Source organism: Pseudomonas sp. NPDC088414, assembly GCF_044753325.1.
In the GTDB taxonomy this organism is placed as follows: domain Bacteria; phylum Pseudomonadota; class Gammaproteobacteria; order Pseudomonadales; family Pseudomonadaceae; genus Aquipseudomonas.
In genome coordinates this window covers 1-56,439 of record NZ_JBIVMY010000032.1, presented here as the reverse complement: position 1 = coordinate 56,439, position 56,439 = coordinate 1, and the positions used below count along the sequence as shown (strand labels likewise).

The following is a 56,439-nucleotide window of genomic DNA, read 5'->3' as shown; positions in this document are numbered from 1 at the left end:
ATCCTGGCGAAAGCGTCCGGCGGCGACCTCGGCGTCGAGATCCTTGTGGGTGGCGCAAAGAATGCGCACATCGACCACCGCTTCCTGTTGGCCGCCGACGCTGCGCACGGCTTTCTCTTGAATTGCTCGCAGCAATTTCACCTGCATCGACAGCGGCAGGTCCGCCACCTCGTCGAGAAACAGGGTACCGCCGTGCGCGGCCTGGAACAGTCCGGGTTTATCCTCGACCGCGCCAGTGAAGCTGCCCTTGCGATGGCCGAAAAACTCGCTTTCCATCAGCTCCGACGGAATCGCCCCGCAATTGACCGGCACAAACGGCTTGCTGGCGCGCGGCCCCTGTTCGTGGATCAGCCGCGCGACCAGTTCTTTGCCGCTGCCCGATTCGCCGCTGATGTAGACCGGGGCCTGACTGCGCGCCAGTTTGTCGATCTGTTTGCGCAGCTCGCGCATGGGCTGCGAGTCGCCAAGCAGGCGCCGATCTATCGACGATACAGCGCCACCCGCCGCCGGCATGCGCAATGCGGTGCTGACCAGTTCGCGCAGGCGCGTGAGATCAACCGGTTTAGTGAGGAAGTCGAAGGCCCCGGCCTTCAGCGCATTGATCGCGGTTTCCAGGCTGCCATACGCGGTGATCATCGCTACCGGCAGTTGTGGATAACGTTGCTGGATGTGCTGCACCAGGTCCAGCCCCGTGCCGTCAGGCAGGCGCATGTCGGTCAGGCACAGATCAAACGCATTGCGCTGCAACAACGACTGGGCTTCGCCGAGATTGCGCGCGCTGAAGGTGTCGAGTTTCATCCGTCCCAGGGTGATTTCCAGGAGTTCGCGGATATCCGGCTCGTCGTCGACGATGAGGATTTTTTGCCGTGGGCTCGTGTTCAACTTTGTTTCCGTCCGTGAGCAAAGGTGATGCGAAAGCAGCCGCCGCCTTGGCGTGGTTTGAAGTCTAGGCGCGCCTGGTTGCTTTCGCACAGCTCACGGGACAGATAAAGCCCAAGGCCGGTGCCCTGGCTGCTGGTGGTGAAGAACGGTTCGAACAGATGCGCCTGCTGATCGGGCGGCACACCGGGGCCGTTGTCCTGTACTTCGAGCACCGCCAGCTGACTGTCGGCGTCGATGAACAGCGCCAGCCAGACTTCGGCCTGCTCATGCAGCAGGGCGCTGTGTCGCCAGCCATTGCGTAATAGATTGTCGAGAATCTGCGTGAGCTGGTCGGGGTCCATCAGCGTGATGAAGTCCCCGGAATTGATCCGCAAATGAATCGACTGGCGTTCGTTCGCCTGTTCGCGGCTCTCGGCAACAAAGTGTTCCAGCCAAGGCTTGAGATCCAGGCGTTGCGGAGCACTCTGCTGGCGACGCGACAGTTGCAGGACGTTTTCGATGACTCGGTTCATGCGCTGGGAGTGGTCTTGAATAATCTGCGTCAGACGCCGATCGGCGCCATCGAGTTCCTCGGACTCGCCCAATAGCTGCGCGGCGTGACTGATGGCCCCCAATGGGTTGCGGATTTCATGGGCGATGCCGGCGGTCAGGCGCCCGAGCGCGGCGAGCTTGAGTTGCTGGGCTTGCTGGGCGACTTGCGCAAGGTCTTCGAGAAATACCAGGGTTTGCTGGTTCGGACTCTGTGCGAGGGCGATGAAGTTCGGTTGCAGTTCCAGACCGTTGCCGGGAATCTTCAGGCTCTGCGGGCGCAGGGTCGGGTTGCTCAGCCACAGTTGCAGGCGCTCGACCAGTGCCGGCGAGTAGTCATCAATCAAATGCCCCTCAAGGTGCGACTGCGCCAGCAGATTTTTCGCGCTGTGATTGGCCAGTTGCACCCGACGCTGTTCGTCGAGCACCAGGATGCCGGTGCGCATGCGCTGCAGAATCAGGGCGTTGAGGGCCTCGAGGCCGACCACTTCGCTGGCGCGCTGTTCGGCGAGGGTCTCGCTGACTTCCAGGCGCCGAACCAAGCCCTGTACCAGCAGCGATGCGGCAAAACACAGGGCGCCGAGGGTCCCGGCTTGCAGGTAATTATTGGCACTCAGGGGCTGGTTGAACCCCAGCAGGAAACTGGAAGCGACAATGCCGAGGGCGCCGATGGCGGCAATCAGCAGGCCGATGCGTCGGCGCAGCAGGGTATTGGCGATCGCCACCGAGACAATCAGCAGGTTGCCGATGGCGCTGGCCACGCCGCCCGCCGCGTAGAACAGGCCGCACAGCAACAGCACATCGACCAGTGCCAGGCTGAACAGCTGCGCCGGTCGGCGAGTGTTCTCGAGGAACACCACCAGCAGAATGTTCAGCACCAGATACAACCAACTGCCGCTGCGCAGCAGGTCGTCGTCGGCCGAGGTCAGCAGGCGGTTGTCCATGTTGCTGGAGATCAACAGCACCAGGGTGATGCCGACGCTCAAACGGTAGAGATGATAGAGACGCAGCAGGCGCTGCGCCTGTTTACTGTCGGCGTGGGCGGCCTCAGCGATCACTGGTGCCCGGGCCTTGCTCAAGGTGAGCCTGGCTGCAATACCACTGTTGCTGAAGATTCAGCGCGCGATCGCGCGGCAGGTGCACGCCGCAATGGGCGCAGCGCACCATCGGCGCGGCGTCTTGCTCGCGGGGCGACTGGGCGGAAGCGGCGGGCGCCTTGAATTTTCGCCACAGCCATACCGCAGCAAAAATCAGGACAATCCAGAACAGTAAACGGAGCATGATGGGCGGCTTTTCGGCTAATGATTCGGCAGTTTAGCCAAGGAGCCGGCAAGCGCACAGACTATTAATGCGCGGCAATGAAAAAGGGAGATCCGCAGATCTCCCTTTTTTGTGACGCCCGGTGTGATCAGTCGAACACGCCGAAGGTCATGTAGCTGAACCACGAACGGTCATCGTTGTTGCCTGCGGCTTCGTGATGTTCTTCTTCAATCACGTCACCGTTTTCGTCTTTAGGCTTGAGCTCGTTCGGGATCGCGTCTTTCGCGTCCTGGAATTGCTTCTGCACGTCCTGGTTGGCGCGGGTTTCTCCCGGCGGCAGCGGTGGACGCGATTCGATCAGACCCAGCGTCGCCTTGCTCAGGAACGAACGGTTGTCGGCTTCGGCGACCGATGGCACGAACTGACCGTCTTTCAGGCTCGGGTGATTCGGGTAGTTGAGCTTCAGGGTTTCCAGGCTGGTGGCGGCCAGATCGTCCAGGTGCAGACGCTGGTAAGCCTCGGTCATCACCGCCAGGCCGTCGCCGACCGATGGGGTTTCCTGGAAGTTTTCCACTACATAACGGCCACGGTTGGCGGCGGCGACGTAGGCCTGACGGGTCAGGTAGTAGTCGGCTACGTGGATTTCGTAGGCGGCCAGCAGGTTGCGCAGGTAGATCATGCGCTGCTTGGCGTCCGGCGCGTAGCGGCTGTTCGGGTAGCGGCTGGTCAGCTGAGCGAACTCGTTGTACGAGTCGCGGGCAGCGCCCGGGTCACGCTTGGTCATGTCCAGCGGCAGGAAGCGCGCCAGCAGGCCGACGTCCTGGTCGAAAGAGGTCAGACCTTTCAAGTAGTACGCGTAATCCACGTTCGGATGCTGCGGATGCAAACGAATGAAACGCTCGGCGGCGGACTTTGCAGCTTCCGGCTCGGCGTTCTTGTAGTTGGCGTAGATCAGCTCCAGCTGCGCCTGATCGGCGTAGCGACCGAACGGATAACGCGACTCCAGGGCCTTCAGCTTGGCTGTGGCGCTGGTGTAGCTGTTGTTGTCCAGGTCGGTCTGAGCCTGCTGATACAGCTCGGCTTCGCTGAGGTTTTCGTCTACGACTTCCTTCGATGAGCAAGCAGCGGTCAATGCGAGGATGGCGATCAGCAGCAGGTGTTTCACTTGCATGGCGGCTTGCGTCCCTATGACGGCCGCTGTCTTGGGCGGGGCCGTCCTGTTATGATGAGCGCCCCGTTGAAAAGCCTCGGGGCAAAAGACGCCGTATTTAACCACAAGCGCGCAGCCGAAACCAAAGGCTGTGCCGACGCCCAGTCAGAGCATGTCCGATAAAATTGAACTTCGCGCAGAGGTGCCGTCCGATTTGGGCGGCCAACGCCTCGATCAAGTCGCCGCCCAACTCTTCGCTGAGCACTCACGCTCGCGCCTTTCCGCCTGGATCAAAGAAGGTCGCCTGACTGTGGACGGGGCGGTCATCCGCCCGCGCGACATCGTGCACGGCGGTGCCATCCTTGAGCTGACTGCCGAGCAGGAAGCCCAGGGCGAGTGGATCGCCCAGGACATCGAGCTCGATATCGTCTATGAAGACGACGACATCCTGGTGATCAACAAGCCTGCGGGCCTGGTGGTGCACCCGGCTGCCGGTCACGCCGATGGCACCTTGCTCAACGCCTTGCTGCACCACGTGCCGGACATCATCAATGTCCCGCGTGCCGGGATCGTGCATCGTCTGGACAAGGACACCACCGGTCTGATGGTGGTGGCCAAGACCATTCAGGCGCAGACCAAGCTCGTTGCCCAGCTGCAAAGCCGCAGTGTCAGCCGGATCTACGAGTGCATCGTGATCGGTGTCGTCACCGCCGGGGGCAAGATCAACGCCCCGATCGGCCGTCATGGTCAGCAGCGCCAGCGCATGGCAGTGATGGAGGGTGGCAAGCCCGCCGTCAGTCACTACCGCGTGCTGGAGCGTTTCCGTTCGCACACCCACGTGCGGGTGAAGCTGGAAACCGGCCGGACCCACCAGATCCGCGTGCACATGTCGCACATCAACTTCCCGTTGGTCGGTGACCCGGCGTACGGCGGTCGTTTCCGCATTCCGCCGGCCGCGAACCCGACCATGGTCGAATCCCTCAAGCACTTCCCGCGTCAGGCCCTGCACGCGCGTTTCCTCGAGCTGGATCATCCGACCACCGGTGAGCGCATGAGCTGGGAATCGCCGCTGCCGGAAGATTTCGTCTGGCTGCTGACCCTGCTCAAGCAGGATCGCGAGGCCTTCGTCGGATGAACTGGCTGACGCCGGACTGGCCTGCGCCGGCCAGCGTCAGGGCCTGTGTCACCACCCGCGAGGGGGGTGTCAGCGAGGCGCCGTTCGACAGCCTCAATCTGGGTGATCATGTCGATGATCGCCCGGAATCAGTCGCCGAGAATCGTCGGCGTCTGACCGAACACTTCTCGATAAAGCCTGCCTGGTTGCAGCAAGTGCACGGGATTGCCGTGGCCCATGCTGATCCGGGCGTGGTTGCCACCGCCGATGCCAGTTGGACGGCGACTCCCGGGATTGCCTGCACGGCGATGACCGCAGATTGCCTGCCGGCATTGTTCTGCAACCGTGCCGGTACTCGCGTCGCGGCGGCTCACGCTGGTTGGCGCGGTTTGGCGGCGGGAGTACTGGAAGCTACCCTCGATCATCTCGACACCGCTGCGGCGGACGTACTGGTCTGGCTCGGCCCGGCCATCGGCCCGAAAGCCTTCGAAGTCGGCCCGGAGGTACGCGAAGTCTTCGTCAATCAATTGCCGGAAGCAGCATCCGCCTTCGTCCCCAGCCACAATGCTGGCAAGTTCATGGCCGACATCTATCTGCTGGCGCGCTTGCGTCTGGCTGAACGCGGTGTCACTGCGGTTTATGGCGGCGGTTTCTGCACTGTGACCGATCCGCGCTTCTTTTCTTACCGCCGTGCGTCGCGCACTGGCCGTTTCGCCTCCCTTGTCTGGCTCACCCGCTAGACTTGCCTGACCTGAATCAACTCGCTGACGCTTGAATCTCCCAGAATCGACCGCATCTACAGTGGTATCTGGCAGGTTTCTTTATTCAGGATGGTTTTTAGGTCCGGCCTGCTCAAAAGGAAGGTGACCCCATGCGTATAGACCGTTTAACCAGCAAATTACAGTTGGCGTTATCCGACGCCCAATCCCTGGCCGTTGGCCACGATCATCCGGCCATCGAGCCGGCGCATTTGATGCAAGCCATGCTTGAACAGCAGGGTGGTTCGATCAAACCCCTGTTGATGCAAGTCGGCTTCGACGTTAACAGCTTGCGTAAAGAGCTGACCAAAGAGCTCGATCAATTACCGAAAATCCAGAACCCGACCGGCGACGTCAACATGTCGCAGGACCTGGCGCGTCTGCTCAATCAGGCCGATCGTCTGGCCCAGCAGAAGGGCGACCAGTTCATTTCCAGCGAGCTGGTGCTGCTCGCCGCGATGGACGAGAACAGCAAGCTCGGCAAGTTGCTGCTCGGCCAGGGCGTGAGCAAGAAAGCCCTGGAAAACGCGATCAACAACCTGCGCGGCGGTGAAGCGGTAAATGACGCCAACCACGAAGAGTCGCGTCAGGCGCTGGACAAGTACACCGTCGATCTGACCAAGCGTGCCGAAGACGGCAAGCTCGATCCGGTGATCGGCCGTGACGACGAAATCCGCCGCACCATTCAGGTTCTGCAGCGTCGCACCAAGAACAACCCGGTGCTGATCGGCGAACCTGGCGTGGGTAAAACCGCGATTGCCGAAGGTCTGGCCCAGCGCATCATCAACGGCGAAGTGCCGGACGGCCTCAAGGGCAAGCGTCTGTTGTCGCTGGACATGGGCGCACTGATTGCCGGTGCCAAGTATCGCGGTGAGTTCGAAGAACGCCTCAAAGCGCTGCTCAACGAGCTGTCGAAGCAGGAAGGGCAGATCATTCTGTTCATCGACGAACTGCACACCATGGTCGGCGCCGGTAAGGGCGAAGGTTCGATGGATGCCGGCAACATGCTCAAACCGGCGTTGGCCCGCGGTGAGCTGCACTGCGTCGGCGCAACCACGCTCAACGAGTACCGCCAATATATAGAGAAGGATGCGGCGCTTGAGCGGCGTTTCCAGAAAGTCTTGGTGGACGAGCCGAGCGAAGAAGACACCATCGCCATTCTGCGTGGCCTCAAGGAGCGTTATGAGGTTCACCATAAAGTGGCGATCACTGACGGTGCGATCATCGCGGCGGCCAAGCTCAGCCATCGCTACATCACTGACCGGCAGTTGCCGGACAAGGCCATCGACCTGATCGACGAGGCCGCCAGCCGTATCCGTATGGAGATCGACTCCAAGCCGGAAGTGCTGGATCGTCTGGAACGTCGCCTGATTCAGTTGAAGGTGGAATCCCAGGCGCTGAAGAAAGAAAGCGATGAAGCGGCGATGAAACGGCTGGAAAAACTCCAGGAAGAAATCGTCCGCCTCGAGCGTGAGTACTCGGATCTGGAAGAAATCTGGAACTCGGAAAAAGCCGAGGTACAGGGTTCGGCGCAGATTCAGCAAAAGATCGAGCAGTCGCGTCAGGAACTGGAAGCGGCGCGCCGTAAAGGCGATCTCAACCGCATGGCCGAATTGCAGTACGGGGTGATCCCGGATCTGGAACGCAGCCTGCAGATGGTCGACCAGCACGGCACGAGCGAAAACCAGTTGCTGCGCAGCAAGGTGACCGAAGAGGAAATCGCCGAAGTCGTTTCGAAGTGGACCGGTATTCCGGTATCGAAAATGCTCGAAGGCGAGCGCGACAAGCTGATGAAGATGGAAAGCCTGTTGCACCAGCGTGTGATTGGTCAGGACGAGGCGGTGGTTGCGGTCGCCAACGCGGTACGGCGCTCGCGTGCCGGGCTGGCGGACCCGAATCGTCCAAGCGGCTCGTTCATGTTCCTCGGCCCGACCGGTGTCGGTAAAACCGAGCTGTGCAAGGCGCTGGCCGAATTCCTCTTCGATACGGAAGAGGCGATGGTGCGGATCGACATGTCCGAGTTCATGGAGAAACACTCCGTGGCGCGGCTGATCGGTGCGCCACCAGGCTACGTGGGCTACGAGGAGGGCGGTTACCTGACCGAAGCGGTGCGCCGCAAGCCTTACTCGGTGATCCTGCTGGACGAGGTCGAGAAGGCGCATCCGGACGTGTTCAACATCTTGCTGCAGGTGCTGGAGGATGGCCGTCTGACCGACAGCCACGGGCGTACGGTGGATTTCCGCAATACCGTGATCGTCATGACCTCGAACCTCGGTTCGTCGCAGATCCAGGAACTGGTCGGTGACCGTGAGGCCCAGCGTGCAGCGGTGATGGACGCGCTGACGTCGCACTTCCGTCCGGAGTTCATCAACCGGGTCGACGAAGTGGTGATCTTCGAGCCATTGGCGCGGGATCAGATCGCGGGCATTACCGAGATCCAGTTGGGCCGTCTGCGCAGCCGTCTGGCCGAGCGCGAGCTGAAGCTGGAGCTGAGCCCGGAAGCGATGGACAAGCTGATTGCCGTCGGTTACGACCCGGTCTATGGCGCACGTCCACTCAAACGTGCGATCCAGCGCTGGATCGAAAACCCGTTGGCGCAGTTGATCCTGTCGGGGCATTTCCTGCCAGGCGACACGGCGACCGGCAAAGTGGTGAACGACGAAATCGTTTTCGACTGAGCCGAAACGCCAATGAAATAAGGAAGGCCTCGCTTTGCGAGGCCTTTTTTTCGTTAGGCTGTTGAACTCTAAGGAAAAGGCTTGTAAAGTGCGCCCCGCAGTCAGTCACCGGCAGCGTTTCAACCCACTGGGTTGAAAACTGAAATAAGTTGCAAATCATTAACTTGAAAGCAATTTAGGGGGTTGACAGAGGTGTTCTAGGTTGTAGAATAGCGCGCCTCAGACACACGAACGCAGCGATGCGAAAACGATGTCGAGAAGCTTCAAGTTTCACCGTTGCAAATTGAAATATGTAGTTCCGTGATAGCTCAGTCGGTAGAGCAAATGACTGTTAATCATTGGGTCCCAGGTTCGAGTCCTGGTCACGGAGCCAATTTCAAACCGGGGTATAGCGCAGTCCGGTAGCGCGCCTGCTTTGGGAGCAGGATGTCAGGAGTTCGAATCCCCTTACCCCGACCATATTGAAAATCCTCGTATCGAAAGATACGGGGATTTTTTTTGCCCATGAAAAACTCAGGCCCTACGCAAAACAATTGTAGGAGTGAGCCTGCTCGCGATAGCAGTGTGTCAGTCATGAATGAATTGACTGACCCACCGTTATCGCGAGCAGGCTCACTCCTAAAGGATTTACGCCATCAATGCAGCTTCAGGCGTGGCTCGGTGCCGCGGCCGATCTTGCTGCCCAGCATCAGCATCGCCGTGCGGAACGGCCCGTACAGCGCCATCTGGTGCATGCGATACAGCGACACGTAGAACATCCGCGCCAGCCAGCCCTCCAGCATCACGCTGCCGGTCAGGTTACCCATCAAGTTACCCACCGCCGAGAAGCGCGACAGCGAAATCAGCGAGCCGTAATCGGTGTATTTGTACTCCGGCAGGGTTTTGCCCTCGATGCGCAGCTTCAGTGACTTGGCCAGCAGCGATGCCTGTTGGTGCGCGGCTTGTGCACGGGGCGGCACGTTGCGATCCGAACCCGGTTGCGGGCAGGCGGCGCAGTCGCCAAACGCGAAGATGTTTTCGTCGCGGGTGGTCTGCAGGGTCGGCAGCACTTGCAGTTGATTGATGCGGTTGGTTTCCAGACCGTCGATGTCCTTGAGGAAACCCGGTGCGCGAATCCCCGCTGCCCAGACTTTCAGGCTGGCCTTGATCTCGTTGCCGTCGGCAGTGATCAGGCTGTCGGCGGTCACTTCGCTGACCGAAGCGTTGGTCATCACGTTGACCCCGAGTTTCTCCAGAGTCTTGTGCACCGGGCCGCTGATACGCTCCGGCAGGGCTGGCAGCACCCGTGGCCCGGCTTCGATCAGGGTGATGTGCATGTTTTCCGGTTTGATCCGGTCCAGACCATAGGCCGCCAGCTCATGCGCCGCGTTGTGCAGTTCGGCCGCCAGCTCGACGCCCGTGGCGCCGGCCCCGACGATGGCCACGCTGATCTGTTCTACCACATCGGTCTGCCCGGCGTGAGCGCGCAGATAGTGATTGAGCAGTTGCTGGTGGAAGCGTTCGGCTTGTTTGCGGGTGTCGAGGAACAGGCAGTGCTGCGCTGCGCCCTGGGTGCCGAAATCGTTGGTGGTGCTGCCGACGCTGATTACCAGCGTGTCGTACTGCACTTCACGGGCGGGAACCAGTTCCACGCCGTTTTCGTCGTAGGTGGCCGCCAGCTGGATTTTCTTCTGCGCGCGATCAAGCCCGCTCATGCGCCCCAACTGGAACTCGAAGTGGTTCCATTTCGCCTGGGCAACATAGTTGAGTTCGTCTTCGGAAGAGTTCAGCGATCCGGCAGCCACTTCGTGCAGCAGGGGTTTCCAGATGTGCGTGAGGTTCGCGTCGACCAGCATCACACTGGCCGTGCCGCGCTTGCCCAGAGTCTTACCCAGACGGGTAGCCAGCTCCAGACCGCCGGCGCCGCCGCCGACAATAACAATACGATGGGACATAGGGATAACTCGCAAGGTTTTTAAAGGAAATCGGTGCGGTTACCCGAGCGAGCGCGAGGCAGCTCATAGCGTCAGGTAACTGATTAATCGGCTCAGCAAGCCCAGACCAATGGTCACTGCCAGCACCAGCACCAGGAGCATCCACGGCCGGAAAGGCCGGCGCTCGACACGGTGTTGGGACAACTGCAGGTACTCTTCGACATGCTTCTGGTCTTCGGGGTTCAGGCGGCTGGTCATAAAGGCCTCGTCAGGTAGACGTTGCTGAAGGTGGGGAAGCTACAGCGGTTTTTAACCCGGGTTGAATGCAGCATAGCCACTGGCCGGAACCGGTTCGACCGAAACACCGTCGTCGAGGCGAATGATCCCGCTTTGTAACACCCGCGCGGTTATTCCGCCATGCCCGCGCACCGCTTGAAAGGTGCCGGGGCCAAGGTTGTTTTGCAGGCGCGCGCAGGGCTGACACCAGCCGGTGGTCTCGAATATTGCCTGACCGATGCGAAAGCGCCGACCTTTGAGACTAAACAGATTGATACCGCTGATGACCAGATTGCGCCGCAGGTCTTCAGGCCTCACGGGTTGATCGGCAGGTCGGCCCATCAGTGCGTTGATCACGGCCAGGTGTTCGAACTGAATCAACGTCACTTGCCGCGCGTTGCGCACGCCGGGGCGGGCGTGGTCACCGGTCAATCCGGCTTCGAGCCGTGCCTCGACGGCGTCAAGCTCGATCATCGGCCCGCGAGACTCCGGGCGCACGCCGATCCAGCGCACGCGGCCGCTTTGCGGCACGTCGGCGATCAACTGCTGCAGCGGCGTCACAGGCTGATCCCGACATCGAAGACGATGCTGCGACCGAGGTTGCTGCGCAGAAAGTCCGGCGCATCAGGATGGGCGAACAGCACCCGGGCGAACGTCGGGCCGACCAGCGACAGCGAGCGCCAGCCCTGACGCAAGTACTCGGTGGGCGGTGGAAAGTGGCTGTTGAGATCAAGCACCTCGCGCTTGAGGCTGGCGAAGGCAATGATGTCCAGTTCACCCAGATCCATACCGCGTTCCTTGTAGTTGTGCGCTTTTTTGCGCAAGGTCGGCGCCAGTCGCAACAGGAACTCATTGGCCGGGATCCGCCGTGGCTTGGCTTCACGGCGCACCAGTTGGCTGAGGGAAAACGCACTGCGCCGGCGCTGCAGTTCGTCGCGCCATTCGTCGTTGAGCCGGCGACCTTCATCGAGAACGAAGAACACTTCGAAATTGGCATCGCGAAACAGCACGTCCGGCGGCTCGCCGGCGGGGGCGAACTCATCGGCACGGTAAGGGATGTTCAAGCCTTGCAGCAGGCGCTGGCAGACCCAACGCTCACGCTCCCATTTGCGGGCATTGGACAGAAACGCGTTGGCTTGCTCGGCCGCAATGGTCAGCAGGCGTAAATAATCTGAGTCATCCATAGGCCCAAGCTTAGCGTTCAAATGCGACAAGCAGAAAGCTTTGCATCGGCGGATGCTGACAGCTCGCACGTTGAGCTCTTGTAGGAGCTGCCGAAGGCTGCGATCTTTTGACTGTCAAAGTGCAAGATCAAAAGATCGCAGCCTGCGGCAGTTCCTACAGGGGATGTGGGAGTTTTCCTGATAAAAGTGAGGGAGAGATGATCGGTGCAGAACTGCTGTCCTCGACAAGCCTGACACTCGGCTGGCTGATTTACCTGCCGGTGCTGCTGTGGGCGGTTGTCCGCGCGCCGTGGGTCGAATTGTTTAGTGACAGTCGTCGTCAGCATTTGCTGTTCGGCACGGTGTTCGCCTTGTTTCTGCTGTGGCTGGTGCGCAGGGATTTCGACACCGGGGTTTCCTATCACTTCATCGGCATGACCGCCGTGACGCTGCTGCTGGACTGGCCACTGGCGATTGTCGGCGGGCTGATTGCGCAGCTCGGTCTGGTGTTGCTCGGGCGTCAGGATCTGGCGGCGGTTGGGGTCAACGGGACGTTGCTGATCCTGTTGCCAGTGCTGATCACCGAGGGTGTGGCGATCATCGTCGAGCGCGCGCAGCCGCGTAATCCGTTCGTGTATATCTTCTGTTCCGGTTTTTTCGCCGCAGCGTTGTCGGCGTTGTTGTGTCTGACCCTGAGCCTGGGCCTGCTCTGGTACGACGGCCTGTTTGCCATGCCGGAATGGCTGGAAGATTTCATCGGCTATCTGTGGCTGCTGATCTTTCCCGAAGCGTTCATCAACGGCATGGTGATCAGCGCGCTGGTGGTGTTCAGCCCCGAGTGGCTGGAAACCTTCAACCGCACCCGCTACCTTTCGGCGCCTTGGAAGGACGACGATCCCAAGTCTTGATCCACATCAAATCCGCTTACCGCACGGCATTTCATGCTCGGCCAAATTCCTTCAGGAGCAGCGGCATGAGTGTTTACGAGTGGGCGAGGCAGGAAACGCGGCAGAGTCTGGACATGGCGCTGGAGGTGGGCTTCGATCCGGGCCTGAGTTTGCGCGCCTTGCTCAGCGCGGTGGTGCAGCAGAGCAAGACGGTGCGCAACGCCGAAGACCTGGCCGACGAGTTGCGCTTTCTCGCGGAAAACCTCGACGACGATCAGGACTACGGCTTCATGCGGCCCTGATCGCGTTCAGTGACGCGGGTCGAAATCGCCGGAGAACATTTCGTCTTCGGCATCCGGGGCGACCGGAATCTTGTGCTCTTCGGACGCCCAGGCGCCGAGGTCGATCAGCTTGCAGCGATCGGAGCAGAACGGACGAAACTTGTTCTCGGGGGTGAATTCCACGGGGGCGCCGCAGGTTGGGCAGTCAACGGTTGGGATTGGGCTCATGCTTGGCCTCCGGATAAAGTCAGGTAAAAGTGATGCAGGCGCTCGACTTCGCTGTGCAGCCAGGCGAGGTCGCGGTCGTTGACCACCACATCGTCGGCACGGCTCACGCGGTCTTCGCGGCTCGACTGGGCCTTGAGGATCGCCTTGACCTGCTGTTCGCTGGTCTGATCACGCTGCAAGGTGCGTTCGATCTGCAGTTGTTGCGGGGCGTCGATCACCAGGATGCGCTGGGTCATCGCGTATTGCCCGGATTCGATCAGCAGCGGCGACACCAGAATCGCATAAGGCGATTTTGCCAGCGCCAGATGGTGAGCGATTTCCTCGGCGATCAATGGATGCAGCAGGGCTTCGAGCCAGCGGCGTTCCTCCGGCACTTCAAAGATCAATTTGCGCAGGGCCGCACGGTCCAGCGTGCCATCGGCTTGCAGGACGCCGGGCCCGAAGTGTTCGGCAATCTTCGCCAGTGCCGGACGCCCCGGCTCGACCACCCAGCGCGCTGCGTGATCGGCGTCGACCACATGGATCCCGAGATCGATGAAGTGCTGGGCAGCGGCGCTTTTACCGCTGCCGATGCCGCCGGTCAGGCCGAGAATCCAGGGTTTTTCCACAGGGGTATTCATTTCAAACCGACAAACTGCCAATAGAAGTCGGTTATTTGACCACCCCAGAGCAAGGCAATCCAGCCGGCAATTGCCAGATACGGGCCGAAGGGGATCGGCGTCGAGGTTTTCTGCTCACGCAGACGCAGCAGAATCACCCCGACAATCGCCCCCACCAGCGACGACAGCAGGATCGTCAGCGGCAAAATCTGCCAGCCGCCCCAGGCCCCGAGCAGTGCCAGCAGCTTGAAATCACCATGGCCGATGCCGTCCTTGCCGGTCAGCAGCTTGAACAGCCAGAACACCGACCACAGCGCCATGTAGCCGGCCACCGCACCCCACAACGCCGCGTGCAGCGAGACGAACAGCCCGAAACTGTTGACGATCAGCCCCAGCCACAACAACGGCAACACCAGCACATCGGGCAGCAGTTGATGTTCGGTGTCGATCAGGCTCATCGCCAGCAGCCCCCAGGTAAGGACGATCAACAGGCCGGCCGGCCAGCCGAAACCCAGATGCCAGGCGACGAATGCCGAAAGCAGGCCGCAGGCCAGTTCGGTCAGGGGATAACGTTTGCTGATCGGTGCGGCACACGCGGAGCAGCACCCTCGCAGAAGCAGATAGCTGAGCAGCGGAATGTTTTCCCAAGCCCGAATCCGGTGACCGCAGTGCGGGCATTCGGAGTGCGGCAGCATCAGGTTGTAGGTCGGCAGTGGTGTTTCGCTCGGCAGACCGAGGACATCCTGCGCCTGCTGGCGCCAATCGCGCTCGAGCATTTTCGGCAGGCGCCAGACCAGTACGTTGAGGAAACTGCCGACCACCAGACCCAACAGCAGGGCGGTGCACACAAAGGCCAGCGGATACAGACTGAAGAGTTCGTCGATAGGCATGTCAGATCGCTGAGCCAAGCTGGAAAATCGGCAGATACATGGCCACAACCAGCCCGCCGACGATGACCCCGAGTACCACCATGACGAACGGCTCCATCAGGCTGGTGAGGTTGTCGACCATGTTATCCACTTCCTCTTCATAAAAACCGGCGACCTTGTCGAGCATGTCGTCCAGCGCACCCGACTCCTCACCGATGGCGGTCATCTGCACCGCCATGTTGGGGAAGACGCCGGTGCTGCGCATCGAGAAATTCAGCTGCATGCCGGTGGCGACGTCCTGGCGGATACGCAGCACCGCGCGTTTGAACACTACGTTGCCCGTGGCGCCTGCCACCGAATCCAGTGCCTCCACCAATGGCACGCCTGCGGCGAAGGTGGTCGACAGGGTGCGGGCGAATCGTGCCACCGCCGATTTGTACATCAGCGTGCCCACCAGCGGCAGCTTCAGCAGCCATGTATCCTTGCGGTCGCGCAATGCCTGGGATTTCTTCAGCGCATGACGGATGCCGAACACCGCTGCAATCAGTGCTCCAAGCACCGCCCACCACCATTGCTGCATGAACTCCGAGATACTGATTACCATCAGGGTAAAGGCCGGCAGTTCAGCACCGAAACCGGAAAATACCGACTGAAACTGCGGCACCACTTTTACCAGCAGAATCCCGGTAACGACCATCGCCACCAGTACCACGGCACTGGGGTAGGTCATGGCTTTCTTGATCTTGGCCTTGAGCGCTTCGCTTTTCTCCTTGTAGGTCGCAACCCGTTCGAGCAACGTATCGAGGGCGCCGGATTGCTCGCCGGCATCCACCAGGTTGCAATACAGCTCATCGAAAAACTGCGGCTTCTTGCGCAGGGCCGCAGCGAAGCTGTTGCCGGCGGCCACTTCCTGCTTCACCTCGTCTACCAGTTTGCGCATCGCCGGGTTGTCGAAGCCTTCGCCAATGATGTCGAACGACTGCAGCAGCGGTACGCCGGCCTTCATCATGGTTGCCATCTGCCGCGTGAACAGGGCGATGTCCTGGGCCTTGATACGTTTGCCGAGGCTGAGCAGGGAGGTAGATTTCTTGCGCACCTTGCCCGGGTTGATCCCCTGTTTGCGTAGCTGGGCCTTGATCAGCGCGGGGTTCTGCCCGCTCAGCTCGCCCGTGACCTTGCTGCCTTTGCGATCCGTGCCTTCCCAGGCGTAGATACTGATTTTCGCTGCCTTGACCGCCATGTTCAGTCCTTGGTGACCCGGTTGATTTCTTCCAGGCTGGTGATGCCTTGCATGGCCTTGTGCAGGCCCGAGGTGCGCAGGTCGTCGAAGCCGTCGCGACGCATCTGGCTGTCGATTTCCAGCGAGTTGCCTTCGGCCATGATCAGCCGTTGCAGATCAGGGGTGTTCTTTACCACTTCGTAAATCCCCACGCGGCCCTTGTAGCCGCCGTTGCAGAGGTCGCAACCGACCGGCTCATAGATCGTGAAACTGCCGATCTGTTCCGGCGGGAAACCTTCCCTGATCAATGTCTCGCGAGGGATTTCGATCGGTTTCTTGCAGTGGCTGCACAGCTTGCGCGCCAGGCGCTGGGCAATGATCAGGCTGACCGAGGTGGCGATGTTGAACCCGGGAATGCCCATGTTGTGCAGACGGGTCAGGGTTTCGGCGGCGCTGTTGGTGTGCAGCGTGGACAGCACCAGGTGGCCGGTCTGCGCGGCCTTGATCGCGATCTCGGCGGTTTCCAGGTCGCGGATTTCCCCGACCATGATCACGTCCGGGTCCTGTCGCAGAAACGAACGCAGGGCCTGAGCAAAATCCAGCCCCTGTTTCGGATTGACGTTGACCTGGTTGATGCCTTCCATGTTGATTTCCACCGGGTCTTCGGCGGTGGAAATGTTGATGTCGACGGTGTTGAGGATATTCAGGCCGGTGTACAGCGATACAGTTTTCCCCGACCCGGTAGGCCCGGTCACCAGAATCATGCCCTGCGGCTGCTTGAGCGCGGCCATGTACAGCTCTTTCTGCGCCGGTTCGTAACCCAATGCATCGATGCCGATCTGCGCGCTGGACGGGTCGAGAATCCGGATCACCACTTTCTCGCCCCACAAGGTCGGCAGGGTGTTGACCCGAAAGTCGATCGACTTGGTCTTCGACAGGCGCATCTTGATCCGCCCGTCCTGCGGTTTGCGGCGTTCCGAGATATCCAGGCTGGCCATGACTTTCAGGCGTGCGGCGATTCGCCCGGCCAACTGGATCGGCGGTTTGGCCACCTCGCGCAGGATGCCGTCGGTGCGCACCCGCACCCTGAAGTTTTTTTCGTAGGGTTCGAAGTGCAAGTCCGACGAGCCACTCTTGATCGCGTCGAGCAGCATCTTGTGCACGAAGCGCACGACCGGCGCGTCGTCGGCGTCGAGGCCGCCAATGGCGTCCTGGCGGCTGTCGTCGACGGACTCGACATCCACGCCGTCGAGATCGACGTCGGCCATGTCTTCGAGACCACTGGCGTGAGTGTCGAAGAATTTCTCGATGGCATCAGTGAGCTTGTCGTCCTCCACCAGAATGGCTTCGGTGCTCAGCCCGGTGCTGAACTGAATGTCATTGATCGCCTGATGATTGCTCGGGTCGGAAATGCCCACGAACAGCTTGTTGCCACGGCGCCACAAGGGCAGGGCATGGTGCTGGCGTACCAGTTTTTCACTGACCAGGCCTTTGGGCTGGGTTTCCTTGTCGAGGCAATTGAGGTCCATGAAGGCCATGCCGAAATGCTCGGAAGCGATCTCGGCCACCTGTGAGCTCTTCACCAGTTTGTTCTGCACCAGGTAGCTGACCAGCGACAGCCGATTGCGCTGCGCCTGTTGCCAGGCCTGCTGGGCGCTTTTTTCCGTAAGCAGTTCGGCCTGTACCAATTGCTTGGCCAGACCGCTCAGAGCGATGTCATTCATGGGGATTCCGGATGCTGACAGTTCATGACTTATAGCCTAGTCAAGTGACAGCGCCAAACACGCCCGGTACAGGTGACAAAAAGTGTCAGATAGTGCGGTTGCAGGTTGTAGGAAAGCGCGACACGGCGCCTTTATGCCGAGCGCACGGGGTCTGCAAGCGGTTGGCACGGCCTATGCTGAGCTCTTTGCAGATCATGAGATTCCGACTCATGCATGGAGAGCCTGTCTATGAACAACCAAAAAGGTTTCACACTGATCGAGCTGCTGATCGTGGTGGCGATCATCGGGATTCTGGCGACGATTGCCCTGCCGCAATACACCAAGTATCAGGCACGCTCGAAAGTCACTGCCGGGCTGGCGGAAATCAGCGCGCTAAAAGTGCCTTTCGAGGACACCATTAATCAAGGTACGGACCCGACGCTGACGCTGGTGGCAGGTAGCGCGTCGTTTACTACCACCAATTGCGGCACCGTGACCGCGTCCGGCACTGCGTCGACTGGCGCGGGGACCATCGTCTGCACCTTGGCCAACGCCCCGGCTCCAGTGTTGGGCAAAACCATCACGCTGACTCGTTCTTCGGGGACCGGCTCGGCGGCGGGTGTCTGGAGCTGCGCTTCGACGGTGAACGCCGACTACGCGCCTAAGGGTTGCCCTGGCAGCGGTGCCTGATTGACTCGACACGCGTCACCGGATGCCCCGCTTTGCGGGGCATTTTTTTGTCTTTTGACGCTGGAAAAAAGCTTCAAGAATTTCAGCGTGTTAGGAACTTTCCGAAAAGCCGCAACTTGCATGTCGATAATGCACTTGTCATGCAAATTGCATGATTCCGAAAATTTGCTTAATTCGTAAATCATTGTTTTAAAAGGATTTATTGTCTTTCGAAAAGTTGGCACAGCCTTCGCAATATACCTAGTAACCCTGCTGACAAGACAACCAGCAGACTTTCCAGAAAAACAGGAGTTACTCGTATGAAGAAGTTCGCTATCACTGCCGCTGCTGCTACCGCGCTGACCCTGACCATGGCTTCCGGTGCCTTTGCACAAACCACCCAGGCTACTCAGGCTCCAATGACTCTGGCTGCTGGTGAAATGACCAAGGCTAAAGAAGCTACTTCCGATACCTGGATCACTACCAAAGTCAAAAGCGACCTGGTAACCGAAAAAGGCATTCCTGGTACCGACATCAAAGTCGAAACCAACAAAGGTGTGGTTTCCCTGTCTTCTGACGTCGCTGTCACCGAAGCTCAGAAAACCACCGCGGTGAACATCACCAAGAAAATCAAAGGCGTCAAAGCGGTCTCCGCTGACGGCCTGAAAGCCGAGTAAGGCATGACTTCTCGCCTGGACCGGGAGAAGACGCGACAGACGGGCCGAGCAATACGTCTGCCGCAACTTTAGAGTTCATGCGAACGGTCACACGGATGTGACCATTACAGGCCCCGGCACTTGTGTCGGGGCTTGTTCTATTTCAGGGGCACCACAAAACAATTGTAGGAGTGAGCCTGCTCGCGATAGCCGTGTGTCAGATGGAGAAATCTGCTGACTGACACACCGCTATCGCGAGCAGGCTCACTCCTACAGGGGGGGAATTAACTACCGCGTTTGCTGTTGATCTGCCGCAGGCGATTGCCTTCAAAGCGCAGATATTGGTACATGCCGTTGCTCGGGCCGTAGGTCCATTCCTCGACTGGAAACTCTTCGCGACGGTTGGCGCTGCGCTTGTAGCCGAGGACGTCGCGGCTGACCGGTTCGCCGCACTTCTGCAGCACTTCGCTGGCGCGGTCGCCGAGACTGACCAGTTGGCTGCCGCAGCGCAGCGTGTCGGAGGCCAGCGCGGGGCTGGCGGCGAGCAGCAGTGTCAGCGCAACCCGCCATTTGTGGTTCATCATTCGGCGTCCAGGTGCATTTGCGTCACGACCCGGCCATCGCTCTCGGCTTCGCCCAGATTGGCATCGATGAAGTACACCCGGTCATCCGCCAACTGGCCTTTGTCGACCAGATAGTCCTTGATGCTGCTGGCGCGTTCCTGACCCAACTGCCGCAGCAGCACATCGCTGGAACTCCAGAACTTGATCACGCCATCACGCATTTTCGCCGTGCGTTCTTCCTTGCCCAGATCTTTCCATTCGGCCGGTGGCTGAGTTTTCAGACGGGTGCGGTAGATGCCTTCGAGCAACGGGCCTTTCTCGCTGTCCGGCACTTGCAGCAGTGAGGCCTGGGCCGGCACCTTGTCGCCCCGGCGCTGGAGCATCTTGTAGTAGTTGTACTGGTATTCGCGCTCCAGACGCTGCTCGGCAATCAACGGGCCGTCGCTGCTCTGTGCGGCAGTGCCTTCGATTTCCAGGCGCAGGGCCGGACGTTCCTTGAGGGCCTTGGACAGTTTGTCCAGCGCCGACTCGGCGTCCTTGCTCAGGTCGCTCGAGCCCGCAGCAAAGGACACGGTACCGAGGTCCTCGGAGCCGCCACCGTTGATCAGCCCGCCAATCATCTTGAACGGAGCGGCGGCGGCCTTGACGATCAGGTTGCGCAGGGTCTGCCAGACAATCGGCATCACGCTGAACTGCGGGTTGTTGAGGTCGCCGGTCACCGGCAGCTCGATGGAGATCTTGCCATCGACGTCCTTGAGCAGGGCAATCGCCAGTTTCAACGGCAAGCTCACGGCATCCGGGCTGTCGACTTTCTCGCCGAGTTGCAACTGCTCGACCACCACTTTGTTTTCAGCCTTCAACTGGCCCTTGGTGATCAGGTAATGCAGGTCGAGGTTGAGCCGGCCCTTGCGGATGCGGTAACCGGCGAACTTGCCGGAATACGGGGTCAGAGTAGTCAGCTCGACGCGTTTGAAACTGGTGGCGATGTCGAGGCTGGCCATCGGGTCGAACGGGTTGACCGCACCTTTGATGGTCACCGGTGCATAGCGATCGACCTTGCCCTTGATGTCGACGCTGGCCGGTTTCGCCTGACGACTGTCGATGGTGCCGATCTGGCCGTTGAGCTGCTGAACTGCTGTGGCGAAATTCGGCGTCAGGCTGAAGTCGGCAAAGTTCGCCGAGCCATCGTTGATCGCAATCGCGCCGATGTGAATGCCCAGTGGTTTGTCCTTGCTGGCAGGCTTCGCCGCGGTGGTTTTCGGACCATTGTCGGCAGGCTGCGGGATGAGCAGGTCGTCGATGTTGGTGGTGCGGTCATCGTTGATCATGAAGCGCGCATACGGCTGGAACAGGTTGACCTTGTCGATCGACAGGCTGTCACCGTGTTGATAGTTGATGCCTTCAACCACCACCTGCTGCCACTTGAGGAAGTCGCGGGTTTTCAGGGTGTCGAGGGTGTGCAGTTGATCGATCTGCGCGCGTCCGGTCACGCCGAGTGCCAGGGGGGCGGTGCTCTTGAGGTTGACCTTGAGGTCACTGCCGAGCATGCCGCTGCGCAGTTCCAGGCGAATGAACGGATTGATGTAGGACTGCGCGACACGCAGGTCAATGTCCTGGGTCTTCACGTTGAGCTGGGCGGTAACCGGTGCGAGGCTGACCACGCCGTCGGCGTTGATCTTGCCTTGTTTGCCCAGACCGCTGTCGAGCCTGACCTTGAAAGGCGAACCGTTGAGGCTGTCGAAATCCTGCAGGTCGATATTCAGCGGGGTGACATCCAGTGCCACGGGTGGGTTGGCCGAGCGGTCGGCGAGATGCACGGTGTAGTTGCGTAGCTGTACGTCTTTGAGCAGCACTTGCCAGGGCTTGCTCGGCGCCGCCGGTTCTTTCGGCGAGTCGGCGGCGGCCGGAGTGGTCTTGGGTTCGGCGGCGGCCTTGGCGGCAGGTTTTGATGGCTGACTGGCGAACAGTTTCTGCCAGTCGAGCTGGCCGTCGGCTTCGAGCGCGGCCCAGGTTTCCAGTTTGTTGCTGCGGATCTTGCCGACCACCACTTGCTGTTTGGCCAGGTCCAGCGAAGTCTCGCTGACGTCGAGGCGTTCAAGTTTTGCCAGCGGGCGGCCGTCCGGCGCCTTGATCGCGAACGGCGCGACACTCACTGCGATGTTGTTCAGCAGCAGCTCGGTTTCTTTCGACAGATTGAGTTTGTATTCGGTGCTGAGATTGATCACACCGTCTTCGAGCACCAGCGGCACGGCGTCACGCACGTAGGGCCAGAACGACTTCATCTTGCCGTCGGTGACTTTCAGTGTGCCTTCGGAGGTGAACGGGATCAGGCTGAAGTTGCCCTTCCAGTCGATCTGCCCACCGGCCGGGCCGGCAGCCACCAGGGTCATGTCGGCATTGTCTTCGGGCAGGGTGCTGAGGTTTTTCAGCTCGAAATCGAGCTTGTCGTAGAGAAACTCGATGGGCTCGCTCGGCCGGGCGTCCTGGAAATGCACGTTGCCGCCGGCCAGTTGAATGCGGTCGATGCGCAGCGGGAACGGCTTGGCATTCGGATCGGCCGGGGTCGGTTCGCTGGCGGGAATCTTGAACAGGCCCAGCAGATTGAGCTGGCCGTCTTTGGCGAAGAGGATTTCGGTCTTGGGCTTGTCCAGCTCGATATCAGCCAGGTGCAGCGCCTTGGTCCACAGGCTGTCGAGTTGCAGATTGGCGTACAGCCGCTCGAAGCCGACTTGCTCCTTGCCCGGTTCACCGACGACCAGCCCCCACAGGGTAACTTCAAGGCTGAACGGATTGAGTTCGATGCGCTGGATATGCGCAGGCACCGTGGCATAGTTCGCCAGTTGCTGGTTGGCGATACGCAGGGCGATGCCCGGCAAAATCAGAAACCCCAGCAGGCTGTAGAGGGCCAGAGCAGTCAACAAGGCGCCAATCGCGCGAATCAATCCTTTGGGCATGTGCGGCTTCATCTGTCTGAATCGGAGTGCCTTGGAGTATGGCACGCGATTCTGGTTCCGAAGTACATCGTGGGGGGCAGGATTGTTCAGATTGTTCTGTAGGACCAAGACACTGTGGGAGCGAGCTTGCTCGCGAAAGCGCTGGATCAGTCGAGAAATATGCTGACTGACACGCCGCCTTCGCGAGCAAGCTCGCTCCCACATTGGATGGTTGCCAGTCCCGCAGGGGGGGTTACAACTGCAGGATCAGGGTTTTCAGCGGTGGCTGTTGATCCAGCGACGGGAAGTCCGCGCCCGGGGTCATTACGCTCCATTCGCGCACCGGTCGCCCGGCCTTCTCGGCACAACGCAGTACCTGTTCACGCCAGTCGTCCATGCTGACTTTTGCCAGGTTGTTGCAGCAGATCAGCACGCCGTTGTCGGCGGTGGTCAGCAGCGCCGGTTTGAGCAGGCTCTGATAGTCGCGCAACAGGTCGACGGTGCCGAATGCACTCTTGGCCCAGGCCGGCGGGTCAAGCAGCACCAGATCGTATTGGCGCTGTTCGAGGCGCTGGTAGCTCGGCAGTTTCTGCCCGCGCCGCTGGCTGATCGGCAGCCCGGCGAGCTGACGGATTGCCGGGAAATAATCGGACTGGATGAATTGCATCTCGGGCAATTGCGGGTTGAGCAGGCCGTTTTCTCGGCCGACTGCCAGATTGCCTTCGGCGAAATCGAGGTTACACACCTCGCGCGCGCCACCGGCAGCGGCACTCAGGCCGACGCCACAAGTGTAGGCAAAGAGGTTGAGCACACTTTTGCCCTTGGCGTGATCCTTGACCCAGCCGCGAGTATTGCGCAGGTCGAGGAACAGCAGCGGATCCTGCCCGGCATGCCGCCCGCGCACGCGATAGTTCAGGCCCCATTCGTGGCCGACCAGATCCGCCAGCGCGGCGTCATCGGCTTTGTAGACGCTGTCTTCGCGATCGATGCGCGAGTTGCCCCGGGAGCGGTCGTTGTAGACCAGCAGGGTGTCAAAGCCCAGCGTCTGATTGACCATGGCGTGCAGTTGCAGCAGGTCGTCACGCTCCAGCGTCTGATGAAAACTTTGCACCAGCAATTGTGGGCCATAGCGGTCGACGGTCAGACCACCGGCGCCTTCCTGGCTGCCATGGAACAGCCGATAGCAATCGGTGCCCTGGCTGTGCAGCTCAGCGAGCAGGTCCTGGCGTTTATCGAGGGCGGCGCGCAGCGCCTGATTCAAGGAAGACATGCGTGCGCCTTGCTGGTGAGAATTGAGGCGCGGGAGTTTAGCAGTTACCGATGCCCTGAGACATCGCGCAGTCTGTGGCGAGGGAGCTTGCTCCCGCTGGGTTGCGCAGCGACCCTCGGAAGGTTGCGAGCGCTTCGCACTCGAGCGGGAGCAAGCTCCCTCGCCACGGGTTTTGTGTATGGATCAGGTGAGCAAGCCCATCCGCCGCTTGGCCCGTTGCACCGAACCGTTGCGCATCGCCCAGCGCAGCATCGGCGCACTGCGTTTGACGCTGGCGCGGATCAGCTGGCGCTGCAGCGGGTTCTGGCGGACACCGAACATGTCGCTGGCCCAATCCGGCAGCAGATCGATGCCGGCCTTCATCATCAGGTCGCCAAACGGACGGGCCAGCACGCTCGGTGCCGGGGCGTCGAGCAGCAGGCGCAGGACTTCGCGGCTGCGCCCATCACAGAGCAACTGCGGGCGCATGCGTTGCAGATAATCGGCCACGGCCCGTCGCGATTTCGGCACCTCCCGCGCACCCAGGCGCTCGGCGACCACGGCGATTTCCGCGTAGTAACGATCCTGATCCGCCGCCGACAATTGCGGATTGCGGTAACGCAGATGCGCCGCAAGAAAGTGACTGACCTCGGCTACATGCACCCAGGTCAGCAGGTCCGGATCGCTGGCCGCATACGGCCGGCCATCCGGCGCAGTGCCGACCACTTGCAGGTGAATGGTGCGCACTTTGTCGATCAGCCATTCGGCGTCGCGGCGCGAGCCAAACGTGGTGCCGGAGACAAACTGGCTGGTGCGACGCAGACGGCCGAGCATGTCCTGACGAAAATTCGAATGATCCCAGACCCCGGCCAGCGCCAGCGGATGCAGGGCTTGCAGCAACAACGCGCTGATGCCGCCGATCAGCATGCTGCTGAAGTCGCCGTGCACTTGCCAACTGATCGAGTCGGGGCCGAACAGCCCGGGATCGCCCTTGGGGTTTTCCAGGTCGAGTTGACCGAGGGACAGACCGGTCAGGCTCATGAGTTGGTTTTCGATACGGCTGCGGATGAATTCCATGACAACTCATTGGTGATGAACGGGCGCGGCCGGTTGACCGCGCCACGGACGTTACTGATTCAGGCGCTTGTCGATCAGGCCCTGAACCACGCTCGGGTCGGCCAGGGTCGAGGTGTCGCCGAGGCTGTCGAGTTCGTTGCAGGCGATCTTGCGCAGGATCCGCCGCATGATCTTGCCTGAACGGGTTTTCGGCAAGGCCGGCGCCCATTGGATCAGGTCCGGTTTGGCGAAGCTGCCGATTTCCTTGCTGACGTGGGCCAGCAGTTCTTTCTTCAGCTCATCGTTCGGCTCGACGCCGTTCATGGGGGTGACGAAGGCATAGATGCCCTGGCCTTTGACGTCGTGCGGGTAGCCGACCACGGCCGCTTCGGCGATGCTGTCGTGCAGCACCAGCGCGCTTTCCACTTCGGCGGTGCCGATGCGGTGGCCGGAAACGTTGATCACGTCGTCGATGCGTCCGGTGATCCAGTAGTCGCCGTCCTCGTCGCGGCGTGCGCCGTCGCCGGTGAAGTAATAGCCGGGGTAGGGTTTGAAATAGGTGTCGACCATCCGTTGCGGGTCGCCGTAGACGCTGCGGATCTGCGCCGGCCAACTCGACTTGATCGCCAGCACGCCGCTGCCGGCGCCTTTGATTTCCTTGCCGTGTTCATCGAGCAGCACCGGTTGCACGCCGAACATCGGTTGCGTGGCGCAGCCCGGTTTGATCCGTTGCGCGCTGACCAACGGGCTGAGCATGATGCCGCCGGTTTCGGTCTGCCACCAAGTATCGACAATCGGGCAGCGCTGCTCGCCGACCACGTTGAAATACCATTCCCACGCCTCCGGGTTGATCGGCTCACCGACACTGCCGAGCAATCTGAGGCTCGCACGCGAAGTTTCCTGCAACGGCCCGGCACCTTCGCGCATCAACGCGCGCAGGGCGGTCGGTGCGGTGTAGAAAATGTTGACCTGGTGTTTGTCGATCACCTGCCAAAAGCGCGAAGTGCTCGGATAACTTGGCACGCCTTCGAAGATCAGCGTGGTTGCGCCGTTGGCCAGCGGGCCGTAAACGATGTAGCTGTGGCCGGTGACCCAGCCGACGTCGGCGGTGCACCAGAACACTTCGCCGTCGCGATAATCGAGTACGTACTTGAAGGTCATCGCTGCTTGCAGCAGGTAGCCACCAGTGGTGTGCAGCACGCCCTTGGGTTTGCCGGTGCTGCCGGAGGTGTAAAGGATGAACAGCGGATCCTCGGCGTCCATCGGCTCCGGCGGACAATCGTCGCTGACGTCACGCACGGCCTGGTGATACCAGAGGTCGCGGCCCTCGACCCAATCGACCTGGCCTTGGCTGCGTTCGACTACCACGACGGTGCTGACGTCCGGGCAACTTTGCAGGGCCTTGTCGACGTTGTGTTTGAGCGGGACGAATTTGCCGCCGCGCACGCCTTCATCGGCGGTGATCACCGTGCGGCAGTCGGCGTCGAGAATGCGGTCGCGCAAGGAGTCCGGGGAGAAGCCGCCGAACACTACCGAGTGAATCGCGCCGATCCGCGCGCAGGCGAGCATGGCGTAGGCTGCCTCGGGAATCATCGGCATGTAGATGCACACCCGGTCGCCTTTTTTCACCCCACGGCTTTTCAACACATTGGCCAGGCGGCAGACGTGATGGTGAAGTTTTTTGTAAGTGATCTGTGCCGATTCGGCCGGGTCGTCGCCTTCCCAGAGAATCGCGGTCTGCTCACCGCGCTGGGCGAGGTGGCGGTCGATGCAGTTGTAACTGACGTTCAGTTGGCCGCCGGTAAACCAGGACGCTTCACCGGTTTTCAGGTCGTAGCGCTGGACGGTCTGCCACGGGGTGCTCCAGTCGAGGAAGCGCGTGGCCTGTTCGGCCCAGAAGGTGCTGGGGTGTTCAATCGATTCGCGGTACAGGCGCTTATAGTCGTCCTGACTCAACTGCGCAGCCCGGCGGACGGCATCGGCTTTGGGGAACGTGCTGATATCGAACATGACGGTTCCTTATTCTTGTTGTGCGAAGAATAAAGATGCGCCGAGAGGGCCAAGGGTTCAAGTCGCATCAGGTATCTGATGGCTGGTATTGAATTCAGGTGTACGCAAAACAACTGTAGGAGTGAGCCTGCTCGCGATAGCGGTGTGTCAGTCAACATCAATGCTTAAAGACATACCGCTATCGCGAGCAGGCTCACTCCTACAAGGGAATTTGCTTGCCCACAGGATTCTGGTTGATCCAAATCCTGTGGGTTTTGCTTTCAAATCACCCGCGGTGACGACCGCGGAAGTAGTTGATCAGGCCCTGGGTGGAGGCATCGTCAGCAACGGTTTCATCGCTGCCGACCAGACGGTTGTAAACGCCCTTGCCCAATTCCTTGCCCAGTTCCACGCCCCACTGGTCGAAGGCGTTGATGCCCCAGACCACGCTCTGCACGAACACTTTGTGCTCGTACATGGCGACCAGCGCGCCGAGACGCCGCGGGCTGATGCGCTCGACCACGATGGTGTTGCTCGGACGGTTGCCCGGGATCACCTTGTGCGGTGCGAGTTTGTGCACCTGCTCTTCGCTCATGCCTTTTTCGCGCAGTTCGGCTTCGGCTTCCGGCAGGGTCTTGCCGAGCATCAGCGCCTGGCTCTGCGACAGGCAGTTGGCGTACAGCCACTGATGGTGGTCGGAGACCGGGTTGAAGCTGACGATCGGCACGATGAAATCGGCCGGGATCAGTTGGGTGCCCTGGTGCAGCAACTGATGATAGGCGTGCTGACCGTTGCAGCCGACGCCGCCCCAGATCACCGGGCCAGTATCAGTCGACACCGAGGTGCCGTCCTGGCGCACGCTCTTGCCGTTGGATTCCATGTCCAGCTGTTGCAAGTGCTTGGTGATGTTACGCAGGTAGTGGTCGTACGGCAGGATCGCGTGGCTCTGTGCGCCCCAGAAGTTGCCGTACCACACGCCGAGCAGGGCCAGCAGCACCGGCATGTTCTGTTCGAACGGTGCGCTCTGGAAATGCTGGTCCATGGTGTAGGCACCGGACAGCAGTTCCTTGAAGTTGGACATGCCGATGGCCAGGGCAATCGGCAGACCGATGGCCGACCACAGCGAGTAACGACCGCCGACCCAGTCCCACATCGGGAAGATGTTTTCTTCACGGATGCCGAACGCGACGGCCGCAGCGTTGTTGCTCGATACCGCGATGAAGTGGCGATACAGCTCGGCTTCCGAACCACCCTGAGCCAGATACCAGGCGCGGGCAGCCTGAGCGTTCTTCAGGGTTTCGAGGGTGTTGAAGGATTTCGACGAAACGATGAACAGGGTGGTTTCGGCGCGCAGCTTTTGTGTCAGTTCGTGGAACTCACTGCCGTCGATGTTCGCCAGGTAATGGCAACGCACGCCTTTCTGCGCGTAGGACAACAGCGCTTCGGAGACCAGCTCCGGGCCGAGGAACGAGCCACCGATGCCGATGTTGACCACGTCAGTGATCGGCTTCTCGGTGTAGCCGCGCCACAGGCCGTCGTGGATGCGGCCGACCAGATCGGTGATCTGGTTCAGCACCTTGTGCACTTCCGGCATCACGTTGACACCGTTGACCGACAGCTTGTCGCCCACCGGACGGCGCAGGGCAGTGTGCAGTGCCGGGCGGCCTTCGGAGGCGTTGACGATTTCGCCGTCGAACAGCGCTTTGATCGCGCCTTTCAGATCGACTTCATTGGCCAGACCCACCAGCAGGTTGCGGGTCTCGGCGTTGATCAGGTTCTTCGAATAATCGAGAAACAGGCCGCAGCTGCTGAGCGTGAATTGATTGAAGCGCTGCGGATCGGCGTTGAAGGCTTCGCGCATGCTGAAATCCTGCATGGCTTGGCGGTGATCTTTCAACGCTTGCCAGGCAGGCAGAGCGGTAACGTCATGAGGTGTGCGGTAGTACGCCATCGCTGCGGTTTTCCTTTTTACTTGAACGGCCTTTTGAACACAGAACAGACCGATACGCCATGTTTGGGCGAGGGTCAAATGCGTCGACACGATTTTTCAACGCAGGGCGAATACAGTAAACCTCGCGCTGCGATCTGTCTTGACTTCTTCTGACCTGTTCCCTGTACTTTTTTAACATCAATACCGGAAACGGGCCGACCAACGGAAGGGGAGTGACGCGTCGAAGCGGCTCAGGCCACCTGAACCGGAATGGCGTTGCTGGTGTGGCTGAGCTCATTGCCCGGCGCCATGTACAGCATGCGCGGCTTGAAATTGAGCAGTTCCGCTTCGCTGTAATGGGCGTAGGCGCAAATGATCACGCGGTCGCCGACCTTGGCTTTATGCGCGGCTGCGCCATTGACCGAAATCATCCGCGAACCTTCTTCGCCACGAATCGCGTAGGTGGTGAAGCGCTCGCCATTGTCGACGTTATAGATCTGGATCTGCTCGTACTCACGGATGCCGGACAAGTCCAGCCACTCGCCATCGATGGCGCAGGAACCTTCGTAATCGAGGACCGCGTGAGTGACTTCGGCGCGGTGCAGCTTGGCCTTGAGCATGATGGCGTGCATGAGGGATTTCCCGGGTTGGAAGCAAACGGCGGGCAGTGTGCCCGAAGGCTTTGGGGGCGGCAATACAACGCAAAAGATCGCAGCCTGCGGCAGCTCCTACATGGACTCATGTGTAGGAGCTGCCGCAGGCTGCGATCTTTTGATCTTGCTTTAAACGGGGCTATCGAGGTTCAGGTGCAGGTTGTCGATCAACCGCGTGGTGCCGAGGAACGCCGCCACCAGAATCACCAGATCGCGGTCTTCTGCCGTCGCCGGACGCAAGGTCAGGGCATGCCGGATTTCCAGGTAATCCGGACGCAGGCCGGCGGCTTCCAGCTGTTGCACTTGGGCGGCGATCAGCGCCGGGTAGTCGCGCTCACCTTGCTTGATCGACTCGGCAATCGTGCTCAGGGTGTGATAGACCACCGGGGCGACCGCACGTTGATCTTCGCTGAGGAAGCCATTACGCGACGACAGCGCCAGGCCGTCGGCCGCACGCACGGTCGGTTCGCCGATGATCTGGATCGGCATGTTCAGGTCATGCACCAGCGCGCGGATCACCGCCAGTTGCTGGAAATCCTTCTGGCCGAAGATCGCCAGATCCGGCTGAACCATGTTGAACAGCTTGCTGACCACCGTTGCCACACCTTCGAAGTGCCCCGGACGGCTGGCGCCACAGAGGCCTTCAGACAGTTGCGGCACGCTGACCCGGGTCTGCCCGGCCATGCCGTCGGGGTACATCTCTTCGACGGTCGGAGCGAACAGCAAATGACAGCCGGCTTGCAGCAGTTTTTCCTGATCTGCCGCCAGGGTGCGCGGGTACTTGTCGAGGTCTTCGCCGGCGCCGAACTGCAGCGGGTTGACGAAAATGCTCGCGACCACGAAATCCACGCGCTGAGTGGCTTTGGTGATCAGCGCGATATGGCCGCTGTGCAGGTTGCCCATGGTCGGCACGAAGCCGATGCGCTTGCCTTCACTGCGGGCGCGGGCCACGGCGGCGCGCAATTCGCGTACGGTTTTGACAGTGTTCATGCAGAGAATCCGTGTTCGATCCCAGGGAAAGTAACGCCTTTGACTTCGTTGACGTAGGCCTTCAGTGCGGACTGGATGCTGTCCTGACCCTGCATGAAGTTCTTGACGAATTTCGGCACGCGGCCGGTGATCGACAGGCCGAGCATGTCGTGCAACACCAGTACCTGACCATCGGTCTCGCTACCGGCGCCGATGCCGATGACCGGAATCTTCACGGCCTGGCTGATTTCCGCCGCCAGTTCGCTCGGCACGCATTCGAGCAGCAGCATGGCGGCGCCAGCCTGCTCCAGCGAGATCGCGTCGGCACGCATCTGCCGCGCCTGGTTCTCGTTGCGGCCCTGCACTTTATAGCCGCCAAGAATGTTCACGGCTTGTGGGGTCAGGCCCATGTGTGCGCAGACCGGCACACCACGTTCGGCCAGCAGGCGGATCGACTCCGCCAGCCACAGCGCACCTTCGACCTTGATCATGTGTGCGCCGGCCTGCATCAACGTGGCGCTGTTGGTCAGGGTTTGCTCGATCGTGGCGTTGGCCATGAACGGCAGGTCGGCCAGGATCAGGGCGTCGGTGTTGCCGCGTTTGACGCACGCGGTGTGATAGGCCATTTCTGCGGTGGTCACCGGCAAGGTGCTGTCGTGCCCTTGCAGAACCATGCCGAGGGAGTCGCCCACCAGCAGCACTTCGACACCGGCCTCGTTGCAGGCGTGGGCGAAGGTCGCGTCATAGCAGGTCAGCATGGTGATCTTTTCACCTTTCTGCTTGAGGCTCTGGAGCGTGGTCAGGGTGATGGCTGGCATGTAAAAAATCCTCGTTCAGGCGCTCTGGAAACTACTGCGAGTAACGCGCGTGATTCTTCGTCTACTCAGGCGCACGCTCTTTTGTCGTGCTTATAAGGCCTGGATTGCGCCCGTATGTGCCGGGTTGGCGGCAGCGGGACGCCTATAGTCGTGAGGAGAACCTAGGAAGTCAATTGCGTGTGTTACCGCATTGTTACGAGGGGAGTGTTACCGGCGTTACTGATGCGATTCAGCGGTGCGGCGGGGCTGATTGGCGGTTTTTTTGTCCGACAAAAATAGCAATGCTGCACGCTCTCTGTGTAGGAGCTGCCGAAGGCTGCGATCTTTTGATCTTGCTCTTGATTCTAAAAAACCAAGGTCAAAAGATCGCAGCCTTCGGCAGCTCCTACAGGGGATTTTTGTCAGGCTTGGGGAAGGCGTTCGAGGCCGACGAACGGGCAGGCGGCGAGCAGGTCGGGCAGGCTGCGGCCATCGGCGAGACGCAAATCCTGCGGGGCCAGTTCGGCCAGAGGATAGAGCACGAACGCACGTTCCTGAATCTGGTAGTGCGGGACTTTCAGACGCGGTACGTCGATCAGGCGGTCACCGAACAACAGGATGTCCAGATCGAGCGTGCGCGGGCCCCAGCGTTCGAGGCGTTCGCGGCCCTGATCGTTCTCGATGGCTTGCAGCGCATTGAGCAAGTCCAGCGGCGCGAGCTCGCTGTCGAGGGCAGCAACTGCGTTGGTGTAACGCGGTTGCCCCGGCAGCAGCGAGTCGCTTTGATAGAACGCCGAAACGCCGGCGAGGGCGGTTTGCGGCAATTGCTCCAGCGCGTCGAGCGCGCTGCGCAATTGTTCGGCCGGGTCAGCGAGGTTGCTGCCCAGGCCGATATAGATGCGCTCCATGTCTTATTCGCCCGATGCGCTCGGTGCCCCGGCGCGCTTGCGCTTGGAGCCGCTGCTGCGGCGACGTTTGCGCGGTGCGCCACTGGCGTCATCACCCTTGCCGCTGAGTTCGCGAATCATCTCGCGACGCTCGCTGTCGTTGGCGTCCTGATAGTCCGTCCACCACTCGCCCAGACCGTCGGTCTGCTCACCAGCGCTTTCACGCAGCAGCAGGAAGTCGTAGCCGGCGCGGAAGCGTGGATTGTCCAGCAGCAGGTCGGCGCGTTTGCCGCTGCGGCGTGGCAGGCGTTCCTGCATGTCCCAGATCTCGCGGATCGGCATGGTGAAACGCTTCGGAATGGCGATGCGCTGGCACTGTTCGGCGATCAACTCGTGTGCACCTTCCTGCATGGCCGGAATTGGCGGCATGCCACGTTCCTGCAGACGCAGTACGCGCGCCGGCAGGGCAGGCCACAGCAGCGCGGCAAACAGGAACGCCGGGGTTACCGGTTTGTTCTGCTTGATGCGCAGGTCGGTGTTGGTCAGCGCTTCGCTGATCAACGTGTGGGTGTATTCCGGGTTGTGTTCGAGTGCGTCGGCACTGGCCGGGAACAGCGGGGCGAACAGTTGCAGATCGACCAGCATCTCGAAAGTGATCGCGCCGTGGCCGGAGAGGAACAGCTTGAGCACTTCCTCGAACAGACGGGCCGACGGGATCTCGCGCAGCATCGGCGCCAGTTCGCGGATCGGCTGCACGGTGTGCTTCTCGATGCCGAAATTCAGCTTGGCGGCGAAACGCACGGCCCGCAGCATGCGCACCGGGTCTTCCTGGTAGCGCTGCTTCGGATCGCCGATCAGGCGGATCAGGTGATTGCGGATGTCGTGCACGCCGTTGGCGTAATCGAGAATGCGCTCGCTGACCGGATCGTAATACAAGGCGTTGATGGTGAAGTCGCGGCGTTGCGCGTCTTCTTCCAGAGTGCCGTAGACGTTGTCACGCAGAATCCGCCCGCTCTCGTTACGCGAAGACTGGTTGCTGTCTTCGTCGTCTTCATTGACCGGGTGATTGGCGCGGAAGGTCGCGACTTCAATGATTTCGCGACCGAAATGGATATGCACCAGTTTGAAGCGGCGCCCGATGATCCGCGCATTGCGGAATTCGGCCCGGACTTGCTCGGGGGTGGCGCTGGTGGCGACGTCGAAATCCTTGGGCGTGATGCCCAGGAGCATGTCACGCACGCAACCACCGACCAGATAGGCCTGGTAGCCGGCGCCCTGCAAGCGTTCGACGATATTCACCGCATAGCGGCTGAATTGCCCCTTCTGCAGCGAATGTTGGCCGCTGTTGAGCACTTCAGGGGTGCTGCGGATGTGTTGCGTACGACGCACGGGAGTTCGGAATGACTGGAACAGCTTCTTCAGCATGGGATGCACTGTTTGAAGGAATGTTCGGCCATACCAAAGAATGACCGCATGATGGGCGCAGATTCTAGCATTTAGTCGGGGGATGGTGTAGGACGCAGCAGATTTGCGCTGTAAGCCGCAAGCTGCAAGGGTCGAGGAGGGTAAAACAGCAGGATTTTCCGAACGGGAGAAACTACAAGGGGAGCCGAAGCTCCCCCAGAAGTAGTTGCGTGCTCTTTTTATTATTGATTCGGGCTTCTTGTTTTTGTTGAGTGCCCTCGCCATGAAGCTTTTCCTTCATGACCCTCCCAATCGGGAGCCAAGAGCAAACGGATTGCTTTGGTCGCTGTGTTGCAGTGATCTTGCGATCCAACCAGTACAGGCTCTGTCTTAGGACAGTTTTTGTTGTTCTCGGCCTGGTCGTGGGGCTAGCCCCAAATACAACGCCTCTCCAAAAGAATCAGTTAGCTGCGCCTCTCGCCGTCTTGTTTTTATTGTGCGTGAGTCGATTCGTCTTATTTTTATTGTCTTGTGCATTGCTTGTTATTGTTCTTGTACCAAATATATAGCAGGTGCCGTGCCAACTTTTGCGAAGCCCAATAAAACAAGGGGTTAGGTCGTTATAACCGTTTTCTCGGGGCGAAAAAAAGCCGGGGTTTCGTTACCGATAACCCCGGCTTCTGTTACGTGAAAGGACTGAGGTAACAGTTTTTTCACGTCTTCAAGCGTTACCCGCGCACTCGACAGGTAACGTTCAGCTCTCGCTGGTCACCCCGGTCTTGCGCCGTGGAATGCCCAGGCGCTGACGGCGTTCCCACAGGCACTTGCGGCTGACGCCCAGTTTGCGCGCCAGTTCGGTTTCGGTCATGTGGTCCTGATGCTCGAGAACGAAGTGCTGGAAGTAGTCTTCCAGCGACAGGTCTTCCGTCGGCTCATGGCTGCTGTTGCTCGCGTTACCCGGCGTTTGTGGCGGCAGACCGATGAACTCGTCGTCTTCCAGGTCGCTCAGCTCGATGTCGATGCCCAGCAAATCGGCAGAGATTTCCGGGCTTTCGCTCAGGATCACTGCGCGCTCGACCGCGTTTTCCAGCTCGCGCACGTTACCCGGCCAGGAATAATGCCGGATGGCCTGTTCGGCATCGGCGGCAAATTTCAGGTCGGTACGGTTGATGCGCGCACTTTGACGGGCGAGAAACGCGGTGGCGATTTCGTTGACGTCGGCGCCACGTTCGCGCAACGCCGGCAGTTTCAGGGCAATCACGTGCAGTCGGTAATACAAGTCTTCACGGAACTGGCCGATTTTCGCCAGGCTCTTGAGGTCGCGGTGGGTCGCGGCGATCAACCGCACATCGACCTTTTGCGACTGCACCGAACCCACGCGGCGAATCTCGCCTTCCTGCAGCACGCGCAGCAGACGGGCCTGGGCTTCCAACGGCAGTTCGCCGATTTCGTCGAGGAACAGCGTGCCGCCGTCCGCCGCTTCCACCAGACCGGCGCGACCGGCGCTGGCGCCAGTGAACGCGCCTTTTTCGTGGCCGAACAGTTCGGACTCGATCAGGCTTTCCGGAATGGCGGCGCAGTTCACCGAAATCATCGGTGCCTTGGCGCGCTTGGACAGGTTGTGCAGGGCGCGGGCCACCAGCTCTTTACCGGTGCCGGACTCGCCCTGGATCAGGACATTGGAATCGGTCGGTGCGACTTTGCGGATCTTGCTGTACAGATCCTGCATCGGCGGGCACGAGCCAATGATGCCGATTTCGCCGTTGCTGTTGTCGACAGACGGTTTGCCGCTGCCATTGGCTGCTTTGCCGGCAGGCACTTCGCCGGCGGCAGGCGTCGACTGGTGATCACGCAGGATCCGCGCGACAGCCTGAAGCATTTCATCGTGATCGAAAGGCTTGGCGATGTAGTCCACCGCGCCCATCTTCATCGAGTCGACCGCCGAGCGCAGGCTGGCGTAGCTGGTCATGATCAGCACCGGTTTGCCCTGGCCAAGCTTGATCAGCTCGGTGCCGGGGGCGCCAGGCAGGCGCAGGTCGCTGACAATCAGATCGAATGTGGGAATACTGAAGCGTTCTTGTGCTTCCTGCACAGAACCGGCTTCGCTGACCTGATACTGGTTACGTTCCAGCAGGCGGCGCAAGGCGGAGCGGATAATGGTTTCGTCTTCGACGATCAAAATGTGCGGCATTGATTCGATACTCTCGACGGTCTCAGTTCACAGCGGACGTCGCTTCGACATGACGCGGTAAGGTCACCCGGATACGGGTGCCGCGCTGGCTTTGAACATCAGCCGGGCTGTCGATGGTGATTTGTCCATAATGCTCTTCAACGATGGAATAGACCAGTGCAAGGCCCAGACCGGTACCTTCACCCGGGTCCTTGGTGGTGAAGAAAGGTTCGAACAATCGGTCCATGATGTTCTGCGGAATACCACTGCCTTCGTCCTCGACGATCAGATCGACCGTGTGTTCGCCGGCTTCACTCTTGACTCGCACCGCACTGCCCGCAGGCGAGGCATCACGGGCGTTGGAGAGCAGATTGATCAGCACCTGGGCGAGGCGCTGCGGATCGCCTTCGACCCAGTGATCGGGGTCGCACAGGTTGTAGAACTGCACTTCGAAGTTGCGCCGGTTCAGCGCCAGCAGGCCGATGGCGTCCTGCGCGACTTCGGCCAGACAGACGGGCTCGTCGCTGTGCTGGTGGCTGCCGGCGTGGGCGAAGCTCATCAGCGACTGCACAATGCGCGACACGCGCTTGGTCTGTTCGAGAATCTGCCCGCTGATTTCCGTCAGCTCGCCATCTTCTTCGCGCTCTTCGCGCAGGTTCTGCGCCAGACACGCAATACCCGTGATCGGGTTGCCGATTTCATGAGCCACACCCGCCGCCAGCCGACCGATGCTCGCCAGACGCTCGGAGTGCACCAGTTTGTCTTCGAGCATCTGCGTTTCGGTCAGGTCTTCCACCAGCAGCACCAGGCCGCTGTTGCCCGGTGCCAACGGTTCATCGATCGCCGCTTTGTGCAGATTGAGCCAGCGGGTCTGGCCGTCGAGGGCCAGGTGCTGTTTGTGCAAATGTTCATCGGGCAGATTGATGAAGCCTTGCAGCAATTGCTTCCACGGATTGGCGATGGTGCTCAGGCGCGAGCCGACCACCCGTTGCGCGGCGATGCCGGTGAGTTCTTCCATGGCCTTGTTCCACATCAGAATCTCCTGGTCCTTGGCCAGCGAGCAGACGCCCATCGGCAATTCCTGCAAGGTCTGACGGTGGTAGCGGCGCAGGGCATCGAGTTCGGCGGCCAGCCCGGTGAGGCGCGAGTGGTAATCCTCGAGACGGCTTTCGATGAAGTGGATGTCTTCGGTGACGTAGTTTTCGCCACCGGCCTTGTACGGCAGGAAGGTTTCGACCATGTCCTGCGCCACGCTCGGGCCCATCAGGCCGGAGAGGTTGGCTTCAATGCGATCGCGTAGACGACGCAATGCATAAGGACGGCGTTCGTCGAACGGCAGATAGAGGTCGCGCAGGGCCTGCTCGACTTCTTTCTGCGCCGCCTTGGCGCCCAGCGGTTTGGCCAGTTGCGTGGCGAACTCCTGGGGCGAGGCCGCATGCAGTTCACGGCGTTGCGGGCGACGCACGTTATCCACCGCGCAGGCTTCGGCGGCGCTGGCTTCTTCAGGGCTGGCGTTGGTGAACAGCGAGATCAGGGTGAACATCAATACGTTGGCCGCCAGCGAGGCGATGGCCGCCATGTGCCAACTGGTGTCGTCCAGCACGTAAATCATGTTCAACAGGGGAATGTAGAAACCCTGCAGGTTGCCGACCAGCGGCAACAGCATGGTCACCACCCACACCAGAATCCCCGCCAGCAAGCCGGCGATAAAGCCGCGACGGTTGGCGGTCGGCCAGTACAGCACCGAGAGCACGCCGGGCAGGAATTGCAGGGTCGCGACGAAGGCGACGATGCCGAGGTTGGCCAGATCCTGTCCGGCGCCGAGCATCAGGTAAAAGCAGAAACCGGCCATGATGATCGCGACGATCAGCGCCCGGCGGGTCCACTTCAGCCAGCGATAGATGTTGCCTTCAGCCGGTGGCTGATAGAGCGGCAGCACCAAGTGGTTCAGCGCCATGCCCGACAGTGCCAGGGTGGTGACGATGATCAGGCCACTGGCGGCCGACAATCCACCGACGTACGCCAGCAAGGCCAGCGGTTTGCTGTTGGCGGCGATGCCGATGCCGAGTGTGAAATATTCCGGATCGGTGGTGGCGCCGAGCTTCAGGCCGGCCCAGAGAATCAGCGGCACCGCCAGGCTCATCAGCAACAGGAACAGCGGCAGGCCCCAACTGGCGCTGACCAGCGAGCGCGGGTTGAGGTTTTCGGTGAAGGTCATGTGATACATGTGCGGCATCACGATCGCCGAGGCGAAGAACACCAGCAACAGCGTGCGCCAGGGGCCTTCCTGCAGCGGCGTGTGCAGCGCGGCGAGGGCGGTCTGGTTCTGCAGTAGCCATAACTCCAGCTGTTGCGGGCCGTCGAACACGCCGTACAGCGCATAGAGGCCGACGCCGCCGAGGGCGATCAACTTGATCACCGACTCGAAGGCAATCGCGAACACCAGCCCTTCGTGTTTCTCGCGGGTGGCGATATGCCGGGAACCGAAGAAAATCGTGAACAGGATGATCAGCGCACAGAACGCCAGCGCGACGCGGCTCTGGATCGGCTCGCCGGTGAGGATGCCGATGGAGTCGGCCACCGCCTGAATCTGCAACGCCAGCAGCGGCAGTACGCCGATCAGCATGAAGATCGTGGTCAGCGCGCCGGCCCAGGTGCTGCGGAAGCGGAAGGCGAACAGGTCCGCCAGCGACGACAGTTGATAGGTGCGGGTGATTTTCAGGATCGGATACAGCAGCACCGGCGCCAGCAGAAATGCGCCGGACACCCCGAGGTAACTGGAGAGAAAGCCGTAACCATACTGATAGGCCAGGCCGACCGTGCCGTAAAACGCCCAGGCACTGGCATAGACCCCCAGCGACAGGGTGTAGGTCAGCGGGTGGCGAATGATCGCCCGCGGGATCATGCCCCGCTCACTGATCCAGGCAACGCCGAACAGCACCGCCAGGTACGCGGCGCTGATCAGGATCATCTGGGTCAGGCTAAAGCTCATCGGCATCTTTTTGGCTCTGCAGGATGAAGGTCACGACAATCAGGATCAACCAGAGCAGATACGGCCGATACCAGGCGCCCGTGGCGTCGATCCACCAATCCATGATGGCTGGCGAAAACAGATAGATTCCCACGACCAGAAGCAGGACCAAGCGATAGATGTACATCCCGGCCTCTCTTTTTTATGCGCGTGCCCGAAAACGTGCGGCGATGGTAACGGATGGGCGCGCCACTGCAAGTACCGTCATTGCAGTTGCGCTTCGGGCAGGCTCAGTGTGCGCGGGATCTTTGTCGCATCCCAGTGGGCTGCGCCCCATTTCAGCAATTCCTGCGGTGAGGCGTGGGCCAGTTCGGCGCCGGGGTTTTGGCCCAGCGCACGCAAGGCTCGCAACAGCAACGGTGTCGCTTGATCGGCCTCAAGTGGCGGCGAGCGGTAGGATTTGCCGAGTTTGTTGCCGTCCGGTTGCGTGATCAGCGGCAGGTGCAGGTAGCGCGGCTGACGCAAGCCCAACAATTCTTGCAGGTAGAGCTGGCGCGGGGTGGAGTCGAGCAGGTCGGCGCCGCGCACGATGTCGGTGATGCCCTGCCAGGCGTCATCCAGCACCACGGCCAGTTGATAGGCGTACAGGCCGTCGCGGCGACGAATCACGAAATCGCCGACATCACGCCCCAGGTGCTGGCGAAATTCGCCTTGCACGCGGTCGATGAAGTGGTATTCCAGCTCCGGCACGCGCAGGCGGATCGCCGCGTCTTGCTGCTCATGGCCGGCATTGCGGCACAAGCCCGGGTAAATGCCGTGATACGGCTCCAGCTGCTTGCGCGAACAGGTGCAGGCGTAGGCCAGGCCATGATTGAACAGACTGTTGAGGACTTCGGCGTAGGCGTCGTGCCGGTCACTCTGGCGCACCATCTCGCCATCCCATTCGAAACCGTAGCTTTCCAGCGCCTTGAGAATCGCCGCCTGCGCGCCGGGCTCTTCCCGGGGCGGATCGAGATCTTCCATGCGTACCAGCCAGCGTCCGCCGACCGCGCGCGCGTCGAGAAAAGAGGCGAGGGCGGCGACCAGCGAACCGAAGTGCAGGTGGCCACTGGGGGTCGGGGCGAATCGGCCGATGTAGGCGGGGGCGGTTTTGGCAGTCATGGAAACGAAGCTACTTTTCAGGCTATACGCAGGTCAACTTGTGGGAGCGAGCCTGGTCGCGAAAGCTTGGTGTCAGACGATTAAATGTTGAATGACACACCGCTTTCGCGAGCAGGCTCGCTCCCACAAGGGCAAAAAACAAAAGGCAGAAACAAAAACGGAGCGTTCGCACGCTCCGTTTTTCGTTCAGGTCGAGATTACTTGCCGACCTGTTTTTCCTTGATTTCCGCCAGGGTCTTGCAGTCGATGCACAGATCGGCGGTAGGACGGGCCTCGAGGCGCTTGACGCCGATCTCGATGCCGCAGGACTCGCACCAGCCGTACTCTTCGTCCTGGATCAGTTCGAGGGTCTTGTCGATCTTCTTGATCAACTTGCGCTCGCGGTCGCGGGCGCGCAGCTCGAGGGCGAATTCTTCTTCCTGGCTGGCACGGTCGGCCGGGTCAGGGAAGTTGGCCGCTTCGTCTTTCATGTGATCAACAGTACGGTCGACTTCCTGCATCAAGTCCTGTTTCCACTTGTTCAGGATCTTGGTGAAGTGCGCGCGCATGGGAGCGCCCATGTACTCTTCGCCAGCCTTCGGAACGTAAGGTTCGAAGCCGCTGATCGTCGCTTGCTGCTGTTGCTTTGCTTGGGTGGGCATGAAATGGACCGCCTCTACTCTTGTAATCCATTGCGCAGGATTGCTCCATCACCGACACCTGCCGGCCCTGCGGCTGCAAGCGGGCGAACTTACCAGATCAATTCGGCCCGCGCTACTCCCGGATGTCGAGGCCCCGGCGGGTGGCGCTTGCAGATGTTTGGCAAGCCGTGTCTGGCGCTGATGAAAGCCTGTTCAATCACTGATTTTAGTCAATCCTGGAGCGTACGCTCATATCGTTACAGTCCAGCGTTCTTGAGGCTGTGACCGCGACGGGTTCTCGCTCGTTCCGGCAGATGGGTAGAATCGTCTCTTTTTCCCCGTTGAAGGAAAACCAATGGCTCAGCCTTACAGTGCGCGCAGTCGTGCGATCGAACCGTTCCATGTAATGGCGCTGCTGGCGCGGGCCAACGAACTGCAGGCCGAAGGTCACGATGTGATCCACCTGGAAATCGGCGAGCCGGACTTCACCACGGCCGAGCCGATCATCCGTGCCGGGCAGGCTGCGCTGACGGCGGGCAAGACCCGCTACACCGCGGCGCGTGGTATTCCTGAACTGCGCGAGGCGATTTCCGGGTTCTATCAGACGCGTTATGGCCTGAACATCGATCCGCGACGGATCCTGATCACGCCGGGGGGCTCCGGTGCGCTGTTGCTGGCCAGCGCCTTGCTGGTCGATCCGGGCAAACACTGGCTGCTGGCGGATCCGGGCTACCCGTGCAACCGGCACTTCCTGCGACTGGTCGAAGGCGCGGCGCAACTGGTGCCGGTCGGGCCGGAGGTGCGTTACCAACTGACCCCGGATCTGGTGGCACGTCATTGGGATCACGACAGCGTTGGTGCGTTGGTGGCATCGCCAGCCAACCCCACCGGTACCATCCTGACCCGCGATGAACTGGCCGGGTTATCCACCGCGATCAAGGCGCGCCACGGGCATCTGGTGGTGGACGAGATCTACCACGGCCTGACTTACGGCACCGATGCCGCCAGCGTCCTGGAAGTCGATGACAGTGCCTTTGTCCTTAACAGTTTCTCCAAATATTTCGGCATGACCGGTTGGCGCCTCGGCTGGCTGGTGGCGCCGGATGCGGCGGTCAGTGAGCTGGAAAAACTCGCACAGAACCTCTACATCAGCGCCCCGAGCATGGCGCAGTACGCCGCTCTGGCCTGTTTCGAGCCGGACACCATCAGCATCCTCGAAGAGCGCCGCGCCGAATTTGGCCGCCGCCGCGACTTCCTACTGCCGGCGTTGCGCGAATTGGGTTTCAACATCGCCGTCGAGCCTGAAGGTGCGTTCTACTTGTATGCCGATATCAGCCAGTTCGGCGGTGATGCCTTCGCGTTCTGCCGACATTTCCTCGAAACCGAGCATGTTGCCTTTACTCCAGGGCTGGACTTCGGGCGTTATCAGGCCAGCCACCATGTGCGCTTTGCTTACACGCAAAACCTCCCTCGCTTACAGGAAGCAGTGGAACGTATTGCCCGTGGCTTGAAGAGTTGGCAAGGCTGATGCGCTTTTATCCGGCTCTGGAAGAGGCGCGGTTGATTCGCCGCTACAAACGTTTTCTGGCGGATGTTGAAACGGTCGATGGCGAGTTGTTGACCCTGCACTGCCCGAACACCGGCTCGATGCTCAACTGCCAGGTCGAAGGCGGGCAAGTGTGGTTCAGTCGCTCAAACGACCCGAAGCGCAAGCTGCCCGGCACTTGGGAAATCGGTGCAACGCCGCAGGGTCGGCTGTTCTGCGTGAACACTGGCCGCGCCAACGCCCTCGTTGAAGAGGCGCTGCAAGCCGGTGTCATCAGCGAGTTGAATGGCTTCACGGCGCTTAAACGCGAAGTGGCATACGGTCAGGAAAAAAGCCGTATCGATTTCCGCCTCGAATACCCGAGCGGGCCGGCTTATGTGGAAGTGAAGAGTGTCACTTTGGGATTCGACGGGACGAACGTCGCGGCGTTTCCCGACGCAGTTACCCAGCGCGGGGCCAAGCATCTGCGCGAACTGGCGCATCTGGCCCGTGACGGTATTCGTGCGGTGCAGTTGTATTGCGTCAATCTCAGCGGGATTGACGCGGTTCGACCGGCCGAAGAAATCGATTCGGCGTACGCGGATGCCCTGCGTGAAGCAGCGGCGTGCGGGGTCGAGGTGTTGGCCTACGGCGTGCGCTTGAACCACGAAGAGATGGTGATCGACCGGCGGCTGGACGTTTTGCTCAACGGTTAAACATCTATCCACAGCCCCTGCGCGTCTTCGCGGCAGGGAATGGCGGTCAGGGATTGCCCGGCGCAGGGCCCGGCGACGCACTCTCCATCCTCGATCAGAAACAGTGCGCCGTGGGTGGCGCACTGGATCAGGCTGTTGCTCGGGTCGAGAAACTGGTCGGGGTGCCATTCCAGGCCGACGCCGCGATGCGGGCAACGGTTGAAATAAACATAGGCTTGACCATTGCGGCGCACGGCAAACAGTTTATTGCCGTCGATGTCGAAACCGCGGCTGCCGGCCTCATTGAGATCGGCGCCGGCGCACAAAAACTTCATGGCTATCCTCAAATGTCAGCTCGTTTCAGGAAATGTCCGAGCTTGACGTTTAAATGCAAACAATTATCAAATGGCCGCCTTCGCCCACTGCGCGCAGCCGCCGCCAAGGATACTTGGCCCGCCGGTTCGCTGCCCGGGAAAACTTTTCAAGGAAAGCTGCGTATGCGCCTGATTACCCGCGTTGCCGTGCTGTGTGCCGGACTGCTCGCCAGCCTTCAGGCGACAGCTGCCGATTTACCACAGCGTTGGGTCAGTGCCGGTGGCGCGCTCTCGGAGTGGGTGAGTGCGTTGGGCGGAGAATCCAAACTGGTGGGCGTTGACACTACCAGCCAGCATCCTGAATCGCTGAAGCAACTGCCCAGCATTGGCTATCAACGCAGCTTGTCGGCAGAAGGCATTCTCAGCCTGCGTCCGGACATCCTCATCGGCACCGAAGAAATGGGGCCGCCACCGGTTATCGCTCAAGTGAAAAGCGCCAAGGTACAGGTCGAACTGTTCTCGGCGCAGCCGGATCTGCCGACCCTGGAAAAAAGCATCACGCATCTCGGGCAGTTGCTCGGCGCGCAAGGCCAGGCGGCGCAGTTGCTGGAAAGTTATCAACAGCAGCTGACCGCGCAGAAAGCCCGAGTCGCCGAGTTGCAGACCAAACAAAAGGCGCCCGGTGTACTGGTGCTGATCGGGCATGCCGGCGGCAAACCGCTGATTGCCGGCAAGGACACTGCCGCCGACTGGCTGCTGCAACGGGCCGGCGGACATAACCTGGCGACGCATACCGGTTACAAGCCGTTCTCCGTGGAGTCGCTGGCCGGGCTCGATCCTGAGGTGCTGGTGTTTGCTGATCGCGCGTTGAGCGGTGAGGCGGCAAAAGCGGCATTGTTCAAGGAAAACCCCATTCTCAATTCAAGCCGTGCGGCCAAGACCGGACGGGTACTGGAGCTGGATCCGACGCTGCTGGTCGGCGGGCTCGGGCCGCGTTTGCCGGCGGCACTGAAGAATTTGTCTGACGGCTTTTACCCGACCGCGAGCGGCCAATGACCGTACTGGTCAAACCACGCAGCCTGTTTATCGGCCTGACACTCCTGTGTTTGCTGGCCATCTGGTTGTCGTTGGCGTTGGGGCCGGTCAGCCTGCCTCTTTTGGATACCTTGCGCGCGGCGTTGCGCATGCTCGGTATGCCGCTGGCGCCGGATGGGCTGGAGCAGGCTGAACTGATCCTCGGGCAGATCCGTCTGCCACGCACCTTGCTCGGTCTGGCCGTCGGCGGTGTGCTGGCGCTGTCGGGGGTGGCGATGCAGGGCCTGTTCCGCAATCCGCTGGCCGATCCGGGGTTGGTCGGGGTGTCCAGCGGCGCGGCGCTCGGGGCGGCGATTGCGATTGTCGGCGGTTCGTTTTTTGGCGGGTTGCCGGAGTGGTTCGGGCCGTATCTGTTGTCGGCGTGTGCGTTTCTCGGTGGGCTCGGGGTGACGGCGCTGGTCTATCGACTCGGGCGGCGCAACGGTCAGACCAATGTCGCAACCATGCTGCTGGCAGGGATTGCCCTGACGGCGCTGGCCAGCTCGGCAGTCGGGTTGTTCACCTATCTGGCAGATGACGCGACTTTGCGCACGCTGACGTTCTGGAACCTGGGCAGCCTCAATGGTGCGAGTTATGCGCGTTTGTGGCCGTTGCTGATTATCAGCACTGGCGTTGCGCTGTGGTTGCCGCGCCGTGCCAAGGCGCTGAATGCGTTGTTGCTCGGTGAGTCTGAAGCCGGGCATCTGGGAATTGATGTCGAGCGGCTCAAACGTGAATTGGTGTTCTGCACGGCGTTGGGTGTTGGCGCGGCGGTAGCGGCAGCCGGGATGATCGGCTTCGTCGGGCTGGTGGTGCCGCATCTGGTGCGCTTGCTGGCCGGGCCGGATCACCGGGTGCTGTTGCCAGCGTCGGTGCTGGCGGGGGCAAGCCTGCTGTTGTTGGCCGATCTGGTGGCGCGGCTGGCGCTGGCGCCGGCAGAGTTGCCGATTGGCATTGTCACTGCATTTATCGGCGCGCCGTTCTTCCTTTATCTGCTGCTGCGAGGACGTGCCTGATGTTGCGTGCGCACAATCTGCACATCCGTCGCGGGCGCAAGACCGTCCTCAGCGACGTCACTTTGCAACTTGAATCGGGTGAGGTCCTGGGTGTGCTCGGGCCGAACGGTGCCGGCAAAAGTACCTTGCTCGGTGCCTTGTGTGGTGAACTGGCGGCCAGCGAAGGCGAGGTGTTGCTCGACGACAATGCTCTGAATCACTGGACAGGTACGCAGCGCGCTCAGCGTCTGGCGGTGTTGCCGCAGGTTTCGACGCTGGATTTTGCCTTTCGTGTCGAAGAAGTGGTCGGCATGGGCCGGTTGCCGTATCAGAGCGGCCGCGTGCGCGATGACGAGATCGTCGCTGCAGCACTGGACGCGGCGGATGCCGCGCACCTGAGCGGGCGCAGTTATCTGGCGCTGTCGGGTGGCGAGCGTCAGCGTGTGCATCTGGCGCGGGTGCTGGCGCAGTTGTGGCCGGGGCAGGCCGGGCAAACCCTGTTGCTGGACGAGCCGACCTCGATGCTCGATCCGCTGCACCAACATACGACGCTGCAAGCGGTACGTGAATTTGCCGACCGTGGCGCAGCAGTGCTGGTCATCCTGCATGATCTGAATCTGGCGGCGCGCTATTGTGACCGGGTGTTGCTGCTTGAGGGCGGGCGCCCGGTGGCGCTGGATACGCCGCAGCAAGTCTTGCGACCGGACTCGCTCAAAGCCGTGTTCGGTCTCGAAGTATTGGTGCAGCCGCACCCGGAGCGCGGGCATCCGCTGATCATCGCCCGCTGATTTCTCATCGAGGTGATGCATGCGCGGGATCTGGTTGTTAGCCGTATTGTGGCTTGCGGGGTGTCAGCATGTTGCTGCGCCGCCACCGCTCAGCGGTGAGATTCGCGATCTGAACAGCGGCCAGGTGTTGACGGCGCAGGAACTACTGACGCGTCTGGCCAAGCCGCACCAGCTGATCATCGGCGAACAGCATGACAATGCCGATCACCACGCCGTGCAGTTATGGTTGCTGCAAGCGCTTGGGGAACAGCGCCCTCAGGGCAGTCTGCTGCTGGAGATGCTTACGCCGAATCAACAGCCGAAAGTTGATCAGGTTCGCCGCGCAGCAACGCCCCTCACTGATCTTCCCGCCACACTGGCCTGGCAGGATGGCTGGGACTGGAATCTTTATGGACCGATCGTTCGGTTCGCCCTCACGCAAGGCTATCCGCTGTTGGCGGCCAATCTGGACGACAGTGAAATCCGCGCGTTCTATGGTCAGCCGCCAGCCCTGAACGGTGATCGCAGCAATGCGGCAACGGTAAAAGCCACGCTGCTCGAACAGATCAGCGATTCACATTGCGGCTTGCTGCCCAAATCGCAGATGCCGGCAATGCTCGCGGTTCAGCAACAGCGCGATCGGCGCATGGCCGAACGTTTGCTGGCAGCGCCGACGCCAGCCTTGCTGCTGGCGGGTGCCTGGCATGCGCGCAAGGATGTGGGCGTGCCGTTGCATGTTCTGGATCTGGGCGCAGCCCAGGCGCCAACGGTGCTGATGCTGGCCGAGCAGGGTGCCGAGGTTACTGTGGCGATGGCCGATTACGTCTGGTACACCCCGGCCACGCCCGCGCAGGATTACTGCGCACAGATGCGCAAACAGTTCGGCCAATGACTTTTCCACAGGCAAAAAAAGACCCGGTAAAAACCGGGTCAAATAACCGTGATTAGCCTGATGAGGAGATAATCTGAGAGTCCGAACCAAGGGCTTTTCAGAATATCGACTGATCTCGCGACCAGTTGTGATAATCATAGCGATTCTCATTACCGAGTCAACCACTGTTTTTCCGTTTGCTTGATTTAGTCGGGCAAATGGCCGGAATGCCCCGGAAATATGGGACTCAACGTGGAGGTTTAACGGCACTCAGTTGCGTGATCTGTTGATTGAGCTGGCCGATACGTCGGGCCATGCTCTCGATCAGGCTGTGGGCAATTTTCGGATTGTTGCGGGTCATGTTCAGAAACTGCTCGCCGGGAATCAGCATCACCGTGCTCGGCTCGCGCGCGATGACCGTAGCGTTACGCGGCTCACCGGTGAATACGGCCATGGCGCCGAAAATCTCGTCCTTGGGCACTTCGCCAACCTTGTGTCCATCAACAAAGGCTTCGGCATGTCCATCGATGATCACGAAGACGTGATCGGCGGCATCGCCCTGCTGGATCAACACCTCACCGCTCTCGACGCGTTTAAAGCCATTGGTGCTGCGAAATTCCCGTGGTTTCAGTTCGGCCAGCGCGTGAGCCAGTAGCGCCATCTGTCCCAGCAGATACTCAAGCCATTGCTCGGCGCGGTCAGGCTCGGCATACAAATGCTGGAACAGCTCGGTTCGCCGATAGGGCAGCAAGCGCACTGGCCCGTCGCTGCGCAGGTGGCAGTCGGTCCAGGCGTCACCTTGCTGCAGACCGATCAGATCGCCTTCCTGCCAGTAAAACAGAGCACGACCGCCGATATGGCCGTGGATCACGCCCTCTGTCAGCAGAAACAGCTGATCGTGTGGGAGCTGTACCATCAGGTCGTCAGAGATTTCTGGCTCAAAGGCTGGCCCGCACGGCGCAAGGCCTTCCAGCCAGCGCTCAGGCAAACTCTGCAAGCGATTGATCAGTGCATCGACCTGTGCCGTTTGTTCCCCGAGCAGATACATGGCAGTCAGCGCCCGTTCAGTTCTTGTGACGCGAGGAGATGGCTTCGAGCTGCTTGTTCAAGGCGTCTTTGCGTTCGGCCGGGATGTCGTTCCAGTGCACATCCATCAGCGCCCCTTCGATCGCATACAACAACACCTTCGATGCGCGAAACCCGCGGGTACGCACCGCCCGATAGGCGTCCACCGCCCCCAGGCGACGCAAGTCCGAGGCGCTGTGGATCCCCACGGCATGCAGCCATTGCGCCGACGTCTTGCCAAGATTCTTCAGGTGTTGCAGTTCATCATTCATCAAGCCTCCTTGCGACGGCCGAATGGTGCGTGGGCGATCTTCTCAGGAGTGTAGCCATCAGTAGGAAAAGCGTGGTTGTTTGGTCGGATTAGACGCAAACGCTTCTAAGAAAGCGCGATGGAAAGGTCTGCCAGCGCAGAAAGAAGGGATAAAGCAAGTTACCGTGTAGGAGTGGGCCTGCTCGCGAAAGCGTTTTCAAGCTCGAATATGTGGTGACTGACACTACGTCATCGCGAGCAGGCTCACTCCTACAGGAGGAGGGCGTTGTGTCAGGCAATAATAGGTGTTTCAGCGCGTGCGATAGCGCAGGCGAGTACCAAAATTCATCGACATCAGGATCTCGTCGGCACTCAGTTCCGGCGGGAAGTACGCTCCGGAAATCTGGGCGTGCGCCAGGCTTGCGCCTTCGAGTGATGAATTACGGAAATCGATGCCACGCAAATCGGCAGATCGGAAGTAGGCGTCACGGAAATCCACGCCGTCGGCGTTCAGTTCACGCAGATCGAGACCCCGGAAGTCGCCACCGACCATGTCGATCGGGCCGTCGTTCGGGCGTTCCTTGTTGAAGCCTGTGATGTCGTCCTTGTGCAGCAAGGCATAAAGCGGGGTGTCGAGAAGTTTCGGCTGGCTCATGTCACATCACCTGTTGGTTTTATGACGCCAGTATAGTGCCACTATTTGACGGCCGTGAAGCCAGCGAGGGCTTCACGGCCGAAATAGTTTCTTACAGGCCTGGCAAACGCTGACGGATCTGTGCGACTACGGTGTCGAGGGTCCCGCTTTCATTGGTCTGCACGCGTTTGCTGCGCAGAATCTCTTCTGGCGTCAGCGCTTCGCGGCTGGACTGCTGGGCCTCGATGACCGCCAGCGTGGCGTCGGAAGGATCCTTCTTGTCAGCCTGACGAATCGCCAGCCAGCTTTCGATCACCGCCTGAGGCGCGTTGCAGTCGAGGATCAGGAACGGCGTGCCGGTGGCCTCGGCCACTTGAGCGGCGTTGTCGCGCTGCTCACGCTTGAGGTAGGTCGCATCAATCACCACCGGAAACCCGGCGTGCAGAATCACGCCGGCAATCTCATGCAGGCGGGCATAAGTGGCGGCGCTGGCGTCGGCGCTGTAAATCCCGGCCTGCACGTCGTTGGCTACGGTCTGCTCGCCGAACAGACGTTTGCGCTCGACGTCGGAACGCAGGCGAATCGCGCCCAGCGCTTCGACCAGACGCATCGCCACGTGGCTCTTGCCGACAGCCGATACGCCGTGGGTGATGGCCATGAAGCGCGAAGGAATGGTGCTGTAGCTTTCCGCCAGGTTGGCGTAATTGCGGTACTGGCGCAGGGTGGTGGCGCGCTGCACCGGGGTGGCGTCCGCCGGCATGCTGAACAGTGCAACTTTGGCGCGAACCAGCGCGCGGTAGGCTTTGTAGAAATTCAGCACTTCCAGGCCTTGATAGTCGCCGGTCAGTTCCAGGTATTGACTGATGAAACGACGGGCCAGGGATTTCAGGCCGCGGTCTTCCAGGTCCATCGCCAGGAAACCGGTGTCGGCCCAGACGTCAGTGAAGCGGAATGGTTCGTTGAACTCGATGCAGTCGAAGATCACCACCTTGCCGTCGATGACTGTGGCGTTGCCCAGGTGGATGTCGCCGTGGCATTCGCGAGTGAATCCCTCGGCCTTGCGCTGGGCGAACAGTGGCTTGAGACGATCGAAGCTGCTCTCGGCCCAGGCTTTCAGTGCCTCGAGTTGCAGCAGATCGTTTTTGTCGCTAAGGAACGGCAGAATCTGTTCGAAGTTCTGGCGCACCGGGGCCATCACGCTGTCTGGCGTGCCGGCGTCGTGCTCGGCCGGGACTTTTGGCGCGCTGAGGTGGAATCTGGCGATCTGTTCGGCCATTTCGTCGATGTGCTGGGTGGTCAGCTCACCGTTGGCTTGCAGGGTGCTGAGCAGGCCGGTCTGCGGGAATTGACGCATCTTCAGCACATAGTCGATCACCGGGCCGTCGCCGCCCAGTTGTGGCGCCTCGACGCTGCCGGTCACCGGCAACACGTCCAGATACAAATCGTCGGTCAGACGCTGGTTCAGGCGCAGCTCTTCAGCACAGAAATGTGCGCGGGATTCGAGGCCGGTGAAGTCAAGGAAGCCGAAATTCACTGGCTTCTTCACTTTATAAGCAAACGGGCCGGTGAGGATCACCCAGGAGATGTGGGTTTCGATGACCTGGAACCCTTCGACGGGGTGCGGGTAGAGGGCCGGGTTTTGCAGGGCAGCGATCAGGGACTGGCTCACGGGCGATCCTTCAGAGACTGGGAAATTCGAGGTCGTCATTATGGCCGCTCGCCAGCCTGACGCAAACCTCGGAGCGCTCCTGTTGAGTATGAATAAAGTGCGTATAATCCGCCGCCATGACTCGAACTCGATCCCCCCGTACCAAGAAAAAACCAGTCTCCAAGGGCCTCAGCCCATGGTTGAGCTGGGCCATTAAACTCAGCCTGGTCGGCCTTGTGGTGTTGGCCGGCTTCGCTGTTTACCTCGATGCCGTGGTGCAGGAGAAGTTCTCCGGCAAGCGCTGGACCATCCCGGCCAAGGTATACGCGCGCCCGCTGGAGCTGTTCGTCGGACAAAAGCTCAGCAAGGACGATTTCCTCACCGAACTCGATGCCTTGGGCTATCGCCGCGAAGCCGTGAGCAATGGCCCCGGTGCCGCCGCCGTTAACGGCAATACCGTCGATCTGAATACTCGCGGCTTCCAGTTCTATGAAGGCCTGGAGAAACCGCAGCCGGTGCGCGTGCGTTTCTCTGGCGACTATGTAGCCGAGCTCTCCGGGCTCAACGGCGGGAAGTTGTCCGTGGTGCGGCTCGAGCCGCTGATGATCGGCGGCATTTACCCAAAAAATCTTGAAGACCGCATCCTGATCAAGCTCGATCAGGTGCCACCGTATCTGCTCGACACCCTGGTCGCGGTGGAAGACCGTGATTACTACAGTCACTGGGGCGTTTCGCCGAAATCGATTGCCCGGGCGATCTGGGTCAACACCTCTGGCGGCAAGATGACCCAGGGCGGCAGTACGCTGACCCAGCAGTTGGTCAAAAACTTCTACCTCACCAATGAACGCAGCCTGAGCCGCAAACTCACCGAAGCGATGATGGCGATGTTGCTGGAGCTGCATTACGACAAGAAGGAAATCCTTGAGGCCTACCTCAACGAAGTCTTCGTCGGGCAGGACGGCCAGCGTGCGGTGCACGGTTTCGGTCTGGCCAGCCAGTTCTTCTTCGGCCAGCCATTGTCCGAGCTGAAGCTGCATCAGGTTGCGTTACTGGTCGGCATGGTCAAAGGTCCGTCCTACTACAACCCGCGCCGCAATCCCGAGCGTGCGCTGGAACGGCGTAACCTGGTGCTCGACGTGCTTGAACAGCAAGGCGTGGCAACTGCCGAACAGGTCGAAGCGGCGAAGAAAATGCCACTGGGTGTAACCACTCGCGGCAAGCTCGCCGACAGCTCGTTCCCGGGCTTCATCGATCTGGTCAAACGCCAGTTGCGTGAAGACTACCGCGACGAAGACTTGACCGAAGAAGGCCTGCGCATCTTCACCAGTTTCGACCCGATTCTGCAGATGAAAGCCGAGGCGTCGGTCAACGACACCTTTAAACGCCTGGCTGGACGCAAGGGCTCCGATGATGTGGAAGCGGCGATGGTCGTGACCAATCCGGAAACCGGCGAAGTGCAGGCGATGATCGGTAGCCGTCAGGCCAGTTACGCCGGTTTCAACCGGGCGCTGGACGCCGTGCGGCCAATCGGCTCCTTGGTCAAGCCAGCGGTGTATCTGACCGCACTGGAAAAACCGAGCCACTACACGCTGACCAGTTGGCTGTCGGATGATCCGCTGTCGATTAAAGGCGCGGACGGCCAGGTGTGGAAACCACAGAACTATGACCGTCGCTCTCACGGTACCGTGTTCCTTTACCAAGGGCTGGCGCACTCCTACAACCTGTCGACCTCGCGTCTGGGCCTGGAAGTCGGTGTGCCGAATGTGCTCAAGACCCTTGCGCGTCTGGGCGTGACCCGAGAATTCCCGGCGTTCCCGTCGATGTTGCTCGGGGCTGGCGGCATGACCCCGATCGAAGTGGCGACCATGTATCAGACCCTCGCCAACGGTGGTTTCAATACGCCGATGCGCGGGATTCGCAGCGTACTGACCGCCGAGGGCGAACCGCTCAAGCGTTATCCGTTCCAGATCGAGCAGCGATTTGATCCGGCGTCCATCTACCTGATCCAGAACGCCATGCAGCGGGTGATGCGTGAAGGTACCGGCAGCTCGGTTTACAACGTGCTGCCCAAGACCCTGACGCTGGCCGGCAAGACCGGTACCAGTAACGACTCGCGTGATAGCTGGTTCGCCGGTTTCAGTCAGGATCTGCTGGCGGTGGTCTGGCTGGGTCGTGACGACAATGGCAAGACCCCGTTCACCGGGGCGACCGGTGCGTTGCAGGTGTGGACCAGTTTCATGCGCAAGGCTGACCCGCTGCCGCTGGACATGCCGCAGCCGGACAACATCGTGCAGGCGTGGGTCGATTCGCGTACCGGGCAGGGCTCGGATGCCAACTGTCCCGGGGCGGTGCAGATGCCGTATATTCGCGGCAGCGAACCGCCACCCGGCGCCGCGTGTGCAAGCGAAACGCCTGCCTCGCCGGAGTCGGTGATGGATTGGGTCAAGGGCTGGATGAATTAAGCAAAGAGGGTTTCAAGTGAACAAGTGGTTGATTCCAGCGGTGACTGCCGTGGCTTTGCTCAGTGGCTGCTCTACCGTACAGCGTGGTTCGATCCCGGTGGTGGACTCCGGCACAGCCGTGTCCAACAGCGAACGGCTGTCGGCCAACGGCGGTTTCCGCAAGACGACAGTCAAACGCCCAGTTCAGGGTCAGGCGCAATCCCAGGCCATCCCGCAAGGCGATACCGGCGTGGTGGTGATGGTGCCGGGTGGCGGTGCTGCGGCATCGGCGCCGATCAGCTCCTCGCCGATCGTTCCTGGTCCGGCTTCCGGCGGAATTACGGCGGGTCCGTACAATCCTTCGCCGGCCGAGTCGGCACCGGTCAACACCGGCAGCTACAGCATGCCTTCGACGCCGAGCGGGATTCCTTCGGCCAGCAGTGGCGGTGGTCTGTCGGCGGATGAGCAACTGGATGGCCCGGTGCTCGCCTTGCTGACCACCGCGCAACAGCAACAGGCCGGTGGCGACCTCAATGGCGCGTCCTCCAGCCTGGAGCGCGCGCAGCGCGTAGCCCCGCGTGAGCCGCAAGTGCTTTATCGTCTGGCGCAAGTGCGCATGGCGCAAGGTGATGCACCGCAGGCCGAGCAGTTCGCCCGTCGTGCGCTGACCATGGCCAACGGCCGCCCGGATTTGCAGGCCAACCTGTGGGAAATCATCGCGCAGTCCCGTGAGAAGCAGGGCGATTCCGCCGGCGCCGCTCTGGCTCGTCAGAAGGCCAAGGTTTCGCTGTGATGGATTCCCGTTTCCCGAAAATCGCCGATCAGTTGCTGTTGATCGAGCGTGAACTGCGCACGCAGGGCTGGTGGGATGAAGTTCAGCCGTCGGCCGAGGCCTTGAGCAGTGTCGAACCGTTTTCGGTCGACACGCTGGATTTCGAGCAGTGGCTGCAATGGATCTTCCTGCCACGGATGAAGATGATCCTTGAGCAGGATCTGCCTTTGCCCAACGCCTCGGGCATTCAGGAAATGGCTGAAATGGTCTTCGCCCAGCGCAATCTGCAGGGCAAGGATCGACAGCTGCAGGTGCTGCTCAAAGAGTTTGACCTGCTGATCACTGCCTCCCGCTGAACCTCTGTAGGAGCTGCCGCAGGCTGCGATCTTTTGATTCTGTTTTTAAAAGCAGGATCAAAAGATCGCAGCCTGCGGCAGCTCCTACAGGGTTATTGGCAGTTTTCAGTAATCTGTTTCTGCGTCTCGGCGAGACGCCCCTGACGCTGCGCATCATCCAGTCGCCGCAATTGCCCATCCACTTCTTCCCTCAAACGCGGATTGTTCTGCAACTGCGCCAGGTTCGTCCGTGCCTGTTCGCAAAACGCCTTGAGCTGCGCCTGCTGCTCGGTTACCTGTTTCTTGACCTTGTCGTCGATGGCTTTCTGATCGCCCAGCGCGCCGCTGCCAGGCATGGCTGCAGGTTTCGGTGGGGGTGAGGAGGGTGTCTGCACGGTCGTTGCGGGCAAACCTTGCGGTGGCTGCGCATCGAAGTGAGTGACGCCCTGGGCATCGACCCATTTGTAGATCTGACCGGCCGAGCACCAGGGGCTGAGGCCGATCAGCAGAGTTAACAGAAGCGTTCGCATGCTGATTCCTTGGCAAAATTGCGCAATTGACGCTAACAGAGTAGCTGTTTTCAGGTTTTTTCTTGCGTTCTCATGTGCTTACCCACAATTAAGCACATTGACGGCTTGACTTGGAGAGGGCGAAACAGAAGAATCCAAAGTCCGCTGTAGAGGGACTGCCAGAAGCAGACCCACTCGGTAGATCATGAGGCGCATATCCGCGTCGACCTGTTACACCCGCAACGCGTTACCTCGCGCTGGGTGGGAAAGGCCCGCAACACTTGGGACGATCCCAATACTTGCTCAGTCAGTGCTGACGTAGTCGGCGACCACCGTCGCTCATGCTCTGCCGAGAAGTAAACCTATTAAGACCCGCCCCTTTTTTGTGGACGGTATTCTGGCGTTTTAGAGGTGAACAACGTGGAGCTTTTATCTGGCGGTGAGATGCTCGTCCGCTTCTTGCGTGACGAAGGCGTCAAATATATCTACGGGTACCCGGGTGGTGCTCTCCTTCATGTTTACGATGCCCTGTTCAAAGAACCGGAAGTGACCCACATCCTGGTTCGTCACGAACAAGCGGCTACCCATATGGCTGACGGCTACGCCCGTGCCACCGGTAAAGCCGGCGTGGTATTGGTGACATCAGGTCCTGGCGCCACAAACGCCATCACCGGTATCGCCACCGCCTATATGGATTCGATTCCAATGGTGATCATTTCCGGTCAGGTGCCAAGCACCATGGTCGGCACCGACGCGTTCCAGGAAACCGACATGATCGGTATTTCCCGGCCGATCGTGAAGCACAGTTTCATGATCAAGCACGCCTCGGAAATCCCGGAAGTCATGAAGAAAGCTTTCTACCTGGCGCAATCCGGTCGTCCGGGCCCGGTCGTGGTCGATATCCCGAAAGACATGACCAACCCGGCCGAGAAGTTCGAATACATCTTCCCGAAAAAAGCCAAGCTGCGTTCCTACAGCCCGGCCGTTCGCGGTCACTCCGGGCAGATCCGCAAGGCGGCAGAAATGCTCCTGGCGGCCAAGCGTCCAGTGCTCTATTCCGGTGGTGGGGTGATTCTGGGCAACGGTTCCGCACCGCTGACCGAACTGGCGAAAATGCTCAACCTGCCAGTGACCAACACCTTGATGGGCCTGGGCGGTTTCCCTGGCACCGACCGGCAGTTCATCGGCATGCTCGGTATGCACGGCAGCTACACCGCCAACCTGGCGATGCACCATGCCGACGTGATTCTGGCTGTCGGCGCGCGTTTCGATGACCGTGTGATCAACGGCGCGGCGAAGTTCTGCCCGAACGCCAAGATCATCCACATCGACATCGACCCGGCTTCGATCTCCAAGACCATCAAGGCCGACGTACCAATCGTTGGCCCGGTGGAGAGCGTCCTGACCGAAATGGTCGCGATCCTCAAGGAAATCGGCGAGACCCCGAACAAGGAGTCCGTTGCCAGCTGGTGGAAGCAAGTCGATGAGTGGCGCGGTGATCGCGGCCTGTTCCCTTATGAAAAGGGCGACGGCAGCCTGATCAAGCCGCAGACCGTGATCGAGACCCTGTGCGAAGTGACCAAGGGCGATGCCTTCATCACCTCCGACGTGGGCCAGCACCAGATGTTCGCGGCGCAGTACTACACGTTCAACAAGCCGAACCGCTGGATCAACTCCGGTGGCCTGGGCACCATGGGCTTCGGTTTCCCGGCGGCCATGGGTATCAAGTTGAGCTTCCCGGATGACGATGTTGCCTGCGTCACTGGCGAAGGCAGCATCCAGATGAACATCCAGGAGCTGTCGACCTGCCTGCAATACGGCTTGCCGGTGAAAATCGTCATCCTGAACAACGGCGTTCTGGGGATGGTTCGTCAGTGGCAGGACATGAGCTACGGCAGCCGTCACTCGCACTCGTATATGGAGTCGCTGCCTGACTTCGTCAAACTGGCTGAAGCCTACGGTCACGTCGGCGTGCGCATCACCGATTCGAAAGATTTGAAGTCGAAGATGGAAGAAGCGTTCGCCATGAAAGATCGTCTGGTGGTGATCGATATTTCGGTCGATACCAGCGAGCACGTCTATCCGATGCAGATCAAAGACGGCTCCATGCGCGATATGTGGCTGAGCAAGACGGAGCGTACTTAATCATGCGGCACATTATTTCCCTGCTTCTGGAAAACGAACCCGGCGCTTTGTCTCGCGTAGTCGGCCTGTTCTCGCAGCGCAACTACAACATTGAAAGCCTGACCGTGGCGCCAACCGAAGACCCGACACTGTCGCGTCTGACGCTGACCACCGTGGGCCACGATGAAATCATCGAGCAGATCACCAAAAACCTGAACAAGCTGATCGAAGTTGT

53 protein-coding genes and 2 tRNA genes (1 of these 55 only partly in view) are annotated in these 56,439 nt (G+C 60.5%); 20 read left to right on the top strand and 35 right to left on the bottom strand.

What is annotated here, in order from left to right:
* The 4 genes from ACIP8I_RS22190 to ACIP8I_RS22175 form a co-directional block, all read right to left on the bottom strand.
* Positions 1-882: the 5' portion of a sigma-54-dependent transcriptional regulator gene (locus ACIP8I_RS22190; RefSeq protein WP_400763965.1), read on the bottom strand. The gene continues 465 nt to the left of window position 1, outside the view; 882 of the gene's 1,347 nt are visible here — the first part of the coding sequence; it begins with the start codon at positions 880-882; its stop codon lies off the left edge, out of view.
* Positions 879-2,468 carry a sensor histidine kinase gene (locus ACIP8I_RS22185; protein WP_400763963.1) on the bottom strand — a complete coding sequence of 530 codons (1,590 nt, stop codon included), beginning with the start codon at positions 2,466-2,468 and terminating at the stop codon, positions 879-881. Before ACIP8I_RS22185 ends, ACIP8I_RS22190 begins: the two co-directional genes overlap by 4 nt.
* Positions 2,458-2,691, bottom strand: coding sequence for a PP0621 family protein (locus tag ACIP8I_RS22180; RefSeq protein ID WP_007963850.1), 234 nt, complete (start codon positions 2,689-2,691; stop codon positions 2,458-2,460). The genes ACIP8I_RS22185 and ACIP8I_RS22180 overlap by 11 nt, the downstream gene beginning before the upstream one ends.
* Before the next feature lie 127 nt (positions 2,692-2,818).
* Positions 2,819-3,841 carry an outer membrane protein assembly factor BamD gene (locus ACIP8I_RS22175; protein WP_007963851.1) on the bottom strand — a complete coding sequence of 341 codons (1,023 nt, stop codon included), beginning with the start codon at positions 3,839-3,841 and terminating at the stop codon, positions 2,819-2,821.
* Between the two features lie 151 nt (positions 3,842-3,992).
* On the opposite strand from ACIP8I_RS22175, the gene rluD reads away from it, so the two are divergent.
* The 5 genes from rluD (at position 3,993) to ACIP8I_RS22150 (ending at position 8,829) form a co-directional block, all read left to right on the top strand.
* Complete coding sequence (gene rluD, locus ACIP8I_RS22170) at positions 3,993-4,955, top strand: 23S rRNA pseudouridine(1911/1915/1917) synthase RluD (RefSeq protein WP_007963852.1); 963 nt, start codon at positions 3,993-3,995, stop codon at positions 4,953-4,955.
* A complete protein-coding gene (pgeF, locus tag ACIP8I_RS22165) occupies positions 4,952-5,674 on the top strand; it encodes a peptidoglycan editing factor PgeF (protein WP_400763960.1) in 723 nt (240 codons plus the stop codon). Before rluD ends, pgeF begins: the two co-directional genes overlap by 4 nt.
* Before the next feature lie 131 nt (positions 5,675-5,805).
* Complete coding sequence (gene clpB, locus ACIP8I_RS22160) at positions 5,806-8,370, top strand: ATP-dependent chaperone ClpB (RefSeq protein ID WP_400763958.1); 2,565 nt, start codon at positions 5,806-5,808, stop codon at positions 8,368-8,370.
* Between the two features lie 297 nt (positions 8,371-8,667).
* Positions 8,668-8,743, top strand: a tRNA-Asn gene (locus tag ACIP8I_RS22155).
* Positions 8,744-8,752: 9 nt separating this feature from the next.
* Positions 8,753-8,829, top strand: a tRNA-Pro gene (locus ACIP8I_RS22150).
* Positions 8,830-9,005: 176 nt separating this feature from the next.
* Here the strand turns inward: ACIP8I_RS22150 and ACIP8I_RS22145 are convergent.
* The 4 genes from ACIP8I_RS22145 to ACIP8I_RS22130 all read right to left on the bottom strand — a co-directional run bounded on the left by ACIP8I_RS22145 (position 9,006) and on the right by ACIP8I_RS22130 (position 11,743).
* Positions 9,006-10,304: an NAD(P)/FAD-dependent oxidoreductase gene (locus ACIP8I_RS22145; protein WP_007963857.1), complete on the bottom strand. Its 1,299-nt coding sequence runs from the start codon at positions 10,302-10,304 to the stop codon at positions 9,006-9,008.
* A 63-nt stretch (positions 10,305-10,367) separates the two neighbouring features.
* A complete protein-coding gene (locus tag ACIP8I_RS22140) occupies positions 10,368-10,541 on the bottom strand; it encodes a DUF3094 family protein (protein WP_003228304.1) in 174 nt (57 codons plus the stop codon).
* 51 nt (positions 10,542-10,592) lie between these two features.
* On the bottom strand, positions 10,593-11,120 hold the full coding sequence (locus ACIP8I_RS22135) for an MOSC domain-containing protein (protein WP_007963858.1): 528 nt from the start codon (positions 11,118-11,120) through the stop codon (positions 10,593-10,595).
* Positions 11,117-11,743, bottom strand: a complete 627-nt coding sequence (locus tag ACIP8I_RS22130) for a DUF1780 domain-containing protein (RefSeq protein WP_003228301.1) — start codon at positions 11,741-11,743, stop codon at positions 11,117-11,119. The genes ACIP8I_RS22135 and ACIP8I_RS22130 overlap by 4 nt, the downstream gene beginning before the upstream one ends.
* 197 nt (positions 11,744-11,940) lie before the next feature.
* Between ACIP8I_RS22130 and ACIP8I_RS22125 the strand changes: the two genes are divergently transcribed.
* Positions 11,941-12,630 (top strand): energy-coupling factor ABC transporter permease, encoded by a 690-nt coding sequence (locus ACIP8I_RS22125; RefSeq protein ID WP_400763955.1) that lies wholly within the window; start codon positions 11,941-11,943, stop codon positions 12,628-12,630.
* Between the two features lie 65 nt (positions 12,631-12,695).
* A complete protein-coding gene (locus ACIP8I_RS22120) occupies positions 12,696-12,911 on the top strand; it encodes a hypothetical protein (protein ID WP_003228298.1) in 216 nt (71 codons plus the stop codon).
* Between the two features lie 6 nt (positions 12,912-12,917).
* Here the strand turns inward: ACIP8I_RS22120 and yacG are convergent, their stop codons facing one another.
* From yacG to pilB, 5 genes are read right to left on the bottom strand one after another with little or no spacing between them, the layout of a single operon-like run.
* The gene (gene yacG / locus ACIP8I_RS22115) at positions 12,918-13,118 is read right to left on the bottom strand and encodes a DNA gyrase inhibitor YacG (RefSeq protein WP_007963861.1); all 201 of its coding nucleotides are present in this window, start codon (positions 13,116-13,118) and stop codon (positions 12,918-12,920) included.
* Entirely contained in the window at positions 13,115-13,738 is a 624-nt protein-coding gene (coaE, locus tag ACIP8I_RS22110; protein ID WP_400763952.1) for a dephospho-CoA kinase, read from the bottom strand. The genes yacG and coaE overlap by 4 nt, the downstream gene beginning before the upstream one ends.
* The gene (locus tag ACIP8I_RS22105) at positions 13,735-14,607 is read right to left on the bottom strand and encodes a prepilin peptidase (protein ID WP_400763949.1); all 873 of its coding nucleotides are present in this window, start codon (positions 14,605-14,607) and stop codon (positions 13,735-13,737) included. Before ACIP8I_RS22105 ends, coaE begins: the two co-directional genes overlap by 4 nt.
* 1 nt (position 14,608) lies before the next feature.
* Complete coding sequence (locus ACIP8I_RS22100) at positions 14,609-15,826, bottom strand: type II secretion system F family protein (RefSeq protein ID WP_400763947.1); 1,218 nt, start codon at positions 15,824-15,826, stop codon at positions 14,609-14,611.
* 2 nt (positions 15,827-15,828) lie between these two features.
* Positions 15,829-17,529 carry a type IV-A pilus assembly ATPase PilB gene (gene pilB, locus ACIP8I_RS22095; RefSeq protein WP_400763944.1) on the bottom strand — a complete coding sequence of 567 codons (1,701 nt, stop codon included), beginning with the start codon at positions 17,527-17,529 and terminating at the stop codon, positions 15,829-15,831.
* A 228-nt stretch (positions 17,530-17,757) separates the two neighbouring features.
* Between pilB and ACIP8I_RS22090 the strand changes: the two genes are divergently transcribed.
* Positions 17,758-18,198, top strand: coding sequence for a pilin (locus ACIP8I_RS22090; RefSeq protein WP_098965660.1), 441 nt, complete (start codon positions 17,758-17,760; stop codon positions 18,196-18,198).
* Positions 18,199-18,497: 299 nt separating this feature from the next.
* The gene (locus tag ACIP8I_RS22085) at positions 18,498-18,854 is read left to right on the top strand and encodes a BON domain-containing protein (RefSeq protein WP_367085752.1); all 357 of its coding nucleotides are present in this window, start codon (positions 18,498-18,500) and stop codon (positions 18,852-18,854) included.
* A gap of 263 nt (positions 18,855-19,117) precedes the next feature.
* Here ACIP8I_RS22085 and ACIP8I_RS22080 read toward each other — a convergent pair whose 3' ends face one another.
* From ACIP8I_RS22080 to dksA, 16 genes are all read right to left on the bottom strand, one after another.
* A complete protein-coding gene (locus ACIP8I_RS22080) occupies positions 19,118-19,414 on the bottom strand; it encodes a DUF2845 domain-containing protein (RefSeq protein WP_400763942.1) in 297 nt (98 codons plus the stop codon).
* The gene (locus tag ACIP8I_RS22075) at positions 19,414-22,362 is read right to left on the bottom strand and encodes a DUF748 domain-containing protein (protein ID WP_400763940.1); all 2,949 of its coding nucleotides are present in this window, start codon (positions 22,360-22,362) and stop codon (positions 19,414-19,416) included. Before ACIP8I_RS22075 ends, ACIP8I_RS22080 begins: the two co-directional genes overlap by 1 nt.
* A 220-nt stretch (positions 22,363-22,582) precedes the next feature.
* On the bottom strand, positions 22,583-23,599 hold the full coding sequence (locus ACIP8I_RS22070; protein ID WP_123588148.1) for a class I SAM-dependent rRNA methyltransferase: 1,017 nt from the start codon (positions 23,597-23,599) through the stop codon (positions 22,583-22,585).
* 183 nt (positions 23,600-23,782) lie between these two features.
* Entirely contained in the window at positions 23,783-24,655 is an 873-nt protein-coding gene (locus ACIP8I_RS22065; RefSeq protein ID WP_400763937.1) for an oxygenase MpaB family protein, read from the bottom strand.
* Positions 24,656-24,706: 51 nt separating this feature from the next.
* A complete protein-coding gene (acs, locus tag ACIP8I_RS22060; RefSeq protein WP_400763935.1) occupies positions 24,707-26,644 on the bottom strand; it encodes an acetate--CoA ligase in 1,938 nt (645 codons plus the stop codon).
* 265 nt (positions 26,645-26,909) lie between these two features.
* Positions 26,910-28,574: a glucose-6-phosphate isomerase gene (gene pgi, locus ACIP8I_RS22055; RefSeq protein ID WP_027614102.1), complete on the bottom strand. Its 1,665-nt coding sequence runs from the start codon at positions 28,572-28,574 to the stop codon at positions 26,910-26,912.
* 230 nt (positions 28,575-28,804) lie between these two features.
* Positions 28,805-29,185 (bottom strand): aspartate 1-decarboxylase, encoded by a 381-nt coding sequence (panD, locus tag ACIP8I_RS22050; RefSeq protein ID WP_003228271.1) that lies wholly within the window; start codon positions 29,183-29,185, stop codon positions 28,805-28,807.
* A 150-nt stretch (positions 29,186-29,335) separates the two neighbouring features.
* Entirely contained in the window at positions 29,336-30,196 is an 861-nt protein-coding gene (gene panC / locus ACIP8I_RS22045) for a pantoate--beta-alanine ligase (RefSeq protein ID WP_400763932.1), read from the bottom strand.
* Entirely contained in the window at positions 30,193-30,993 is an 801-nt protein-coding gene (gene panB, locus ACIP8I_RS22040) for a 3-methyl-2-oxobutanoate hydroxymethyltransferase (protein WP_400763930.1), read from the bottom strand. Before panB ends, panC begins: the two co-directional genes overlap by 4 nt.
* Before the next feature lie 401 nt (positions 30,994-31,394).
* Positions 31,395-31,880, bottom strand: coding sequence for a 2-amino-4-hydroxy-6-hydroxymethyldihydropteridine diphosphokinase (folK, locus tag ACIP8I_RS22035; protein WP_400763927.1), 486 nt, complete (start codon positions 31,878-31,880; stop codon positions 31,395-31,397).
* 3 nt (positions 31,881-31,883) lie between these two features.
* Positions 31,884-33,284, bottom strand: coding sequence for a polynucleotide adenylyltransferase PcnB (locus ACIP8I_RS22030; protein WP_007963895.1), 1,401 nt, complete (start codon positions 33,282-33,284; stop codon positions 31,884-31,886).
* 733 nt (positions 33,285-34,017) lie between these two features.
* Positions 34,018-35,454 carry a sigma-54-dependent transcriptional regulator gene (locus ACIP8I_RS22025; RefSeq protein WP_400763924.1) on the bottom strand — a complete coding sequence of 479 codons (1,437 nt, stop codon included), beginning with the start codon at positions 35,452-35,454 and terminating at the stop codon, positions 34,018-34,020.
* A gap of 22 nt (positions 35,455-35,476) precedes the next feature.
* The gene (locus ACIP8I_RS22020; protein WP_007963899.1) at positions 35,477-38,431 is read right to left on the bottom strand and encodes a sensor histidine kinase; all 2,955 of its coding nucleotides are present in this window, start codon (positions 38,429-38,431) and stop codon (positions 35,477-35,479) included.
* A complete protein-coding gene (locus tag ACIP8I_RS22015; protein ID WP_003176118.1) occupies positions 38,415-38,591 on the bottom strand; it encodes a hypothetical protein in 177 nt (58 codons plus the stop codon). The genes ACIP8I_RS22020 and ACIP8I_RS22015 overlap by 17 nt, the downstream gene beginning before the upstream one ends.
* 77 nt (positions 38,592-38,668) lie before the next feature.
* Positions 38,669-39,565, bottom strand: a complete 897-nt coding sequence (gene gluQRS / locus ACIP8I_RS22010) for a tRNA glutamyl-Q(34) synthetase GluQRS (RefSeq protein ID WP_400763921.1) — start codon at positions 39,563-39,565, stop codon at positions 38,669-38,671.
* Positions 39,566-39,762: 197 nt separating this feature from the next.
* Positions 39,763-40,206, bottom strand: a complete 444-nt coding sequence (gene dksA, locus ACIP8I_RS22005; protein ID WP_003228250.1) for an RNA polymerase-binding protein DksA — start codon at positions 40,204-40,206, stop codon at positions 39,763-39,765.
* A 334-nt stretch (positions 40,207-40,540) separates the two neighbouring features.
* Between dksA and ACIP8I_RS22000 the strand changes: the two genes are divergently transcribed.
* Positions 40,541-41,713 carry a pyridoxal phosphate-dependent aminotransferase gene (locus ACIP8I_RS22000; protein WP_134787345.1) on the top strand — a complete coding sequence of 391 codons (1,173 nt, stop codon included), beginning with the start codon at positions 40,541-40,543 and terminating at the stop codon, positions 41,711-41,713.
* Complete coding sequence (gene sfsA / locus ACIP8I_RS21995) at positions 41,713-42,426, top strand: DNA/RNA nuclease SfsA (protein WP_400763918.1); 714 nt, start codon at positions 41,713-41,715, stop codon at positions 42,424-42,426. The genes ACIP8I_RS22000 and sfsA overlap by 1 nt, the downstream gene beginning before the upstream one ends.
* Here the strand turns inward: sfsA and ACIP8I_RS21990 are convergent.
* Positions 42,423-42,740: a Rieske (2Fe-2S) protein gene (locus tag ACIP8I_RS21990; protein WP_400763916.1), complete on the bottom strand. Its 318-nt coding sequence runs from the start codon at positions 42,738-42,740 to the stop codon at positions 42,423-42,425. The two genes, sfsA and ACIP8I_RS21990, sit on opposite strands and share 4 nt — an antisense overlap.
* A gap of 162 nt (positions 42,741-42,902) precedes the next feature.
* Here ACIP8I_RS21990 and ACIP8I_RS21985 point away from each other — a divergent pair, with 162 nt between their 5' ends.
* The 4 genes from ACIP8I_RS21985 to ACIP8I_RS21970 are packed head-to-tail and all read left to right on the top strand — an operon-like array spanning position 42,903 to position 46,447.
* Positions 42,903-43,775 (top strand): hemin ABC transporter substrate-binding protein, encoded by an 873-nt coding sequence (locus ACIP8I_RS21985; protein ID WP_400763913.1) that lies wholly within the window; start codon positions 42,903-42,905, stop codon positions 43,773-43,775.
* Positions 43,776-43,825: 50 nt separating this feature from the next.
* Complete coding sequence (locus ACIP8I_RS21980) at positions 43,826-44,809, top strand: FecCD family ABC transporter permease (RefSeq protein ID WP_400763984.1); 984 nt, start codon at positions 43,826-43,828, stop codon at positions 44,807-44,809.
* Positions 44,809-45,576 (top strand): heme ABC transporter ATP-binding protein, encoded by a 768-nt coding sequence (locus tag ACIP8I_RS21975; protein WP_400763910.1) that lies wholly within the window; start codon positions 44,809-44,811, stop codon positions 45,574-45,576. The genes ACIP8I_RS21980 and ACIP8I_RS21975 overlap by 1 nt, the downstream gene beginning before the upstream one ends.
* A gap of 19 nt (positions 45,577-45,595) precedes the next feature.
* Entirely contained in the window at positions 45,596-46,447 is an 852-nt protein-coding gene (locus tag ACIP8I_RS21970) for a ChaN family lipoprotein (protein WP_400763908.1), read from the top strand.
* Between the two features lie 226 nt (positions 46,448-46,673).
* On the opposite strand, the gene ACIP8I_RS21965 is transcribed toward ACIP8I_RS21970, so the two are convergent.
* The 4 genes from ACIP8I_RS21965 to ACIP8I_RS21950 all read right to left on the bottom strand — a co-directional run bounded on the left by ACIP8I_RS21965 (position 46,674) and on the right by ACIP8I_RS21950 (position 50,044).
* A complete protein-coding gene (locus ACIP8I_RS21965; protein WP_400763905.1) occupies positions 46,674-47,474 on the bottom strand; it encodes a Crp/Fnr family transcriptional regulator in 801 nt (266 codons plus the stop codon).
* A 16-nt stretch (positions 47,475-47,490) separates the two neighbouring features.
* Positions 47,491-47,763: a TfoX/Sxy family protein gene (locus tag ACIP8I_RS21960; protein WP_003228231.1), complete on the bottom strand. Its 273-nt coding sequence runs from the start codon at positions 47,761-47,763 to the stop codon at positions 47,491-47,493.
* A gap of 288 nt (positions 47,764-48,051) precedes the next feature.
* The gene (locus ACIP8I_RS21955; RefSeq protein WP_123464123.1) at positions 48,052-48,396 is read right to left on the bottom strand and encodes a pentapeptide repeat-containing protein; all 345 of its coding nucleotides are present in this window, start codon (positions 48,394-48,396) and stop codon (positions 48,052-48,054) included.
* A gap of 91 nt (positions 48,397-48,487) precedes the next feature.
* Positions 48,488-50,044, bottom strand: a complete 1,557-nt coding sequence (locus tag ACIP8I_RS21950; RefSeq protein WP_400763901.1) for an AAA family ATPase — start codon at positions 50,042-50,044, stop codon at positions 48,488-48,490.
* 116 nt (positions 50,045-50,160) lie between these two features.
* On the opposite strand from ACIP8I_RS21950, the gene mrcB reads away from it, so the two are divergent.
* Genes mrcB through ACIP8I_RS21935 form a run of 3 tightly spaced genes read left to right on the top strand, consistent with a single transcriptional unit; the run spans position 50,161 to position 53,592 of the window.
* Positions 50,161-52,485, top strand: a complete 2,325-nt coding sequence (gene mrcB / locus ACIP8I_RS21945) for a penicillin-binding protein 1B (RefSeq protein WP_007963918.1) — start codon at positions 50,161-50,163, stop codon at positions 52,483-52,485.
* A gap of 16 nt (positions 52,486-52,501) precedes the next feature.
* Positions 52,502-53,257, top strand: a complete 756-nt coding sequence (locus ACIP8I_RS21940; protein ID WP_400763899.1) for a hypothetical protein — start codon at positions 52,502-52,504, stop codon at positions 53,255-53,257.
* Positions 53,257-53,592: a YqcC family protein gene (locus ACIP8I_RS21935; protein WP_007963922.1), complete on the top strand. Its 336-nt coding sequence runs from the start codon at positions 53,257-53,259 to the stop codon at positions 53,590-53,592. Before ACIP8I_RS21940 ends, ACIP8I_RS21935 begins: the two co-directional genes overlap by 1 nt.
* 92 nt (positions 53,593-53,684) lie before the next feature.
* Here ACIP8I_RS21935 and ACIP8I_RS21930 read toward each other — a convergent pair whose 3' ends face one another.
* Positions 53,685-54,101 carry a DUF4124 domain-containing protein gene (locus ACIP8I_RS21930; RefSeq protein WP_400763895.1) on the bottom strand — a complete coding sequence of 139 codons (417 nt, stop codon included), beginning with the start codon at positions 54,099-54,101 and terminating at the stop codon, positions 53,685-53,687.
* A 399-nt stretch (positions 54,102-54,500) separates the two neighbouring features.
* Between ACIP8I_RS21930 and ACIP8I_RS21925 the strand changes: the two genes are divergently transcribed.
* Positions 54,501-56,225 carry an acetolactate synthase 3 large subunit gene (locus ACIP8I_RS21925; RefSeq protein ID WP_027614081.1) on the top strand — a complete coding sequence of 575 codons (1,725 nt, stop codon included), beginning with the start codon at positions 54,501-54,503 and terminating at the stop codon, positions 56,223-56,225.
* A gap of 2 nt (positions 56,226-56,227) precedes the next feature.
* Positions 56,228-56,439: acetolactate synthase small subunit (gene ilvN / locus ACIP8I_RS21920; RefSeq protein ID WP_400763893.1), on the top strand; the 212-nt coding region annotated here is incomplete at its 3' end.

Bases quoted from the DNA above. Each gene is read 5' to 3' on its own strand.
- ACIP8I_RS22180 (WP_007963850.1), bottom strand. From the start codon at position 2,691: ATGCTCCGTTTACTGTTCTGGATTGTCCTGATTTTTGCTGCGGTATGG.
- ACIP8I_RS22175 (WP_007963851.1), bottom strand. From the start codon at position 3,841: ATGCAAGTGAAACACCTGCTGCTGATCGCCATCCTCGCATTGACCGCT.
- rluD (WP_007963852.1), top strand. From the start codon at position 3,993: ATGTCCGATAAAATTGAACTTCGCGCAGAGGTGCCGTCCGATTTGGGC.
- pgeF (WP_400763960.1), top strand. From the start codon at position 4,952: ATGAACTGGCTGACGCCGGACTGGCCTGCGCCGGCCAGCGTCAGGGCC.
- clpB (WP_400763958.1), top strand. From the start codon at position 5,806: ATGCGTATAGACCGTTTAACCAGCAAATTACAGTTGGCGTTATCCGAC.
- ACIP8I_RS22145 (WP_007963857.1), bottom strand. From the start codon at position 10,304: ATGTCCCATCGTATTGTTATTGTCGGCGGCGGCGCCGGCGGTCTGGAG.
- ACIP8I_RS22140 (WP_003228304.1), bottom strand. From the start codon at position 10,541: ATGACCAGCCGCCTGAACCCCGAAGACCAGAAGCATGTCGAAGAGTAC.
- ACIP8I_RS22130 (WP_003228301.1), bottom strand. From the start codon at position 11,743: ATGGATGACTCAGATTATTTACGCCTGCTGACCATTGCGGCCGAGCAA.
- ACIP8I_RS22125 (WP_400763955.1), top strand. From the start codon at position 11,941: ATGATCGGTGCAGAACTGCTGTCCTCGACAAGCCTGACACTCGGCTGG.
- ACIP8I_RS22120 (WP_003228298.1), top strand. From the start codon at position 12,696: ATGAGTGTTTACGAGTGGGCGAGGCAGGAAACGCGGCAGAGTCTGGAC.
- yacG (WP_007963861.1), bottom strand. From the start codon at position 13,118: ATGAGCCCAATCCCAACCGTTGACTGCCCAACCTGCGGCGCCCCCGTG.
- coaE (WP_400763952.1), bottom strand. From the start codon at position 13,738: ATGAATACCCCTGTGGAAAAACCCTGGATTCTCGGCCTGACCGGCGGC.
- ACIP8I_RS22105 (WP_400763949.1), bottom strand. From the start codon at position 14,607: ATGCCTATCGACGAACTCTTCAGTCTGTATCCGCTGGCCTTTGTGTGC.
- ACIP8I_RS22100 (WP_400763947.1), bottom strand. From the start codon at position 15,826: ATGGCGGTCAAGGCAGCGAAAATCAGTATCTACGCCTGGGAAGGCACG.
- pilB (WP_400763944.1), bottom strand. From the start codon at position 17,529: ATGAATGACATCGCTCTGAGCGGTCTGGCCAAGCAATTGGTACAGGCC.
- ACIP8I_RS22090 (WP_098965660.1), top strand. From the start codon at position 17,758: ATGAACAACCAAAAAGGTTTCACACTGATCGAGCTGCTGATCGTGGTG.
- ACIP8I_RS22085 (WP_367085752.1), top strand. From the start codon at position 18,498: ATGAAGAAGTTCGCTATCACTGCCGCTGCTGCTACCGCGCTGACCCTG.
- ACIP8I_RS22080 (WP_400763942.1), bottom strand. From the start codon at position 19,414: ATGAACCACAAATGGCGGGTTGCGCTGACACTGCTGCTCGCCGCCAGC.
- ACIP8I_RS22075 (WP_400763940.1), bottom strand. From the start codon at position 22,362: ATGAAGCCGCACATGCCCAAAGGATTGATTCGCGCGATTGGCGCCTTG.
- ACIP8I_RS22070 (WP_123588148.1), bottom strand. From the start codon at position 23,599: ATGTCTTCCTTGAATCAGGCGCTGCGCGCCGCCCTCGATAAACGCCAG.
- ACIP8I_RS22065 (WP_400763937.1), bottom strand. From the start codon at position 24,655: ATGGAATTCATCCGCAGCCGTATCGAAAACCAACTCATGAGCCTGACC.
- acs (WP_400763935.1), bottom strand. From the start codon at position 26,644: ATGTTCGATATCAGCACGTTCCCCAAAGCCGATGCCGTCCGCCGGGCT.
- pgi (WP_027614102.1), bottom strand. From the start codon at position 28,574: ATGGCGTACTACCGCACACCTCATGACGTTACCGCTCTGCCTGCCTGG.
- panD (WP_003228271.1), bottom strand. From the start codon at position 29,185: ATGCACGCCATCATGCTCAAGGCCAAGCTGCACCGCGCCGAAGTCACT.
- panC (WP_400763932.1), bottom strand. From the start codon at position 30,196: ATGAACACTGTCAAAACCGTACGCGAATTGCGCGCCGCCGTGGCCCGC.
- panB (WP_400763930.1), bottom strand. From the start codon at position 30,993: ATGCCAGCCATCACCCTGACCACGCTCCAGAGCCTCAAGCAGAAAGGT.
- folK (WP_400763927.1), bottom strand. From the start codon at position 31,880: ATGGAGCGCATCTATATCGGCCTGGGCAGCAACCTCGCTGACCCGGCC.
- ACIP8I_RS22030 (WP_007963895.1), bottom strand. From the start codon at position 33,284: ATGCTGAAGAAGCTGTTCCAGTCATTCCGAACTCCCGTGCGTCGTACG.
- ACIP8I_RS22025 (WP_400763924.1), bottom strand. From the start codon at position 35,454: ATGCCGCACATTTTGATCGTCGAAGACGAAACCATTATCCGCTCCGCC.
- ACIP8I_RS22020 (WP_007963899.1), bottom strand. From the start codon at position 38,431: ATGCCGATGAGCTTTAGCCTGACCCAGATGATCCTGATCAGCGCCGCG.
- ACIP8I_RS22015 (WP_003176118.1), bottom strand. From the start codon at position 38,591: ATGTACATCTATCGCTTGGTCCTGCTTCTGGTCGTGGGAATCTATCTG.
- gluQRS (WP_400763921.1), bottom strand. From the start codon at position 39,565: ATGACTGCCAAAACCGCCCCCGCCTACATCGGCCGATTCGCCCCGACC.
- dksA (WP_003228250.1), bottom strand. From the start codon at position 40,206: ATGCCCACCCAAGCAAAGCAACAGCAGCAAGCGACGATCAGCGGCTTC.
- ACIP8I_RS22000 (WP_134787345.1), top strand. From the start codon at position 40,541: ATGGCTCAGCCTTACAGTGCGCGCAGTCGTGCGATCGAACCGTTCCAT.
- sfsA (WP_400763918.1), top strand. From the start codon at position 41,713: ATGCGCTTTTATCCGGCTCTGGAAGAGGCGCGGTTGATTCGCCGCTAC.
- ACIP8I_RS21990 (WP_400763916.1), bottom strand. From the start codon at position 42,740: ATGAAGTTTTTGTGCGCCGGCGCCGATCTCAATGAGGCCGGCAGCCGC.
- ACIP8I_RS21985 (WP_400763913.1), top strand. From the start codon at position 42,903: ATGCGCCTGATTACCCGCGTTGCCGTGCTGTGTGCCGGACTGCTCGCC.
- ACIP8I_RS21975 (WP_400763910.1), top strand. From the start codon at position 44,809: ATGTTGCGTGCGCACAATCTGCACATCCGTCGCGGGCGCAAGACCGTC.
- ACIP8I_RS21970 (WP_400763908.1), top strand. From the start codon at position 45,596: ATGCGCGGGATCTGGTTGTTAGCCGTATTGTGGCTTGCGGGGTGTCAG.
- ACIP8I_RS21965 (WP_400763905.1), bottom strand. From the start codon at position 47,474: ATGTATCTGCTCGGGGAACAAACGGCACAGGTCGATGCACTGATCAAT.
- ACIP8I_RS21960 (WP_003228231.1), bottom strand. From the start codon at position 47,763: ATGAATGATGAACTGCAACACCTGAAGAATCTTGGCAAGACGTCGGCG.
- ACIP8I_RS21955 (WP_123464123.1), bottom strand. From the start codon at position 48,396: ATGAGCCAGCCGAAACTTCTCGACACCCCGCTTTATGCCTTGCTGCAC.
- mrcB (WP_007963918.1), top strand. From the start codon at position 50,161: ATGACTCGAACTCGATCCCCCCGTACCAAGAAAAAACCAGTCTCCAAG.
- ACIP8I_RS21935 (WP_007963922.1), top strand. From the start codon at position 53,257: ATGGATTCCCGTTTCCCGAAAATCGCCGATCAGTTGCTGTTGATCGAG.
- ACIP8I_RS21930 (WP_400763895.1), bottom strand. From the start codon at position 54,101: ATGCGAACGCTTCTGTTAACTCTGCTGATCGGCCTCAGCCCCTGGTGC.